The 57,671-nt window shown below is 64.3% G+C and carries 51 protein-coding genes (2 of these 51 cut by a window edge); 21 read left to right on the top strand and 30 right to left on the bottom strand.

The features are described 5' to 3' along the window. Positions 1-123 carry the 5' portion of an urea ABC transporter substrate-binding protein gene (urtA, locus tag IVA88_RS00850; RefSeq protein WP_247495407.1) on the bottom strand. It extends 1,137 nt beyond the left edge of the window, so 123 of the gene's 1,260 nt are visible here — the first part of the coding sequence; its start codon is at positions 121-123; its stop codon lies off the left edge, out of view. A gap of 167 nt (positions 124-290) precedes the next feature. Here urtA and IVA88_RS00845 point away from each other — a divergent pair, with 167 nt between their 5' ends. Next, complete coding sequence (locus IVA88_RS00845; RefSeq protein ID WP_247495406.1) at positions 291-3,662, top strand: ATP-binding protein; 3,372 nt, start codon at positions 291-293, stop codon at positions 3,660-3,662. After that, a complete protein-coding gene (locus tag IVA88_RS00840; protein WP_247495405.1) occupies positions 3,646-4,578 on the top strand; it encodes a response regulator transcription factor in 933 nt (310 codons plus the stop codon). Before IVA88_RS00845 ends, IVA88_RS00840 begins: the two co-directional genes overlap by 17 nt. A 71-nt stretch (positions 4,579-4,649) precedes the next feature. Here the strand turns inward: IVA88_RS00840 and IVA88_RS00835 are convergent, their stop codons facing one another. Together IVA88_RS00835 and IVA88_RS00830 are read right to left on the bottom strand one after the other, a co-directional pair. Next, the gene (locus tag IVA88_RS00835; RefSeq protein ID WP_247495404.1) at positions 4,650-6,152 is read right to left on the bottom strand and encodes an NAD(P)/FAD-dependent oxidoreductase; all 1,503 of its coding nucleotides are present in this window, start codon (positions 6,150-6,152) and stop codon (positions 4,650-4,652) included. A 120-nt stretch (positions 6,153-6,272) separates the two neighbouring features. Then, entirely contained in the window at positions 6,273-7,028 is a 756-nt protein-coding gene (locus IVA88_RS00830) for a trypsin-like serine protease (RefSeq protein WP_247495403.1), read from the bottom strand. Positions 7,029-7,139: 111 nt separating this feature from the next. Here IVA88_RS00830 and IVA88_RS00825 point away from each other — a divergent pair, with 111 nt between their 5' ends. After that, a complete protein-coding gene (locus IVA88_RS00825; protein WP_247495402.1) occupies positions 7,140-7,775 on the top strand; it encodes an HAD-IA family hydrolase in 636 nt (211 codons plus the stop codon). A 19-nt stretch (positions 7,776-7,794) separates the two neighbouring features. On the opposite strand, the gene mtnA is transcribed toward IVA88_RS00825, so the two are convergent. From mtnA to IVA88_RS00810, 3 genes are all read right to left on the bottom strand, one after another. After that, complete coding sequence (mtnA, locus tag IVA88_RS00820; protein ID WP_247495401.1) at positions 7,795-8,904, bottom strand: S-methyl-5-thioribose-1-phosphate isomerase; 1,110 nt, start codon at positions 8,902-8,904, stop codon at positions 7,795-7,797. 18 nt (positions 8,905-8,922) lie between these two features. Further along, a complete protein-coding gene (locus tag IVA88_RS00815) occupies positions 8,923-9,798 on the bottom strand; it encodes an S-methyl-5'-thioadenosine phosphorylase (RefSeq protein WP_247495400.1) in 876 nt (291 codons plus the stop codon). Positions 9,799-9,919: 121 nt separating this feature from the next. Continuing rightward, a complete protein-coding gene (locus tag IVA88_RS00810; RefSeq protein WP_247495399.1) occupies positions 9,920-10,189 on the bottom strand; it encodes a phosphopantetheine-binding protein in 270 nt (89 codons plus the stop codon). A 355-nt stretch (positions 10,190-10,544) separates the two neighbouring features. Between IVA88_RS00810 and IVA88_RS00805 the strand changes: the two genes are divergently transcribed. The 7 genes from IVA88_RS00805 (at position 10,545) to IVA88_RS00775 (ending at position 20,007) form a co-directional block, all read left to right on the top strand. Continuing rightward, on the top strand, positions 10,545-11,762 hold the full coding sequence (locus tag IVA88_RS00805) for an acyl-CoA dehydrogenase family protein (protein ID WP_247495398.1): 1,218 nt from the start codon (positions 10,545-10,547) through the stop codon (positions 11,760-11,762). Between the two features lie 75 nt (positions 11,763-11,837). Beyond that, positions 11,838-12,818 carry an amino acid--[acyl-carrier-protein] ligase gene (locus IVA88_RS00800; protein ID WP_247495397.1) on the top strand — a complete coding sequence of 327 codons (981 nt, stop codon included), beginning with the start codon at positions 11,838-11,840 and terminating at the stop codon, positions 12,816-12,818. A 37-nt stretch (positions 12,819-12,855) separates the two neighbouring features. Then, the gene (locus IVA88_RS00795; protein ID WP_247495396.1) at positions 12,856-13,731 is read left to right on the top strand and encodes an acyl-CoA acyltransferase; all 876 of its coding nucleotides are present in this window, start codon (positions 12,856-12,858) and stop codon (positions 13,729-13,731) included. Positions 13,732-13,925: 194 nt separating this feature from the next. Further along, positions 13,926-16,793 carry a PAS-domain containing protein gene (locus IVA88_RS00790; RefSeq protein WP_247495395.1) on the top strand — a complete coding sequence of 956 codons (2,868 nt, stop codon included), beginning with the start codon at positions 13,926-13,928 and terminating at the stop codon, positions 16,791-16,793. Between the two features lie 202 nt (positions 16,794-16,995). Further along, complete coding sequence (locus IVA88_RS00785) at positions 16,996-17,970, top strand: tripartite tricarboxylate transporter substrate binding protein (protein WP_247495394.1); 975 nt, start codon at positions 16,996-16,998, stop codon at positions 17,968-17,970. Between the two features lie 38 nt (positions 17,971-18,008). Beyond that, positions 18,009-18,494, top strand: a complete 486-nt coding sequence (locus tag IVA88_RS00780) for a tripartite tricarboxylate transporter TctB family protein (protein ID WP_247495393.1) — start codon at positions 18,009-18,011, stop codon at positions 18,492-18,494. A 4-nt stretch (positions 18,495-18,498) separates the two neighbouring features. After that, positions 18,499-20,007, top strand: a complete 1,509-nt coding sequence (locus IVA88_RS00775; RefSeq protein ID WP_247495392.1) for a tripartite tricarboxylate transporter permease — start codon at positions 18,499-18,501, stop codon at positions 20,005-20,007. Between the two features lie 17 nt (positions 20,008-20,024). On the opposite strand, the gene IVA88_RS00770 is transcribed toward IVA88_RS00775, so the two are convergent. Then, on the bottom strand, positions 20,025-21,719 hold the full coding sequence (locus tag IVA88_RS00770; RefSeq protein WP_247495391.1) for a bifunctional diguanylate cyclase/phosphodiesterase: 1,695 nt from the start codon (positions 21,717-21,719) through the stop codon (positions 20,025-20,027). 221 nt (positions 21,720-21,940) lie between these two features. On the opposite strand from IVA88_RS00770, the gene IVA88_RS00765 reads away from it, so the two are divergent. Continuing rightward, positions 21,941-22,201, top strand: a complete 261-nt coding sequence (locus IVA88_RS00765) for a hypothetical protein (RefSeq protein ID WP_247495390.1) — start codon at positions 21,941-21,943, stop codon at positions 22,199-22,201. Positions 22,202-22,207: 6 nt separating this feature from the next. Here IVA88_RS00765 and IVA88_RS00760 read toward each other — a convergent pair whose 3' ends face one another. The 3 genes from IVA88_RS00760 to mtgA form a co-directional block, all read right to left on the bottom strand. Further along, on the bottom strand, positions 22,208-22,840 hold the full coding sequence (locus tag IVA88_RS00760) for a hypothetical protein (RefSeq protein ID WP_247495389.1): 633 nt from the start codon (positions 22,838-22,840) through the stop codon (positions 22,208-22,210). 139 nt (positions 22,841-22,979) lie between these two features. Next, positions 22,980-23,162, bottom strand: a complete 183-nt coding sequence (gene rpmF / locus IVA88_RS00755) for a 50S ribosomal protein L32 (protein WP_007598106.1) — start codon at positions 23,160-23,162, stop codon at positions 22,980-22,982. A gap of 170 nt (positions 23,163-23,332) precedes the next feature. Beyond that, a complete protein-coding gene (gene mtgA / locus IVA88_RS00750; RefSeq protein ID WP_247495388.1) occupies positions 23,333-24,007 on the bottom strand; it encodes a monofunctional biosynthetic peptidoglycan transglycosylase in 675 nt (224 codons plus the stop codon). Between the two features lie 161 nt (positions 24,008-24,168). On the opposite strand from mtgA, the gene IVA88_RS00745 reads away from it, so the two are divergent. Then, entirely contained in the window at positions 24,169-25,092 is a 924-nt protein-coding gene (locus IVA88_RS00745) for a polyprenyl synthetase family protein (RefSeq protein ID WP_247495387.1), read from the top strand. A 9-nt stretch (positions 25,093-25,101) separates the two neighbouring features. Further along, positions 25,102-25,791, top strand: a complete 690-nt coding sequence (locus IVA88_RS00740; RefSeq protein ID WP_247495386.1) for a DUF1345 domain-containing protein — start codon at positions 25,102-25,104, stop codon at positions 25,789-25,791. A 16-nt stretch (positions 25,792-25,807) separates the two neighbouring features. Here the strand turns inward: IVA88_RS00740 and IVA88_RS00735 are convergent, their stop codons facing one another. Further along, on the bottom strand, positions 25,808-27,649 hold the full coding sequence (locus IVA88_RS00735; protein WP_247495385.1) for a caspase family protein: 1,842 nt from the start codon (positions 27,647-27,649) through the stop codon (positions 25,808-25,810). Between the two features lie 181 nt (positions 27,650-27,830). Then, positions 27,831-28,259: a GFA family protein gene (locus IVA88_RS00730; protein ID WP_247495486.1), complete on the bottom strand. Its 429-nt coding sequence runs from the start codon at positions 28,257-28,259 to the stop codon at positions 27,831-27,833. Between the two features lie 91 nt (positions 28,260-28,350). Between IVA88_RS00730 and IVA88_RS00725 the strand changes: the two genes are divergently transcribed. Genes IVA88_RS00725 through IVA88_RS00715 form a run of 3 tightly spaced genes read left to right on the top strand, consistent with a single transcriptional unit; the run spans position 28,351 to position 31,290 of the window. Then, a complete protein-coding gene (locus IVA88_RS00725; RefSeq protein ID WP_247495384.1) occupies positions 28,351-28,725 on the top strand; it encodes a nuclear transport factor 2 family protein in 375 nt (124 codons plus the stop codon). A 51-nt stretch (positions 28,726-28,776) separates the two neighbouring features. Continuing rightward, positions 28,777-29,634: a class A beta-lactamase gene (gene bla, locus IVA88_RS00720; RefSeq protein WP_247495383.1), complete on the top strand. Its 858-nt coding sequence runs from the start codon at positions 28,777-28,779 to the stop codon at positions 29,632-29,634. 48 nt (positions 29,635-29,682) lie between these two features. Next, positions 29,683-31,290, top strand: a complete 1,608-nt coding sequence (locus IVA88_RS00715) for a Na+/H+ antiporter (protein ID WP_247495382.1) — start codon at positions 29,683-29,685, stop codon at positions 31,288-31,290. Between the two features lie 26 nt (positions 31,291-31,316). Here IVA88_RS00715 and IVA88_RS00710 read toward each other — a convergent pair whose 3' ends face one another. The 6 genes from IVA88_RS00710 to IVA88_RS00685 all read right to left on the bottom strand — a co-directional run bounded on the left by IVA88_RS00710 (position 31,317) and on the right by IVA88_RS00685 (position 37,372). Then, positions 31,317-32,138, bottom strand: coding sequence for an N-acetylmuramoyl-L-alanine amidase (locus IVA88_RS00710; RefSeq protein ID WP_247495381.1), 822 nt, complete (start codon positions 32,136-32,138; stop codon positions 31,317-31,319). Between the two features lie 3 nt (positions 32,139-32,141). Further along, positions 32,142-33,479 (bottom strand): Rieske 2Fe-2S domain-containing protein, encoded by a 1,338-nt coding sequence (locus IVA88_RS00705; RefSeq protein WP_247495380.1) that lies wholly within the window; start codon positions 33,477-33,479, stop codon positions 32,142-32,144. 71 nt (positions 33,480-33,550) lie between these two features. After that, positions 33,551-34,447, bottom strand: coding sequence for a TauD/TfdA family dioxygenase (locus IVA88_RS00700; RefSeq protein ID WP_247495379.1), 897 nt, complete (start codon positions 34,445-34,447; stop codon positions 33,551-33,553). A 146-nt stretch (positions 34,448-34,593) separates the two neighbouring features. Next, positions 34,594-35,877, bottom strand: coding sequence for a flavodoxin-dependent (E)-4-hydroxy-3-methylbut-2-enyl-diphosphate synthase (gene ispG, locus IVA88_RS00695; protein ID WP_247495378.1), 1,284 nt, complete (start codon positions 35,875-35,877; stop codon positions 34,594-34,596). A gap of 12 nt (positions 35,878-35,889) precedes the next feature. Continuing rightward, positions 35,890-36,843 carry a DMT family transporter gene (locus tag IVA88_RS00690; RefSeq protein WP_247495377.1) on the bottom strand — a complete coding sequence of 318 codons (954 nt, stop codon included), beginning with the start codon at positions 36,841-36,843 and terminating at the stop codon, positions 35,890-35,892. 34 nt (positions 36,844-36,877) lie between these two features. Further along, complete coding sequence (locus tag IVA88_RS00685; protein ID WP_247495376.1) at positions 36,878-37,372, bottom strand: transcriptional repressor; 495 nt, start codon at positions 37,370-37,372, stop codon at positions 36,878-36,880. A gap of 157 nt (positions 37,373-37,529) precedes the next feature. Here IVA88_RS00685 and IVA88_RS00680 point away from each other — a divergent pair, with 157 nt between their 5' ends. From IVA88_RS00680 to IVA88_RS00670, 3 genes are read left to right on the top strand one after another with little or no spacing between them, the layout of a single operon-like run. After that, entirely contained in the window at positions 37,530-38,012 is a 483-nt protein-coding gene (locus tag IVA88_RS00680; RefSeq protein ID WP_247495375.1) for a MarR family transcriptional regulator, read from the top strand. Beyond that, on the top strand, positions 38,005-39,192 hold the full coding sequence (locus tag IVA88_RS00675) for an HlyD family secretion protein (protein WP_247495374.1): 1,188 nt from the start codon (positions 38,005-38,007) through the stop codon (positions 39,190-39,192). Before IVA88_RS00680 ends, IVA88_RS00675 begins: the two co-directional genes overlap by 8 nt. A gap of 4 nt (positions 39,193-39,196) precedes the next feature. Further along, positions 39,197-40,753, top strand: a complete 1,557-nt coding sequence (locus IVA88_RS00670; protein ID WP_247495373.1) for an MDR family MFS transporter — start codon at positions 39,197-39,199, stop codon at positions 40,751-40,753. Between the two features lie 50 nt (positions 40,754-40,803). Here the strand turns inward: IVA88_RS00670 and IVA88_RS00665 are convergent, their stop codons facing one another. From IVA88_RS00665 to pcaF, 6 genes are all read right to left on the bottom strand, one after another. Further along, positions 40,804-41,895 carry an ecdysteroid 22-kinase family protein gene (locus IVA88_RS00665; RefSeq protein WP_247495372.1) on the bottom strand — a complete coding sequence of 364 codons (1,092 nt, stop codon included), beginning with the start codon at positions 41,893-41,895 and terminating at the stop codon, positions 40,804-40,806. Between the two features lie 48 nt (positions 41,896-41,943). Beyond that, positions 41,944-43,635: a methyl-accepting chemotaxis protein gene (locus IVA88_RS00660; protein WP_247495371.1), complete on the bottom strand. Its 1,692-nt coding sequence runs from the start codon at positions 43,633-43,635 to the stop codon at positions 41,944-41,946. Positions 43,636-43,843: 208 nt separating this feature from the next. After that, the gene (gene pcaG / locus IVA88_RS00655; RefSeq protein ID WP_247495370.1) at positions 43,844-44,434 is read right to left on the bottom strand and encodes a protocatechuate 3,4-dioxygenase subunit alpha; all 591 of its coding nucleotides are present in this window, start codon (positions 44,432-44,434) and stop codon (positions 43,844-43,846) included. Then, positions 44,435-45,136 (bottom strand): protocatechuate 3,4-dioxygenase subunit beta, encoded by a 702-nt coding sequence (gene pcaH / locus IVA88_RS00650; protein WP_247495369.1) that lies wholly within the window; start codon positions 45,134-45,136, stop codon positions 44,435-44,437. 95 nt (positions 45,137-45,231) lie between these two features. After that, on the bottom strand, positions 45,232-46,125 hold the full coding sequence (locus IVA88_RS00645; RefSeq protein WP_247495368.1) for a dioxygenase: 894 nt from the start codon (positions 46,123-46,125) through the stop codon (positions 45,232-45,234). 118 nt (positions 46,126-46,243) lie between these two features. After that, on the bottom strand, positions 46,244-47,452 hold the full coding sequence (gene pcaF / locus IVA88_RS00640) for a 3-oxoadipyl-CoA thiolase (RefSeq protein ID WP_247495367.1): 1,209 nt from the start codon (positions 47,450-47,452) through the stop codon (positions 46,244-46,246). Between the two features lie 216 nt (positions 47,453-47,668). Between pcaF and mutS the strand changes: the two genes are divergently transcribed. After that, positions 47,669-50,404, top strand: coding sequence for a DNA mismatch repair protein MutS (gene mutS / locus IVA88_RS00635; RefSeq protein ID WP_247495366.1), 2,736 nt, complete (start codon positions 47,669-47,671; stop codon positions 50,402-50,404). Between the two features lie 87 nt (positions 50,405-50,491). Here mutS and IVA88_RS00630 read toward each other — a convergent pair whose 3' ends face one another. The 6 genes from IVA88_RS00630 to IVA88_RS00605 all read right to left on the bottom strand — a co-directional run bounded on the left by IVA88_RS00630 (position 50,492) and on the right by IVA88_RS00605 (position 56,747). Further along, positions 50,492-52,168 carry a PAS domain-containing methyl-accepting chemotaxis protein gene (locus IVA88_RS00630; RefSeq protein ID WP_247495365.1) on the bottom strand — a complete coding sequence of 559 codons (1,677 nt, stop codon included), beginning with the start codon at positions 52,166-52,168 and terminating at the stop codon, positions 50,492-50,494. Between the two features lie 362 nt (positions 52,169-52,530). Beyond that, a complete protein-coding gene (locus IVA88_RS00625; RefSeq protein ID WP_247495364.1) occupies positions 52,531-53,340 on the bottom strand; it encodes a hypothetical protein in 810 nt (269 codons plus the stop codon). Between the two features lie 66 nt (positions 53,341-53,406). Next, entirely contained in the window at positions 53,407-53,916 is a 510-nt protein-coding gene (locus IVA88_RS00620; RefSeq protein ID WP_247495363.1) for an OsmC family protein, read from the bottom strand. 69 nt (positions 53,917-53,985) lie between these two features. Then, the gene (locus IVA88_RS00615; RefSeq protein ID WP_247495362.1) at positions 53,986-54,771 is read right to left on the bottom strand and encodes an ABC transporter ATP-binding protein; all 786 of its coding nucleotides are present in this window, start codon (positions 54,769-54,771) and stop codon (positions 53,986-53,988) included. Between the two features lie 4 nt (positions 54,772-54,775). Continuing rightward, the gene (locus tag IVA88_RS00610; protein WP_247495361.1) at positions 54,776-55,621 is read right to left on the bottom strand and encodes an ABC transporter permease; all 846 of its coding nucleotides are present in this window, start codon (positions 55,619-55,621) and stop codon (positions 54,776-54,778) included. A 154-nt stretch (positions 55,622-55,775) separates the two neighbouring features. Next, positions 55,776-56,747 (bottom strand): aliphatic sulfonate ABC transporter substrate-binding protein, encoded by a 972-nt coding sequence (locus tag IVA88_RS00605; RefSeq protein WP_247495360.1) that lies wholly within the window; start codon positions 56,745-56,747, stop codon positions 55,776-55,778. A 188-nt stretch (positions 56,748-56,935) separates the two neighbouring features. On the opposite strand from IVA88_RS00605, the gene IVA88_RS00600 reads away from it, so the two are divergent. After that, a protein-coding gene (locus IVA88_RS00600; protein ID WP_247495359.1) for a [protein-PII] uridylyltransferase crosses the window boundary here: on the top strand, positions 56,936-57,671 show its beginning. Its footprint extends 2,054 nt past the window's final position; only the first 736 of its 2,790 coding nucleotides appear in the window; it begins with the start codon at positions 56,936-56,938; its stop codon lies off the right edge, out of view.

Below are 57,671 nucleotides of genomic sequence, written 5' to 3'. Positions count from 1 at the left end.
GGTCGCCGGGGCCTGCGCAAAAGATGCCCGCGGCAGCATCGTGATGGCCGGCACGGCCGCCATTCCCATCAATAGTTTGCGCCGTAGCGGCGACAATAGGCCCTTGTTCGCTTCGTCTGACATGAGCACCCCACTTTTGTTCGAGGACACGCGATCGGTGCCGTGAGGATGGCTCGAATTTGTGCACCGCAAGGATACGCAAGATCGCGTATACTGCACCGCAAAATGGCGACGTAGGCTTTTTGGTACGAGTTTTGCGAGGGGTCCTGGAGTTCGGGAGCGGGGGTCGAGTGGCAGGGCGGCAGCGAATAGATCGCGTCAGGCGCCAGTACAACCAATGGGTCGCCAACCAGACGCTGGAAGACTACGCGCTGCGTTTCACGGCCAAGAGCGCGCGCCGGTGGTCCGCCGCCCGCGTCGCCAACACTGCACTCGGCGCCATCTCCTTTCTCGCGCTGGAAGCGATCGGCGGCACCATCACCCTGAACTACGGGGTTACCAACGCCACCGCCGCCATCTTCGTCGTCTCCACCATCATCTTCTGCTGCGGCGTCCCGATTGCCTATTATGCCGCCAAATGCGGCATCGACATTGACCTGCTCACCCGCGGCGCCGGCTTCGGCTATATCGGTTCGACCGTCACCTCGCTGATCTACGCCTCCTTCACCTTCATCTTCTTCGCCATCGAGGCGGTGATCCTGGCGACGGCGCTCGAGATGTGCTTCGGCATTCCGCGCCCGATCGGCTACCTCATCAGCGCGGTCGCGATCATCCCGCTTGTCACCTACGGCATCACGCTGATCAGCCGCTTCCAGCTCTGGACTCAGCCGATCTGGATCATCCTGCACATCCTGCCCTTTGCCGCGATCGCCTGGGCCAATCCTTACTCGTTCGCGGAGTGGCGCAAATTCGCCGGCGAGCACGGCGGCCCCAGCGGACATTTCGACCTGCTGCTGTTCGGTGTCGCATCCTCCGTGGTGTTTTCGCTGGTGGCCCAGATCGGCGAGCAGGTCGACTTCCTCAGGTTTCTGCCGCGCGACCGCCGCACGTCCCGAACGTCGTGGTGGGCGGCCCTGCTGATCGCGGGCCCCGGCTGGATCATCTTCGGCGCGCTGAAACTGCTGCTGGGCTCGTTTCTCGCCTTCTTCGCACTGAGCCACGGCCTCTCCAGCGAGCTGGCGGCCGAGCCTGCGCACATGTATCTCGAAGCGTTCCGCTACGTGCTGTCGCAGCCGGACATGGCCTTGGCGCTCACCGGCGCGTTCGTGATCCTGTCGCAGCTCAAGATCAACGTCACCAACGCCTATGCAGGCTCGATCGCCTGGTCGAACTTCTTCTCGCGTCTGACGCATAGCCATCCGGGCCGGGTCGTCTGGCTGGTGTTCAACGTGATGGTGGCGCTGCTGCTGATGGAGATCGGCGTCTACAAGGCGCTGGAGCAGACGCTGGCGCTCTACTCCAATGTCGCGATCGCCTGGGTCGGCGCGCTGGTGGCCGATCTCGTGGTCAACAAGCCGCTCGGCCTGCGCCCGCCGCAGATGGAGTTCAAGCGCGCCCATCTCTACGACATCAACCCGGTCGGCGTCGGCGCGATGACGATCGCCACCATCGTCTCCATCGCGGCATTCTACGGCCTGTTCGGCTCAACCATGAAAGCGCTCGCGGCCTTTGTCGCGCTGACGGCCGCCTTCGTCACCGCGCCTGTCATCGCCTGGCTCACCGACGGAAAATACTACATCGCGCGCAAGCCGAAAAAGAGCTGGGCCAATATCGAATCGATCCAGTGCTGCATCTGCGAGCACCATTTCGAGCCGGAGGACATGACCTCCTGTCCTGCGTATGCCGGCCCGATCTGCTCGCTATGCTGCTCGCTCGATGCGCGCTGCCACGATTTGTGCAAACCGCATGCGCGCGCGCAGGTGCAGTTCGCCGACGCGCTCGCCAGGATCTTGCCGCAGCCGATCTATCAGCGGATCAACTCGCAGTTCGGCCACTACATTGGTGTATTCGTGGTCTCTGCGGGCCTCGTCGCGCTGGTGCTGGGGCTGATCTATCTGCAGACCTCGGTCAGCGTGCCTGGCGAGAACGTGCTCGTCTCCAAACTGCTCTGGAAGGTGTTCTTCTCGCTCAGCATCATCATCGGCGTGCTGGCTTGGCTGTTCGTGCTGGCGCAGCAGAGCCGACGGGCCGCCGAGGCCGAGACCCGGCGCCAGACCACGCTGCTGATCCAGGAGATCGACGCGCACAAGCGCACCGACGCCGAGCTCCAGCGCGCCAAGGAAATCGCCGAATCCGCCAACCTCGCCAAGAGCCGCTACGTGGTCGGCCTGAGCCACGAGCTGCGCTCGCCGCTGAATGCGATCAGCGGCTATGCCCAACTCCTGGAGCAGGACGCGACGCTCAACACCAAGCCGCGCGACCAGGTCCGCGTCGTCCGCCGCAGCGCCGATCACCTCTCCGGCCTGATCGACGGCATTCTGGACATCTCCAAGATCGAGGCCGGGCGGCTATACTTGTCGCGTGACGAGGTGCGCCTGAGCGAATTCCTCGACCAGCTCGTCGGCATGTTCCGCCTCCAAGCCGCCGCCAAGAGCATCGACTTCGTGTTCAGGCGGCCGGCGCATTTGCCGGTCGTGGTCTATGCCGACGAGAAGCGGCTGCGCCAGGTGCTGATCAATCTGCTGGCCAACGCGATCAAGTTCACCCAGGCCGGCAGCGTGCAGTTCGTGGTGCACTATCGCAGCCCGGTCGCGGAGTTCGAGGTGATCGACACCGGTCCCGGCATCCAGGGCGACGACCTCGAACGCATCTTCGCACCCTTCGAACGCGGCGCGCTCGGTGTCTCGCAGCCGCAGACCGGCACCGGGCTTGGCCTGACCATCAGCCGGCTGCTCGCGGGCGTCATGGGCGGCGACATCAAGGTCTCGAGCACGGTCGGCAGCGGCAGCACGTTCAAGGTCAAGATGCTGCTGTCGGAGGTCACCAATCCGCAGCGCATTGCACCGGTGGAGGCCCCGATCTCAGGCTATCACGGCACGCGCAAGACCATCCTCATCACCGACGACGACCCCGTGCATCGCGACCTCCTGCGCGAGGTGCTGACACCGCTCGGCTTCATCCTGCTCAGCGCCCCCGACGGACCCGGCTGCCTGGCACTGGCCCAGCACTGCCGGCCCGATCTGTTCCTGCTCGACATTTCCATGCCGGGCATGGACGGCTGGACGGTCGCGGAGACGCTACGGGCGAACGGCCACCATCAAGCGCGCATCCTGATGGTGTCGGCCAGCGCGCTTGAGGCCCACGGCACACCGCTGGCGCAGCCTTTCCACGACGGCTATCTGATGAAGCCGATCGACATTCCCCGGCTTTTGGAAAGCATCCGCCAGCTTCTCAAGATCGAATGGCAATACGGCTCGGAGGAGATCGCCGTGCCGCTGTGGCGGCCGGAGAGCGGCTCGAGGCCGCCGGTACAACACATCGAGGCGCTGATCGGGCTCGGTCAGATCGGCTACGTCAAGGCTATCCAGTTGAAGCTGGACGAGATCGGCAGTGAGCACCCTGAACATGCCGATTTCGTCGCGGAAATGCAGTCGCTGATCGACCGCTTCGATCTCGACCAGTACATGGCCACATTGAAGACGTTGCATGCGTATGAGCACTGAGTCGAAAAAGCGCGACATCGCGCTCGTTGTCGACGATTCCCCCGAGACGTTGCGGTTGCTCACCGACGCGCTCGACAGCGCCGGGATGACAGTGATGGTGGCGCTCGACGGCGCGGCCGCGATGCGCATTGTCGACCAGATCACGCCTGACATCGTACTGCTCGACGCGGTGATGCCAGGCATGGACGGGTTCGAGACCTGCCGCCGCCTCAAGCGCGATGCGGGCCTTGCCAATGTTCCGGTGATATTCATGACGGGGCTCGCCGAGACCGAGCACATCGTGCGCGGGCTTGAGGCTGGCGGCGTCGACTACGTTGCGAAGCCGATCGTGATCGAGGAGATGCTGGCGCGGATCCGAGTTCATCTCGGCAATGCGCGGCTGACGCAGAGCGCGCGCGCCGCGCTCGACGTCTCCGGCCGATACCTGTTCGCTGTCAACCGCCGCGGCAAATTGTTGTGGGCGACCCCGCAGGCGCAGAAGCTGCTCGCGGATCATCATGGCGCACACGCCGCCGACGAGGACTTCATGCTGCCAGTATCATCGCTGCAATGGCTGGAGCAGGCGAAGGGCAAGGGCGGCTCGAAGTCTCAGGCGGCTTCCTTGCCGGACAATCCTCAGCTCCGGTTGTACTACATGGGCGAGACCGCGCCGAACGAGTTCCTGCTGCGGCTCTCCAGGGAGTCCGGTACCGCGCCGCCCCCCGAGTTCACCAGCGAGCTTGGCCTCACCACCCGCGAAGGCGAGGTGCTTGCCTGGCTCAGCAAGGGCAAGACCAACCGCGACATCGCGCAGATTTTGGGCTTGAGCCCGCGCACGGTCGACAAGCATCTCGAGCAGATCTACGCCAAGCTCGGCGTGGAGAACCGGACGGCTGCCGCGGCGATTGCGACGAATGCGACGCGGCGGAATTCGTAGTCTTGCTGCGATTGAGGTGAGACCGACTTCGCTGGTACGGCATTGTCGTGCGCTGCCAGCAAAAGCTATCCTCACCCATACACAAATGCCGCGTCGTCCAGATCCGTATTCGGGATTTCGTCCTTTTCGGTCCAATAATCCTGGCTATGCTGCCATTCCGGCTTGTCGCCGCGCTTGGGCAACAGGTTCATGTCACGCATGATATAGCCGGGGTTGAAGTTTTCCGGATCGATCCAGGGCAGGATCGGCATGTTGTGGTCTTCGGGACGCAACTTGACCTCCACCTTCTTCTTGCCCTTGGCCGTCATGTGACCGAGCAGCCGGCAGACGAAATCGGCAACGAGGTCGACGCGTAGCGTCCAGCTGGCGCGAAAATAGCCGAACACCCAGACCATGTTCGGCACGCCCGTGAACATCATGCCGCGATAGGTGACGGTGTCGCCGAAGGCGAGCGGCTTGCCGTCGACTTCGAAGGCGATGTCGCCGAGCGCCGCGAGGTTGAAGCCGGTTGCGGTGACGATGATATCGGCTTCGAGCAGCTTGCCGGATTTGAGCTGGATGCCGTTCTCGACGAAACATTCGATCTCGTCGGTAACGACCGACGCCTTGCCGCTGGCGATGCCCTTGAACAAGTCGGCATCCGGCACGAAGGCGATGCGCTGCCGCCACGGCCGGTAGCTCGGTGTGAAATGGGTGTCGACATCGTACTCCGGACCGAGCACCGCGCTGATCTGGCCGATCAGCTCTTTCTTCACCTGCTCGGGTTTTGACACGCAAAGCTTGGTGAACGCATCCTGTTCGAACAGGATCTTTCGCCGGACAATCTCGTGGATCCATTCCTCGTCGACCTGAAGCCTGCGCAGCTCCTCCGCGATCTCGATGGCATTGCGGCCGAGACGGAAATAGGTCGGCGAACGCTGCAGCATCGTGACATGCGCGCATGTGTCCGCGATGTTCGGCACCAGCGTCGCCGCCGTCGCGCCGGAGCCGATCACGACGACCTTCTTGTTCGCGAGATCGATATCATCGGGCCAGGTCTGCGGATGAACGATGCGGCCCTTGAAGCGGTCCGTGCCCTTCCATTCCGGCGTATAGCCTTCCGAATGGCGGTAATAGCCTTGGCACATCCAAAGAAAATTCGTAGTGAAGGTTTTCGCTTCGCCGGTGTCGGTCGTCACCGCCTCGATGGTCCAGAGGTTGTGCTCGCTCGACCAGCTCGCCGAATTGATCTTGTGCTTGTAGCGGATATGCCGCGCGATATCGTTTTCGTCGATCACCTCGTTCATGTAGGCGAGGATTTCCTCGGCGGTCGCGATCGGCGGCCCGACCCAGGGCTTGAAGCTGTAACCGAAAGTGTGGAGATCGCTGTCCGAACGAATTCCGGGATAGCGATGCGTGGTCCAGGTGCCGCCGAACGTTGCCTGCGTTTCCAGGATGACGAAGCTCGCGCCTGGAAGCTGCTTGGTCATGTGATAGGCGCTGCCGATGCCCGAGATGCCGGCACCGACGATCAGCACGTCGAAATGTTCAGAAGCCTGTCTGGCCGGGGCGTGACTGCGAACAGCGACATTCATTGTTGCTTCTTGCCTTGCTTGTTTCTGTGGCCGCCCTTGATTGGACGACGCGTTTCCTCCGCGACGGACGTCGCCCTTCGCGCTTCGCTTCAAGATGACATAGATCAGGTCGGGATCAAATCACAGTGCCGCACCCCAGCTCCGCGCGGTCTGCAAGATCCAGTCGCGATAGAGCGTGAGCGGCGTGACCCCGGTCAGCCCGCCACAGCCGGCGGCTCCGTTCGGCCCCGTGGACCAGCTGATGACGCCGACGAGCACGGCTCCGTTCGGCTTGTCTTCGAATACCGGACCGCCGGAATCACCGGTGCAGGCGCCAATTCCGTCGCGAACACCGTTGGTTACGGGGTCGACCAGCCGGATCTGAAGTGTGCCCGGCTGACCCGTCGCAACGAGTCCGGCAACACGCGCAGCGCCGCCACTCTTGCCGTCGCCACGCACGGTGACGCCGATACCGGCGATGACGAAGCGGCTGCCGACCTGGATCGGAATATTCGGCGCGCCGACCGGCACCGTCGATTTTCCCTTGAGTGGAATTTCCAACTGCAGAAGCGCTACGTCGGCGGTAGCACGATGCGCTTGCATTGCCTGCATGTTGAAATTGGGATGGATCGCGACGGTGCGGACATTCAGCAGTTGCGGCTGACCGTCGGTGCCGCGATCGACGATCTTGTAGTCCGCGCCGGGCTGCACGCAGTGGGCAACGGTAAGCACCAGCTTTGGCGCGACCAGGGTGCCGGTACAGAAATTACCGCGCGAGCCGACGATCGTGACGACGGCGCGCGCGACGCCATCGACCTGCGGCGTGCCACCACCGACGATGGCATGAGCGGGCGTGGCGAGCAGCACGGTCGTAATGAGGGTTACAAGCTTTTTCATGGGAACACGCTTTAGGGTCGACATCGGTGGCAGCGGTGGGATGGCTTCGGACTGGCTCTTGCCGATAGCGCATGCTAGCGCTCTTGGAAAGGAATTGACGAGGGCGGGATCTTGACGATCGATGCTGTGATCTTTGATTTTGGTGGCGTGCTGACGAGCTCGCCGTTCGAGGCGTTCACGCGGTTCGAGACCGAGCGCGGCCTGCCCATCGACATCATCCGGCGCACCAATGCCGCCAACCATCTGGAAAATGCCTGGGCCAAGTTCGAGCGCGCCGAGGTCGATATCGATGCCTTCGATCAGCTTTTCGCCGCGGAGTCGCTCGCGCTCGGCGCGGAAGTGCGGGGGCGTGATGTCCTGCCGCTGCTTCAGGGCGATCTGCGCCCCGAGATGGTCGAAGCGCTAAAGCGCATCAAGGCGCAATGCAAGACCGGCTGCATTACCAACAATCTGCCGGCCAATGCGATCGGCAGCATGACCGGGCGCTCACTCTATGTCGCCGAGGTGATGGTGCTGTTCGATCATGTCATCGAGTCCGCCAAGATCGGCCTGCGCAAACCCGACCCGCGCATCTACAAGATGATGGTCGAGACGCTGAACGTCGACCCGAAGAATTGCGTCTATCTCGACGATCTCGGCGTCAATCTGAAGCCGGCGCGCGGGATGGGCATGACGACCATCAAGGTGACCAGCGGCGCTCAGGCGATCGCCGAGCTCGAGGCAGCGACGGGATTGAAGCTGAGGTAGCGCCGCTTACAAACTCATCCTACTCCGCCGCAGCGGCGATCCGCTCAGGAAACGCCGCGGCGAGCGACGCACGATCGGGCTTCAGCACGCCGCGCTCGGTGATGAGGCCGGTGACGAGCCGCGCCGGGGTAACGTCGAAGGCATAATTCGCGACCGGCGAGCCCTCCGGCACGATACGCACCGTCTCAAGCCTTCCGTCTGCGGTGCGGCCGGTCATGTCGGTGACCTCCGTGCCGCTGCGCTGCTCGATCGGGATGTCGCGGATGCCGTCATCAACTGCGAAATCGATCGTCGGCGACGGCAGCGCGACATAGAACGGCACGTTGTTGTCGTAAGCGGCGAGCGCCTTCAAATAGGTACCGATCTTGTTGCAGACGTCGCCATTGGCGGCAACGCGATCGGTGCCGACGATGGCGAGATCGACCATCCCATGCTGCATCAGGTGACCGCCGGTGTTGTCCGGAATCACGGTATGCGGCACGCCGTGATGGCCGAGCTCCCAGGCCGTGAGCGAGGCGCCCTGGTTGCGCGGACGCGTCTCGTCGACCCAGACATGGATCTTGATGCCGCGCTCATGCGCGAGATAGATCGGCGCTGTGGCCGTGCCCCAGTCGACGGTCGCAAGCCAGCCGGCATTGCAATGGGTCAGCACGTTGACGCTCTCGCCCGGCTTCTTCTTTGCGACGATCGCCTCGATGAGTTTCAGGCCATTGCCGGCGATGCCACGGTTGATCTCGACGTCCTGCTCGACGATCTCGTCGGCGCGCGCATAGGCCGCTTCGGCCCGTTCCAGCGGATCGATCGGCACCAGTGTCGTGCGCATCTCGTCCAGCGCCCATTTCAGATTGATCGCGGTCGGTCGCGCCACCACAAGCGTGTCGTAAGCGCGCTTCAGGCCGGCGTCGGAAGCATCCTCGCGCATCGCCAGCGCCATGCCATAAGCTGCGGTCGCGCCGATCAGCGGCGCACCGCGCACCAGCATATCGCGGATGGCGACGGCCGCGTCCTCGCATGAGGTCAGCTTCGCAACGACGAACTCATGCGGCAGTCGGCGCTGGTCGATCGCTCCGACTGACCAGCCGTCGCGTTCACGCCAGATGCTGCGGAAATGCTTGCCGTCGACCTTCATGGCATTCTGCCTTTCGTATCACCCCCGCAGGATGCGCCCCGCCACCGCATCGAGCTTCTTTAACAGCTCGGGATCGCGCGCCTCGGGCGCGGTGATCAGCGCGGTGTCGAGCGCGCGGTCCGAGCCGATCGGGCACGGCTCATGCTCGCGCGGGAACTCGTTCGCCAGCCGTGCCACCAGCGCCTTCGCCTTGTCGGCGTTCGAGCTCAGCACGCGGATGATGTCCTGCACGGTGACGGCGTCGTGATCGGGATGCCAGCAATCGAAATCAGTCACCATCGCGACGGTGGCGTAGCATAGCTCGGCCTCACGCGCGAGCTTCGCTTCAGGCATGTTGGTCATGCCGATCACGGAATAGCCCAGCGTCTTGTAGGTCATGCTTTCCGCATAGGTGGAGAATTGCGGCCCTTCCATGCAGACATAGGTGCCGCCGCGCGCAAACGCGATGCCCTCGGCTTCAGCAGCCGCGGCAAGATGAATGCGTAAGCGCGGCGAGACCGGGTGCGCCATCGATACATGCGCAACACAGCCCCGACCGAAGAACGAGCTCTCGCGCTTGTAGGTACGATCGACGAACTGGTCGACGAGAACGAAGGTGCCGGGCGGCAGTTCCTCCCTGAACGAGCCGCAGGCCGACAGCGAGATCAGGTCGGTGACGCCGGCGCGCTTCAGGACGTCAATATTGGCGCGATAGTTGATGTCGGAGGGCGACAGCCGGTGGCCCTTGTCGTGGCGGGGCAGGAACACGATCGGCAGGCCGGCAATGGAGCCGCACCGCAGCGGCGCCGACGGCTCACCCCAGGGGCTCTTGATCACCTGTTCGCGAGCGTCCTCCAGTCCCGGCAGATCGTAGATGCCGGAGCCGCCGATGATGCCCAATACCGCCTGCGTCATTCCTGCTCCACCTCGTGCGCGCCAGCGCAATCCCATGGAGAAGCTATGCCAGCTTTACGTCGGTTTTGGAACGGGGGATGAGGCGGGAAGTGCCGTCAGGAGGACGCACCAGCGCGCCTGGCTAAGCCGCAGCCAGCTGCAGCTGGGCCGCGACCATGCGCTCCAGCGTCTCGACGGACTGGAAGTTCTCCGGTGTGATCTCGGACTGGGGAATGATGAAGTCGAACTCGGCTTCGACGCCGAGCATCAGATTGACCATGTCCATCGATGTCAGGCCGACGTCGACGAGCTTGGCCTGCGGTGTGACGTCAGCGGAGAGCGAGTTCTGGTCAAGAATGCCCTTCACCAGCTTGATGATGCGATTGCGCAATTCGGTATCGAAGCCCTGCATCGGTAAATTCCCATCTGTCGACAAAGGTCGGACCGGTTGCCGGCTACGATGGGCACGGCGGGCCGATCCCGCAATGGGCGCCACCATTACATCGCGCTTCTTAGTAAACGATGACTCAGATTGTCCGGAATCCCGGCTTCTTACAGATCCCTAACGCGATCGCGGAAATTCGGGCGATGCAAACAACCGGACCTTAACTGCCTGTTTGGAATTGGACTTTGTTTACCCTCTATTTCATCGACGAATTTGAATTAAATCCGTAGCCTCGTCTCATAAGCAAAGATGGTCGGAGGATCGCTTGCGGCATCGCGAATGATGCCGGCGATCTCGAACGGCAACCCGGAGGCGGACGAGTATGAACGTGCGTGAAGCAGTCCTCACTGTCGACGAGACGCAGACAAGCTTTCTCGAGCAGGGCCCCTCTCTGATCGAACGCACCGCCCGAACCGCCGCCGCGGCGGCTGCCGACGCAGACGGGGTCGATCGCGACGCCCGCTTCCCCCACAAGGCTTTCGAGGTCGCGCGTGAGGAGAAGCTGCTCGGCGCCATGATCCCGGCCGAGTTCGGCGGCTTCGGTGCCTCGATCCATGACGTCACCGACATCTGCTACACGCTCGGACGCGCCTGCGCCTCGACCGCGATGGTCTACGCGATGCACACGACAAAGGTCGCCTGTGTCGTCAGGCACGGCCACGGCATTCCCTGGATGGAAACCATGATGCGCCGGGTCGCGAGCGACCAGTGGCTGCTCGCCTCCTCCACCACCGAAGGCCAGAACGGCGGCAATATCCGCGCCAGCGCAGCCGCCGTCGACGTCACAGGCGACACCGTCTCGCTGCTGCGCGACGCCACCGTGATCTCCTACGGCGCCGAGGCCGACGGCCTCGTCACCATTGCCCGCCGCGCCACCGATGCTTCTGCGTCCGATCAGGTACTGCTGGCGCTCGCCAGGGACGATTATTCGCTGAAGCAGACGCTGGGCTGGGAAACGCTCGGCATGCGCGGCACCTGTTCGACCGGGTTCGAGCTGAAGGTCGACTGCCCCGCCGACCGCGTCTTCCCGGAATCCTACGACAAGATCCACGCCCAGACCATGACGCCGTTCGCGCATCTGTGCTGGTCCTCGGCCTGGGCTGGTATAGCCGCGGCCGCCGTGACCCGTGCGCAGGCCTTCGTCCGCAAGGCGGCCCGCACCTCGCGCGGCCAGATGCCGCCGGCGGCCGCGCATTTCACCGCCGCAAAGATGTCGCTGGCCAAGCTGCGCGCGCTGATATCGGCCAATATCGACGCCTTTGCCCGCGCGGAGCACGACGAACGCGCGCTCGGCTCGCTCGACTTCCAGTCTTCGATCACGCTTCTGAAGGTGCAGGCTTCCGAGCTCGCGGTCGAGACCGTGATGCATGCGATGCGCACCGCAGGCCTTTCCGGCTACCGCAACGATGGTGAGTTCACCATGGGGCGCCACCTGCGCGACGTGCTCTCGTCGCCGATCATGATCAACAACGACCGTATTCTCGCCAATGCCGCGACGTCGACCCTGATGAGCGGCGTGCCGACCAGCCTTCATGACTGACGTGCCTTTTCGTGACTGACCTACCTTGGCGACGAGACCAACAAGAACAATTTTGAAATAGCAGGACATCGAACCATGAATATTGCCGTCCTCCCCAATTCGCCCGAGACCGCCCCGCAAATCGCGGATCCGCTCGATCATCTCGCCGACAAGCTGTTCCACCCCATGGGCTCGGACGGCGTCTACGCCCGCACCGCGCTTTATGAGGGCGTCGTCGAGCGGCTCGCCGCACTGATCACGAGCCATCGCGAAGCCGGCACCGAGGTGATGCGCTTCCCGCCGGTGATGAGCCGCGCCCAGCTCGAGAAGTCCGGCTACCTCAAGAGCTTTCCGAACCTGCTCGGCTGCGTCTGCGGCCTGCACGGCACCGAGCGCGAGATCAACGCCGCGGTCAGCCGCTTCGATGCCGGCGGCGACTGGACCAGCTCGCTCTCGCCGGCAGACCTCGTGCTGTCACCGGCGGCCTGCTATCCCGTCTATCCGATCGCGGCGAGCCGTGGCCAATTGCCGAAGGGTGGACTGCGTTTCGACGTCGCCGCGGACTGCTTCCGCCGTGAGCCGTCAAAACATCTCGACCGGCTGCAATCGTTCCGGATGCGGGAATATGTCTGCATCGGCAGCCCCGATGACGTCGCCGATTTCCGCGAGCGCTGGATGGTGCGCGCGCAGGCGATCGCGACCGATCTCGGTCTCACCTTCCGCGTCGACTATGCCAGCGATCCGTTCTTCGGCCGGGTCGGTCAGATGAAGGCGGTGAGCCAGAAGCAGCAGCAGCTCAAGTTCGAACTGCTGATCCCGCTGCGCTCGGAAGAGCAGCCGACCGCCTGCATGAGCTTCAACTATCACCGCGAGCATTTCGGCACGACCTGGGACATCCAGGACGCCAAGGGCGAGCCGGCCCATACCGGCTGCGTCGCCTTCGGCATGGACCGGCTGGCGGTCGCCATGTTCCACACCCACGGCACTGACATCGCCGCCTGGCCCGCCAAGGTGCGGGAGATCATGGGCCTGCAGCCACAAATCGCGGCCGATGCCCATGGCGAAGGCTGGCGCTAACGGAACGAGGCCTCCCATTTCCACGGGTAAGACGAGCGTGATCCACACCAAGGTCCGATGCCGCGAGATCACCGAATCCGACGTCGATGCGGTCGCGGACCTGTTGGCGCGCGGCTTCGTGGGCCGCTCGCGCAACTACTGGATCCAGGGCCTGCGCCGACAGGCCTTCCGGCCCGTGCCGGAAGGCTACCCGCGCTTCGGCTACATGCTCGACAATGACGGCACGCCGGTCGGCGTGCTGCTGCTGATCTACACGGCGCGGAAGGACGGTGAGGAGACGGCCATCCAGTGCAATTTGTCGAGCTGGTATGTCGATCCGGCCTACCGCAACTACGCCCCGCTGCTGACCAAGATCGCGCAGCGGCACAAGGACGTTACCTATCTCAACATCAGCCCGGCACCGTGGACCTGGCCGATCATCGAGACGCAGGGCTTTCGCGCCTACTGCCGCGGCATGTTCTTCTCGGTGCCTGCGCTTGCGCGCGTCCCGCGTTGGAGCTCGATCGAGGTTATCTCGCAGCACGCCAAAACGATCGACGGACTTTCCGAGGCCGAGACCGAGCTGTTGACGCGACATGCGCGCTACAACTGCCTCAGCCTCGTCTGCCGCACGCCGAAGGGAACGTTCCCTTTCATCCTGCAACCGGTGCGCATCCGCCGCGGCTTCATTGCGCCGCCCGCGATGAAGCTGATCTACTGCCGCAGCGCCGCCGAATACGCCGAATGCGCAGGCCGTATCGGCCGGCTGCTGCTGCGGCTCGGCAAGATCTCCGTCGCCATCGATTCCAATGGCCCGGTTCCCGGGCTCGTCGGCATCTACACCGAGCGGCGCGGCCGCAAGTATTTCAAGGGCCCACACCGGCCGCAGCTGGCCGACCTCACGGATACCGAACTCGTGCTGTACGGGCCATAGGTCGCCCGGACCAAACATTCACTGCCGTTCCGGCGGATTGTCGCGCATTCCCGCGTCCGAGGCACACGACTCTGCATCGCCGGTCACCCTCCGTAAACTACGGCGCTTAAGGGACTTTTCCCGCCTCTTCGCTACCCTCGGCGACTGAATTGCGTTGCGTTAAGTCTATTGCAAGCCGAGGCCCCCGCCGCCCGATGATTTCGATCCGCGACAACGAGCTTGATGCACGCCGCGAACAGGGCCCGGAGGCCCTGGTCGGGCTGAGCCAGCTTGCGCTTGACCAGATGGAGCAAGGCGTCTGCGTCTACGACGCCGCCAACCGGATCGTCCTGGTCAATCAGCGCTACCTCACGCTGTTCGACATGTCGGCCGACATCGTGCGGGTCGGCACGAGCTATCGCGAGGTACTTGCGCACAGCGCGATGCGTGGCAACTTTCCGAAGGACGAGATCGAGGCGCTATATTCGGCGCGGATCGCGCAGATCGCGGCGGGCAAGCCGTTCCGGACCGAACAGTGGCTTGCAAGCGGCCACGTCATGGCGCTCGAGCTGAAGCCGCTCTCCACCGGGGGCTGGATGACGATCTGCGACGACGTCAGCCGTCTCGCCCGGCTGGAGGCGGAGCTGCGCGTGCAGACCGAGCGCAGCCAGCACGCACTCGCAAACATGTCGCACGGACTTATCATGTACGACGCCGACAGCCGGGTCGTCGTCTGCAACGATCGGTTCCTGAACCTCTATGACCTCGATCCGGAAATTGTGAAGCCGGGTGTCTCGCATTGTACGGTGATCGAGCATTGGATGTCGCGCGGCAACCTGCCGGGCACGGCGGCCGAGGAATTCCACGACACCAGGCTGGAGGACGTGCGCACCAGGAAGGCGAAAAACCTGCTGGTGATGCGCTATGACGGACGAATGGTCCAGGCGGTCTCCCGTTTCCTGCCCGACGGCGGCTGGGTGACGGTGCACGAAGACGTCACCGAGCGGCTGCAGTACGAGGAGATGCTGAGACAGCAGAACTTCATCCTCGATGCGGCGCTGGAGAACATGGCGCACGGGCTCGCCTTCTACGACAGCGACATGCGCCTGCGCGTCTGCAACACCACCTATCGCAAGATCTACCGGCTGTCGCTGGAGGAGACCAAACCCGGTACACACCTCGCCGAGTTGATTGAGCGCTCGATGGCAAACGGCGCGTTCTCTTCCGAGTACAGCCCGCAACAGCTCCTGGAGGCCGCCAGCGTGAGGATCGCCGACCGCGACTCCTCGCCGATGCGCCGGCGCATGTCGGACGACACCATGATCTCGGTACGCTACTGCGCGCTGGCCGATGGCGGCTTCGTCGCGACATACGAGGACATCACCGAGCGCGAGCACGCAGTCGAGGAGTTGAGCGAGCAGTATCGGCGCTTCGATGCGGCCCTGAACAACATGAGCCAGGGCCTGTGCATGCTCGATTCGAGCCTGCACGTGATCGTCTGCAACCGCCGCTATATCGAGATGTACGGACTGTCGCCCGAATTGGTGAAGCCGGGCATATCGATGCGCGAGATCATGGAGCACAGCTGCGAACTCGGCATCCATCCGAACACCACCGCCGCGCGGCTCTATGCCGACTATGTCGAGAGGCTGCGCGAGGGCGAGCATACGCTGCACCGGCATTTGAGCGACGGGCGCATCATCAAGCTCAATCACAAGCGAATGGAGCACGGCGGCTGGGTCGTCACCTATGAGGACGTCACCGAGCGCCACAAGGCCCAGGCCCGCGTGGCGCACATGGCCCGCCACGATTCGCTCACCGACCTGCCCAATCGCACGCTGTTCCGCGAGAAGATGGGCGAAGGCCTGAATCAGGTCGCGATCGCCGGCGGCGCGATGGCCGTGCTGTGCTTCGACCTCGACAATTTCAAGACCGTCAACGACCGCCTCGGCCACGCGGCCGGCGACCGCCTGTTGCGCTGGGTCGCGGCGCGGCTGAAGGAGAATGTCGGCGAGCACGACACCGTCGCGCGGCTCGGCGGCGACGAATTCGCCGTTCTCCAGCGCGGGCCGCAGCCGCAATCGGCGGAAAAGCTCGCACGCCGTCTGGTCGAGATCATCGGTCATCCACCGCCGTTCGAGAACCAGTCGATTCATATCGGCGTCTCCGTGGGCATCGCAATCGCACCCGATCACGGGCTCGATGCCGACGAGCTGATGAAATGCGCCGACCTCGCGCTTTACCAGGCCAAGGCCAAGGGACGTGGCGCCTATCAGCTGTTCGAGCCCGAAATGGAGGAAGAGGCTCGCAGCCGGCACGCGCTCGAGCACGATCTGCGCGGCGCGCTGGAGGCCCGTGAATTCCACCTGGCATTCCAGCCGCAGGTGCGGCTCGACAGCACCGAACTTACCGGCTTTGAGGCGCTGCTGCGCTGGAAACATCCCTCGCGTGGCCTCGTCTCGCCAGCCGAATTCATTCCAATCGCGGAAGAGAACGGGCTGATCGTTCCGATCGGCGAATGGGTGCTGCGCACGGCCTGCGCGACCGCCGCGACCTGGCCCGATCTCACCATCGCGGTGAACCTGTCGCCGGTGCAGTTCCGCTCGCGCGGGCTGGTGACGATGGTCACGAGCGCACTTGCGGAGGCCGGCCTGCCGCCGCATCGGCTCGAGCTCGAGGTCACCGAGACGGCGCTGCTCGACGACAGCGAGGCGACGATCGGGATCCTGCACCAGCTGCGCGCGTTAGGGGTGCGCGTCAGCCTCGACGATTTCGGCGTCGGTTATTCTTCGCTGAGCTATCTGCGCAAATTTCCGTTCGACCGCATCAAGATCGACCGCTCCTTTGTCGGCACACTCGGCGAAAGCCCGGAGAGTGTGGCGATCGTCCGCACCATCGCCAGCCTCGGCTCGGTGCTCGGCGTCGAGACCACGGCAGAAGGCGTGGAGACGATTGAACAACTCGACTTCGTCCGCGAATGCGGCTGCACCGCCGTGCAGGGATATTATTTCGGCAAGCCCTGCCCGGCCGCGGAGGTCGGACGCACAATCGAGCGGCTGAACGCAGTCCGCCGCGTGGCTTAAGGACTCCGCCGAAGTCAAATTCCGTATCTCGGGACGCCTCCAAACGACCAATTGTCGCACGTGTCGTTTCCGGCAGGATCGCCGTCCCGTCCCAGCTGGCGTTCCGCGCATTGCGCTTTTCTTCTCCCGTGATTTCGGGGACAATCCCGTCATAACAACGAGGAACGCCGGTCGAACGAGGCCGCGCGAGGGAGAAGTTTGGATGTCGCGATACGGGCTGAAGACATTCGCCGTTGCCGCCATGCATGTCGTGGGCGCGTTGCTCTCGACCGCCGCCGGTGCGCAGGACTATCCCACCAAACCGGTCACGCTGATCGTGCCATGGCCGGCCGGCGGATCGACCGACATCTCGATGCGCGCGATCGCCGACAGCGCCTCGAAGGTTCTGGGGCAGCCGATCGTGATCGACAACAAGGCCGGCGGCGGCGGAACGGTCGGACCTGCGACCATGGCAGCGGCCGCGAAGCCGGACGGCTACACCATCTCACAGCTTCCGATCACCGTCTTCCGCCTGCCCCTGATGCAGGAGGTGTCGTGGGACCCGGCAAAGGATTTCACCTACGTCATTCATCTCACCGGCTACACCTTCGGCGTAACCACCAGCGCGGAGTCGCAATTCAAGTCCTGGAAAGATGTCGTCGAGTTCGCGAAGGCAAATCCGGGCAAGGTGACCTACGCGACGCCGGGGACCGGGACCTCGCTCCATATCGGCATGGAGCAGATCGCCGCGATGTCCGGCATCAAGCTCACGCAGGTGCCGTTCAAGGGCGGGGCAGAGACCAACGCCGCGGTACTCGGCCAGCACACCATGCTGCAGGCCGACTCCACGGGATGGCGGCCCTTGGTGGACGCCGGCAAGCTGAAGCTGCTCATGGTGTGGACCGGCGCGCGATCACCGAACTATCCCGACGTGCCGACGCTGAAGGAGCTCGGCTATCCCATGGTCTATGATTCCCCGTTCGGCATCGCAGGACCCAAGGGCATGGATCCCAAGATCGTCGCCAAGCTGCACGACGCTTTCAAGAAGGCGGTCGAGGATCCCGCGGTCATCGCCACGCTCGCCAAATTCGACATGGTGCCGAGCTACAAGAATACCGAGGACTACAAGAAATTCGTCGTCGAGGTCACTGAATCCGAGCGCAAGGTGATCGATACGCTGGGACTTGCGAAGAAGTAGGATTGAGCCACTTTCGTGTCCCGGCCGAGAGGGCGTCGATGAACGACCAAACCAACGTCAAACTGCGTCTCAACAACTCCGAACTCTGGGGCGGGTTGATCGGGCTAGCGCTCGGCGGCTTCGTGATCTGGCAGGGATTGAAGCTCAGGCTCGGCACCATCAACGACCCCGGCTCCGGCTACGTGCTGTTCTACACGGGCATCCTGATGTGCGTGTTCGCAGCCAGCATTATCATCTCGGCCGTCACCGAGGGCGGGCCGACGCTGGCTTCGCGCTGGGAGAATGTGAGCTGGAGCAAGCCGCTTCTCGTCATCGTCTGCCTTACCGCGTTCTCCTTTGCCCTCGAGCCGCTGGGATTCCTGCTGTCGTCGATCCCGCTCATGCTGCTCTTGTTGCGCTTGATCGATCCCGTGCGCTGGACGTTGGCGATCCCGGTCGCCGTACTGGTGCCGCTCGGGATGTGGTGGGTGCTCAAGCGGCTGTTGCTGATCCAGTTACCCTCGGGCCTGTTCGGGATCGGTTGATCGCATGGATACGCTTGTCAACGTCGCGCATGGTTTTGGCGTCGCGCTCCTGCCGATCAACCTGCTCTACTGCTTCATCGGCGTCTTCATCGGCACGCTGGTCGGCGTGCTGCCAGGCATCGGACCGATCTCGGCGATGTCGCTGTTGCTTCCGGTGACACTGTCGGGAACGCCGGAATCCGGCATCATCATGATGGCGGGGATCTATTACGGCTCAATGTATGGCGGCTCGACCACCTCGATCCTGGTCAACATCCCTGGCGAGGCGGCTTCCGTCGTGACCTGTATCGACGGCCACCAGATGGCGAAGCAGGGCCGTGCCGGCCCCGCGCTGGGCATCTCCGCCTTCGGCTCCTTCATTGCCGGAACATTTTCGCTCGTCGCACTGATGCTGGTGGCGCCTCGGCTTGCCAGCATTGCGATCGCCTTTGGCCCGGCCGAGTATTTCAGCCTGATGGTGCTCGGCCTGATCGTGCTCACCTTCCTCACCCAGGGATCGATGCCGAAGGCGCTTCTGATGGCATGTATCGGCGTCGTGCTCGGACTGATCGGGCTCGACAGCATCACAGCGCAGCCGCGGCTGACGTTCGGCCGCATGGAGCTGATCGACGGCATCGGGCTCGTGCCCGTCGTGATGGGCCTGTTTGGAGTCGCCGAGGTGTTGCTCAATACCGAGCAGGCGATCAAGCGCGACATCATCAACGCCAAGATCACGCAGCTGTTGCCCAACAGGGCCGATTGGCAGGCGAGCGCCGGCCCGGTGGCGCGCGGCACATTACTCGGCTTTCTGCTCGGCATCCTGCCGGGCGGCGGCGCTGTGGTGGCCTCGTTCGCGTCCTATGCACTGGAGAAGCGGCTGTCGAAAACGCCGGAGCGCTTCGGCCACGGCGCGATCGAGGGCGTAGCCGGTCCCGAGTCCGCCAACAACGCGGCGGCAGGCGGTGCGTTCATTCCGCTGATGACACTGGGTATCCCGCCGAACGTGGTGATGGCGCTGCTGCTCGGCGCCTTCGTCATCCACGGCCTGCAGCCGGGGCCGCTGCTGATCACGCAAAACCCCGGCCTGTTCTGGGGCATCGTCGCCAGCATGTATATCGGCAACGTCATGCTGCTGATTCTCAATTTGCCGCTGATCGGCATGTGGGTGCAGCTGCTCAAGCTGCCCTACAACATCCTGTTTCCGCTAATCATCCTGTTCACGATCCTGGGCGTCTACTGCTCGAGCAACAATGTGTTCGATGTTTATGTGATGATCGCGTTCGGGATCATCGGCTATTTCATGCGCAAGCTCGGCTTCGAGCCCGCGCCGCTGGTGCTGGCATTCGTGCTGGGACCGATGATGGAGAACAATCTGCGCAAGTCGCTGATCCTGTCGCAGGGCGACCTCTGGACCTTTGTGCAGCGGCCGATCTCGGCGGCGTGTCTTGCGCTCGCGCTGGCGCTGCTGATCGCGCCGCTGTTGCCGGCGCTGCGCAAGAAGCGCGAACTTGTGGCCCTGGATGAGGGGGCGTGAGGGTTTCCTAGAGTGTCTCAGCCAGCCGCGGGCAACGCGCTGTCCGGCGGCGCGCCCCATGGGCGGTCGGCTGAGGCGAGCCCGATCAGGCGACCCTGGATGAAGTGGCAGCCCCAGTCGCGCAGCATGTTCGCAGCTTCTTCGTCCTGCACCCATTCGGCGACCGTCTTGATGTCGAGGCGGCGGGCGAGGTCGATCAGGGTCTGCACGAAGGCGCGGTCGTCGGCGGAACGAGTGATGTTCTGGACGAAAGCGCCGTCGATCTTGACGATGTCGACACCGAGCTTGCGCAGATTGCGAAACGAGGTGTAGCCGGCGCCGAAATCGTCGATGGCGATGCGACTGCCGAAATTCTTCAGCCGGGTGACGAAGCCGCGCACGTCGTCGATGTCCTGGATCGCGACCGTTTCGGTGATCTCGACGATCAGCCGCTCGGCGACGCCGGGATGCGCGCGCATGAGCGATTCGATGCTGGCCCACCAGTCCGGATCCATCGTCGTATCTGGCGAGATGTTGAGGCTGAGGCAGATGTCAGGCGCGGCGGCGAGCTCGGCGACCACGAGCTCGAGCACGCGGTGGTCGACCAGGCGGATGAGGCCGAGCCGTTCCGCGACCGGCACGATGTCGGGCGCCAGCAGCACCTGGCCGTCGCCCTGGTCCATCCGCACCAGGCATTCGTGGAATGCGCGTTCGCGCGAGGTGGCCGACACGACAGGCTCATAGGCGAGCTTGATGCGACGCTCGTTCAGCGCGGTGACGATCTCGTCGGTGACGCGGATGTTGACGCGGCGCTGGGCGTCGCGCGCGGCATCCGGACGCCAGGCCGCGAACGAGCCAACGCGGCGCTGTTTCGCGGCGTCCAGCGTCTCATGGGCGCGATTGACGGCCTCATCGGCATTGCGGGCATAGCGCGGCACGCTGACCGCCCCGATCGAGGCGGTGACCGACACCGGGCCGGATTTGGTCGGCACCACCTCGTCGCGGATGCCGGCGAGGAAGCGCTCGGCGGCGACGTTCATGTCGTCGACCGTGCAGTTCTTCAGGATCAGGCCGAATTTGTTGCCGGAGAAGCGGCCGAGCACGTCGCCGCCGCGCAGGCGCGCGCGAATGCGCTTGGCGACGTCGAGAATCACGGCATCCGCAACGTCGAAACCGAAGGCGTCGTTGACACGCGCGAGATGATCGATACCGACCAGCATGAAGGCCGCGGTCGAGCGGAAACGGGTCGTCTCCTCGATCGCCTCGGCCAGCGCGGCGATCAGATGTGAGCGATTGAGCTCGCCGGTCAGCGGATCGAGCCGGGCCAGCTTCGTCAGTTCCTCGTCGCGGGCGTGGCGTTCATTGTTGATGCGGACAGAGCCGATCGCACGCACCGGGCGACCGTCGGGACCGGCGAACCAACGGCCGGTCTCCTCGATCCAGACGATGGGATCGGCGGCGCTCAAGCGCACGCCGTACTCGACCCGGTAGGGCGTGCCGTCGGCGCCATGCACGGCTGAGGTCTGCGCCAGCGCGGCGGTCCGCAGCGATTGCACTGGCTCGATCAGCTTGGCGAATTCGGCGCCGGTAGCCAGCCGCTCGGCGGGAATCCCGGGGAAGATGGCGCTGACCTGCTCACCCCAGACGATGGCATCGTTGGCGATGTCCCAAGCGAACACGGCTTGCCCAAGGGCGGCCAGGATGTCGGAGGCTTGCGGCAATGCGGGAGTCAAAATCGCCTCGTTTCGGGACAGCGGGAAGTCCTAAGTCGGCACAGGATAGAGCCAGATTCGCCCCCGAACCTAGGCAAAGTTGATAAACAATTTGGAAACCACGTTTCCTCGCGCCCAGGAACCAAACCGGCCCGCCCGGCATAGGCCTTGCGAGTACATGACACGCACCGGCGCCAGCGTCTCGAAACGAGACAATCTTCGCCGGACCAACGGTGATTGCGATGTTGAGTACTGATCGATCGGACGAAGCGGCGAACGGCACAGGCTCGGCTCTGGTGCCGCTGATGCCGATTTTGCAGTGGGTCCACAAGGCACCGCTGCCGCGCCCCGATCCCAGCTTCGTCACCCAGCTCATCGCCAATGCCGAGCACATGCCCCAGACGAGCCGGCTCCGCCGCGCGTCTTCCGAGGATGCGCAGGTCGCCTATGGCAGCAAGCGCCCGCTTCCGAGCGTCACCGCGCGCACGCGGCAGGTGGCTTGAAGCCGATCAGCGCGGCGCGTCGGGAGACGGCTGCGTACCGTTGCCCGGCTGCAAATGCGGCGAGGGGATTTCCGGCGAGGGCGTGCTCTGGACGGGCTTCGGCGCAGGATGATCCATCAGTACGGATTCGGCGACCGAATGCGCGGAAGGTGCGGATGCCGGCGGCACCGCGACCGGCTCGAACTTGGGCTCGACCACCGCTTCATCGGCTGTCACTTCCGCTTGGCGCTTGGCCTTGCGCGGCGCGGGTGCCGTCTCGGCGACATAACCGACGCGGCGGCGCGTGCGCTGGGCGATGCCGCCGAGGAAATCGGCCATCGCGAGCAGCACCAGAAGGAAATAAGTGGAGTTGCCAAATTTGGGCCACATCACGAATTCGGCCGCAGCCGCGCCGAACACGATCAGCGACAGCAAATGATCCATCAGGAATTTAGAGCCGGGCCGCGCGCCCTTGACCACTTCAAGCAGCAGCAGCACGACACCCAACGCGAGCATCACGTCGGCGAGCGTGACCGGCCAGACCTCGCCCGTGATCATCGGCACCTTGAACAGCACGTCCGTAAAGGACACGCTCGGCATCAGGAAGGCGATGATGTTGTAGACCGCGAGCGGGATCAGGAGCAGCGGGAAACCGACCATCGGCGAAATGCCTTCTCGATCAAGATATCCAGACAGGACAATGCGGCGGCGATGCATTCGCTCCGCCGCCGTCACCGTCATATTTCATGGGCCGAAATCAGGCAGGCCCGATCGTCCTGCCCAAAGGAAGGTTCCGAACTCAGGACTCTTTCTTCTTCAGGACCTGACGACCCTTGTACATGCCGGTCTTGAGGTCGAGATGATGCGGACGACGGAGTTCACCGGAATCCTTGTCTTCGACATAGGTCGGCTTCTTGATGGCGTCAGCCGAGCGGCGCATGCCACGGCGCGACGGCGAGGTTTTTCTTCTCGGAACGGCCATTTCAGTATCCTCTAGGGATTGGTGTCATCAGGGCATCGTCCACGAGGGAACGGCTCAGCACCCGCAAACCGAGGCGAGCTGAATGCCAGTCAAGGCCGGGCTTATAGAGGAAGGCCGGCCTTAAATCTAGGGCTCACGGCCCGGAAAATACGTCCGAAAAGGACCCGAAATCAGCGAATTTCCCGCCAGCAGGTCGAAAGCGAGCTGGCCTGCGCCCTCGCCACATAGGTCCCGACCAGCCGCCGGACGCCCGGCCCCGGCGTCCTGGCGCTGCGTTTGACCGGATTCGGCAGAATCGAGGCCAGAAGTGCCGCTTCCCGCGGCGAGAGGTCCTCGGCCGATTTGCCGAAGGCATAGGCGCTGGCCGCCTCCACGCCGAACTGGCCCTGCGGGCCGAGTTCGGCGATGTTGAGGTAAATTTCCAGGATCCGCGCCTTGGGCAGGACGAAGTCGATCCAGAGCGCCAGCGGGAATTCCAGCGCCTTGCGGATGAAATCCCGCCCCTGCCAGAGGAACAGGTTCTTGGCCACCTGCTGGGTGATGGTGGAGGCGCCCCGGAACGGCGTACCGTCCTCCTTGGCATCGTCGATCGCCTCGCGCAACGCGCCCCAGTCGATGCCGTGATGCTTGCAGAAATGGGCGTCCTCGGCCGCCACCACCGATCGCGGTACCGAGGGTGACATCGCCGCCAGGCCGATCCATTCCCGCTGCATCGGCGCGCCCCGCAAGCTTCGCCAGGCCATCAACGTCGAAGCCGGATGGCCGGTGCGGTAAAACGGGGCGATCACATACGGCGCGAGAATGACGACCGCGAGCGCTACCAGCAGGATTTTAACGATGCGCAAATCGACCTTTCCGGCGCAAAATGAAATGCGGCTACGGGCCCAATCATTAAGTCTGTGATAATTCGGGCCTTTTCCAGCAGTTTTTAGGCCTTCCAAACGATTGACTGAGGCGGGCTCATAAAGGATTGTCCCGCCGAATTTTAGTTCTGGAGCCCTTCTTGATGACCGGCACGTCCCCGTCCGATTTCGCCAAACGTCTGGACAAGACCGCTGACGACACCGAAGCCTTGCTCGGGCGCCTGCTGTCGGACGACATCCTGCACGATGAGATCGCCCGCCCCAAGCGGCTGATGGACGCAATGCGCTATTCGAGCCTGAACGGCGGCAAGCGCCTGCGGCCGTTCCTGGTGGTCGAGAGTGCGGCGGTGTTCGGCGTTCCCCGCGAAGCCGCGCTGCTCGTGGGCGCCGCGCTCGAATGCATCCACTGCTACTCGCTGATCCATGACGACCTGCCGGCGATGGACAATTCGGACCTGCGCCGGGGCCGCCCCACCCTGCACAAGAAGACCGATGACGCGACCGCGATCCTCGCCGGCGACGGCTTGCTGACGCTCGCCTTCGACATCGTCACCCGCGACGAGATTCATCGCGACGCCAATGTGCGGCTGCTGCTGACGCGCGCGCTGGCGCGCTGCGCCGGCATCGGTGGCATGGTCGGCGGCCAGATCCTGGATCTCGCCGGCGAAGGCCGCTTTGGCGGCAACGAGCCGATCGACGTCGCCCGCATTCAGCAGATGAAGACCGGCGCGCTGCTGCGCTACGGCTGCATTGCCGGCGCGATCCTCGGCCAAGCCTCGCAAAAGGAATATCAGGCGCTCGACGATTATGGCCGCGCGCTCGGCGAAGCCTTCCAGATCGCCGACGACCTGCTCGACGTCGAAGGCGATGCAACGGCGCTCGGTAAGCCGTCGGGCCAGGACGCCGCAATGGGCAAGACCACCTTCGTCACACAGCTTGGCCTCGAAGGCGCCAAGCAGCGCGTCCGCGACCTGCTCGCGCGAGCTGACAGCGCTGTGTCGATCTTCGGTGAACGGGCCGCCGTGCTGCAAGCAGCTGCGCGCTTCGTGGCCGAACGCAAGAACTGACGCACATCGATGGCGACCGGCGGCAAAGAAGATCCCGTCCTCGCCCGCTTCCGCAAGATGTCGCGGCCGATGCGGCTGATTTATGCCCGGCCGCGGACGTTCATATCGCTTGCTATCGGTATCCTCGTCTGCCTGCTCTTACCGGGCTCACTCCGGCTGACGACGCGGCTTGTGCTTGGCTGGGATGCGCTGATTGCGGTCTATCTCGTGCTGGTCTACGCGATGATGCTGTGCAACGACCACCAGCACATCCGCCGCGCCGCCGCGATTCAGGACGACGGCCGCTTCGTGATCCTGCTGGTGACGGCGACCGGTGCATTCGCCAGCATCGCCGCGATCGTCGCCGAACTCGGCACCCACCGCGGCGCCGCGGAGCTGACCATCGCGATCACCACCATCGCGCTGTCCTGGGCCGCCGTGCACACGACTTTCGCGTTGCATTATGCACATGATTATTATCGTCACCCAACGCCGGGTGGCCTCGAGTTTCCCAGTGGCGACAAGGAAGACCACGCCGATTATTGGGACTTCGTCTACTTCTCGTTCGTGATCGGCATGACCGCGCAGGTCTCCGATGTCGGCATATCCGACAAGACCATCCGCCGCACCGCCACCGCGCACGGCATCATCTCGTTCATCTACAACACGGCCTTGCTGGCGCTGACGGTGAACATTGCGGCGAGCGCGATCTCGACCTGAACTCACTCCCGCAATCCTAGTTGCAGACCTCGGCATTGGCATCGTTGCCGGGGCCGCCGCCGCCGCGATATTCGAGATGGCAGCCGCGGTTGACCGGACGGCAGCCGGCGCTGTTGCAGAATAGCTGTCCGCCACTCGAGCGGCGGCTGGCGCCAGCGGCAGCAGCGATGCCCGCAGCACCACCAAAGCCGCCCGCCGCTCCGGCAGTCTCACCTCCGGCTTGACGACGCTGCCGTGCGGGACGCTCGTCGCCGTCGTCACGCTTTGCGGTCGCAGGATTGACAGTCGCAGGCTTGGCGGGCTTGGCGGCACGCTGCTTCTCGCACTCGTTGTCGTCGTTGAGCGCATAGCCGTCGCGGCAGATGATCTTGGCGCACTTGTCGCCGTCGGCCTTGAAGCCGTGGTCGCAAACCAGCGGACAGACGCGCGACTGTTTCGACTTGACGGTGTCGAGTGCATCGGTGCTCGCCACCTTCACGTCGAGCTTGGTGCCGGCGTAACGATTGAACTGCGACAACGATCGCTGCGCGGAGGTCGTCCAGTTGCCGTCGGCGGCGCCGGAGAAGCAGCCGACGCGGCCGAGCTCGGTCTGCACCGAGCGGCTGAGATCGGCCGGCGCGGTGGCCGGCGTCAGCGACGCGACGTTGGTGCCGGCGGGGCTCGCCGTGCTGGCGGGCGCTGCACTCGGCGCCGCGGCGGCGAGATTGACGCGCTGCTGCTCGGCGGCGGCCGCCTGCTGCTGCGCCTGCTCCTTGGCCTTTTGCGCCGCAAGCTGTACCTGCTCGGCGGCCTTCGCATCGGCGGCTGCCTTGGCCTGCATATCCTTCTGCGCGCCAAGTGCGGCAAGACGATCACGCTCGGCCTCGGCCTGTTTCGCCTTATCGGTGGCCGCCGCATGAGCCTGCTCGGCGCCGATTTTTTCGAGCTGAAGCTTGGCAAGGCTCGCATAGAAGCCGTCGGAATGCTGGGCGAGGAAGGCATCCCACGCCGGCCTGTTGCCGACCTGGAGCGCGAGCTCGTAATCACGGCGGATGTCGGCTTGCGGGTTCGCCGCGGACGCCGCCGGGGCCGCGGCGGTCGCCTTGACCGGCACCAGCGGCACGTCCTCGCCGCCGAGCGAGCCATAGACGAACGGCTCTTGCTTGTTTCCGGTCGACTTGAGCACGTCGTCACGCACGAAACCGAAGGCGCGGCGAACGTCGAGGCCCGGCGTCGTCAGGTGCTTCGACAGCGCCACGGTAAAGGGGCTGTTGGCGCCGTCGCCGTCCTGCGCCGTGAAGCCGGCCTTGGCCGAATAGGCGATCAGCGTGTTGGAGCTGGTCGGCTCGACCTGGGCAAGGCCGCGGCCGATGCCGCGTGAGGCGACTGTGCGCTTCATGGTCTTGCCGAAAGGATTGTCACGGCAGGCATCCAGGATCACCAGGCGAAGCTGCTTGGCCGGTTCGACCGCGACCAGGACGCGGTCGAGGGAGAGCGCCTCGTCAAAGACGTCGGTGTCACGCTCCAGCTTGGCGTCGACTGGGATCAGATAATTCGAGCCTTCGACCTCGATGCCGTGGCCGGCATAGTAGACCACGGCGATATCGGCATCGCGGGTCCCGTCGGCGAATTCACGCAGCACGCGCCGCGTCTCCAGCGCCGTCAGATCGTGCCGGGAATCGACGATGTCGAACCCGGCCTCCTTCAGCGTCCTGGCCATTACCGAACCGTCATTGACGGGGTTCGTAAGCGAGGGCGCATGCTGATAGGCGGAGTTGGCGATCACCAGCGCGACACGCTTCCCGGCGAACGCGGGCCCGGCGCCGAACAGCAGCGCGACGGCGAGGAGAAGTGGGCAAAGTCTGAGCAATTTGCGCATGACACGACTTCCGAGTTCAGGGCCGTTCGAGCCCCTTTGGGATGGCTTTAGCAGGGTCCGCCGCGGACGCTTGTGATGGAGGTCACGAAGGTGGCGCCGGCGGCAGGCCGAAAGGCCCCTTTTGTTTGTCGCGCCAGTCCGGGTCGCGGTTCGCCCAGAAATAGGTGCGCAGCAGGTTCCCTCAGACATCCCCGACGTGACCCCGATATTGAGGCAGATTGTCCGTAATCTCGTGCCAGGGCGCCTTCGAGCCGACGAAAATGTGGACGCTCGGCCGGATCGAGGGGGCATCGACCAGGGTTCCCATGGCGACATGGACCCATTTTCCCTCTCGCACCCGGGAATAAAGCAGCGAGCCGCAGCGGGCGCAGTGGGCGTCATGGGTGGTGTCGTCACCATAGATGGTGCGCTGGTTCTCGCCGCTGACGATGCGGAGCTTGCTCTGCTCGATGCCGGCGAACGGCTTGAAGGCGGCGCCAGTGGTGCGGCGGCAATTCGAGCAGTGGCAGTTCATCGCATACGAGAACGCGTCCGCCACCTCGTAGCGCACGGCGCGGCAGTAGCATTCGCCGACCAGGATACGAGCGTTCGAATTCCCTGATCCCATCACGGTGTCCTCGCGCAAATCGTACGCCCTCCCATAGCGCATTTTGACGTCTACGACTAAGTTCGCCCCGAGCCATCATTCAAGAGGATGACCCATGAGCCAGAACCGTTCGAGCGTCGAAGCCGTCGTGCAATCCTATTTCGACGGACTTTACGAGGGCGATGCCGAAAAGCTCGGCGCCATCTTCCATCCCTCCGCCGATTTGCGCTGGGTCGAAAAAGGCGAGCTCCAGGTGCTGACCGTGCCGGATTGGCTCGACCGCGTGCGCAAGCGCCCTTCCGGCAAGGCCGAAGGCAAGCCACGCGAGGATTTCATCGTCACCATCGACCGTTCGGACGACAGAACCGCCTTCATCAAGGTCCGGTGCCAGTTGCCGCCGCGTTTTTTCACCGACTATCTGGTGGCGATGAAGCTCGCCGACGGCTGGCAGATCGTGTCGAAATCGTATCGGTATGACCTGCGTGAGTGAGGGGGCTTCCTTCTTGCTCGCCCCCGCCTCCGTCTCGCCCAAGAGTCCCTCATGCTTCTCGACCGCCGTTCGCTGCTCGCCTCGCTATGCTGGATTGCCGCCTCCCCCGCGCTCGCCGCTGACGCGCAGCCTGAACTCGAAACCTATGAGCGCGAGAGTGGCGGCCGGATCGGGGTCTATGCCGAGAACCTCGCGACCGGCGCAAAGCTCGCATGGCGCGCCGACGAGCGGTTCGTCATGTGCTCGACATTCAAGGCTTCGCTCGCGGCTTGCGTACTGGCGCGGGTCGATCGTGGCGAGGATCAGCTTGCGGCCATGATCCCGTACGGCAAGGCCGACCTGCTCGAGTACGCACCGGTCGCCAAGCAAAACATTGCCGCCGGCGCAATGTCGGTCACCGAGATGTGCAAGGCGATCGTCGAGCTCAGCGACAACACCTGCGCCAATTTGCTGCTGGCGCGGATCGGCGGTCCCGCCGCGCTCACCGCATTCTGGCGATCGCTCGGCGACACCACCTCGCGGCTCGACCACAACGAGCCCGAGCTCAACCGCTCACCGCCCGGCGATCCCCGGGACACCACGACGCCGGCGGCGATGGCAGGCAATCTGCGCCGTCTGGTGGCGGGCGAGGCGCTGTCGCCGGCCTCGCGTGCTCACCTGACGGAATGGATGGTGGGTTGCAAGACCGGCGCGAACCGGCTGCGCGGCGGGCTCCCCGCAGGCTGGAAGATCGGCGACAAAACCGGCAACAACGGCAAGGACGCCTCGGGTGATATCGCAGTGGTCTGGTCGAAGCCCGAAACGCCGATCCTGATCGCGGCCTACACCCAGGGCGGCACGCCGAATGCGGCACAGATCGAAGCCGTGTTCGCACGCACCGGCCGCATGGTGGCCGAGCGGCTGGCGTAAGCCGCACGCATTGACCTTGCGGCCGCTTCCGGGTGAAGACAGATCATCATGGAAGCGAAATTTCAGACCTTTCTCATCCTGCTCGCCGTGCTGGCGGGCACCGCGCTTGTCGCGCGCCGCTTCAACATCGCGCCTGCCATTCTGCTGATGCTCTCCGGTGTCGGCCTCGCCTTCGTGCCGGGCATGCCGCCGGTCGAGCTGCCGCCGGAACTGGTGCTGCTGATGGTGCTGCCGCCGCTGATCTACTCCGCGAGCGTCGCGATGAGCTGGCGCGAATTCAAAAAGAATCTTCGCCCGATCGTGCTGCTCGCGGTCGGCGCGGTGATCTTCACCACAGCGCTGGTCGCAACCGCCACGCATTATTTCATCGGCCTGCCCTGGACGATCGGCTTCCTGCTTGGTGCCATCGTAGCGCCGCCCGACGTGGTGGCGCCGCTCGCGATCGCGCGCCGGCTGCATTTGCCGCGCAGGCTCATGGTCATCCTCGAAGGAGAAGGGCTCGCGAATGACGCCACCGCGCTGATCCTCTACCGTTTCGCGCTCGCCGCAATCATGGTCGGGCATTTCTCGCTGCCCCTGGCAGGCGGCGAGTTCTTGCTCATCGTCGCCGGCGAGATCGCCTTCGGCATCGGTGTCGGCTGGCTCTCCCTGCGGTTCCGCAAATGGTCGGGGGACCCGCAGGTCGAACTGACACTTTCGCTGATCACGCCCTACGTGTCCTACTGGCTGCCCGAGCATGTCGGCGGCTCCGGCGTGATCGCCACCGTCGCCTGTGGCCTCTATGTGAGCTGGAACGGCCCGCTGCTGATCTCGGCATCGACGCGCCTGCAAGGCATCTTCTTCTGGGACCTCGTGATCTATCTCATCGAGGGCTTGCTGTTCCTGCTTACGGGGTTCCAGATGCGCGCGCTCTACGAGAAGTCGAAGGCGTTCCCGCTCGACGATATCATGATCGCGACCGCCGTGGTGCTGGCAGTCGTCGTGGTCGCGCGCTTCGCCTGGCTCTATCCCGCGACCTATCTGCCACGAATGCTCAGCAAGTCGCTGCGTGCGCGCGATCCGTCACCACCATGGCAATGGCCGTTCGTGCTTGCGTTCACCGGCGTGCGCGGCGCGGTGTCGCTGGCAGCAGCGCTGGCGCTGCCATTCACGCTGCCGGGCGGGGAGGCCTTTCCGTTTCGCGACCTGATCCTGTTCGTTGCCTTCGGCGTCATCTTCATCACGCTGATTGGCGTCGGCCTCACGCTGCCCCCGGTGGTGCGTTGGCTCGGTGTCGCGGAAGCCGGTCGCAACGAGCATGCCGCCGAGCATGACGCCGAGATCGCGGCACGCCGCCAGGCCCTGGATGCGGCACTGAAGTCGCTCGACGCGCTGACGGGGGAGCAGGAAGTCTCGGACGAGGTGATGCGTCTCCTGCGCGCGCGCCACGATATCCGGGTCAACCAGCTCCCCGATTCGCTCGATCCCACCCACCACGACGTCTCCGCGGCCGGCACCGCGCTGACCCGCGACCTGATCGCCGCCGAGCGCAAATTCATTCACGACCTGCTGCGCGACGGTCAGATCACCGACGAGACGCGGCGGCGGATCGAGCGGGATCTGGATCTGGAGGAGGCGAGCTTGGCGAACCGGGAGTATCGCGGAGGACCGCTATAGGTTCCCGTCATTGCGAGCGAAGCAAACTACCGCCTCGCGCAAAACTCCTTCATCGCCACCGCCACGGCGCCCGCAATGATCTCCTGCCGCTCCAGAGAGTTCATCGCCATTTCCTCGTCGCGGTTGATGATCGAACCGGCTTCGAGCAGCACAGCGGCGCTGCGGGTTTGCGAGAGCACGACGAGCCCGTCATAGCGATAGACGCCGACATCCTTGTCGAGCAATTGGCGCCGGTAGCGGCCCATCACCGGAAGAGTGTATTGACTGGCATAGTGCAGGTCCTGCTCCTTCAGCTGCCTGCCGATCATCCGGGCCAGCATCAGGCTGGCAGCGAAGTGCGGATTCCGCTGCGACACGAACAGCGAATGGCCCGAAAAACGGTCGCTGAAGTAGCTGTTTGCGCCGTCGAACTCCCAAGTCCCGAGCAGCTTGTCCGGCACCGAGTCGTGATGGATCGACAGGAAGAGATCGGCCCGGCCGTCATTCGCGGCACCGACGCGCTTGAGCAGGCTCGGCCGCGCCTTGCCGTCGGTGACGAGCAGGCGGGCTGCGGCAAAGCCCTCCGCCTTGAGCTTCGCCGTGATGAGCCTCGCAAGCCGGAAGTTGAAGCCGAATTCCGGATCATTGCGCGCGCTCAACGCGCCGTAGGAGTCCGGCGTGTGCCCGACATCCACGACGATCCTGAATTTCGGCATCTCACATTTGACCGGCGACTGCGCCGGCTTGGGTCTTGCAACCTTTCGCGCGATGGCGGCATGACCGGTGTCAGCAGGCGCCAGCGACGATAGCAAGATCGCCGCGACGAGCGGCAAGGCGAGACTTGCAATGATGCTGCGCGGCTGCCCCAAGCGCTACTCCGCTGCCGCGATTCGCGGTCGGCCGACAAAGCCTGTGACGTCACCGAATCGCTCGAGCATCACCGCAGAAAGGTCCTTGGCCTTGCTGGTGACGCAAGCGCCGGAACGCACCGCATAGCGGTCCTGATGCGCGGCCTGCGGCGGCGGCTGGCCCTGCTGAAGCGCCCGCGCCAGCTCCATCACGACTTTCCGGAAATGCATGATACCGAGATCGGTCGGGCCGAGATGCTCGCGGGTACGGTCGGCGATCGGACCCTGACTGTCCTGCACGGCGGCGTCCTGTTCGGAGACGCCCTTGATGCCGGTGTAGCTCCTGGTCTTCTGGAGCTTGCGGTCGATCAGATAGTCGTTGCCCTTGTGGCGCAGCGGCACGTAATTGCCGTCGACCTCCGCGATCACGCCGTTGCCACGGTCAAAGCCGTCACGCTCGGCTTGCGTCAGCGGCCGCTCCGGATTCCAGGCATAGGTGTAGATCCAGCAATTTGTGTCGGTAACAGGCACGAAGGTCTGGCCAAAAATGTTCTCGCCCGGCATCGCGCTCGGCGCATAGGAATGGAACGGCATCAGGAACTGGGCGATGCGCCAGTAAATGTCGTCGCGGCCGGTGAGCCGCCCGCCGGCGATGGTGAGGCCCGCTTCGTGCGCCTGAATCTTGATCACAGGGCGCGGATCCTCCGCGATCCAGCGCATGTGATCGCTCGACATCCGCGCGATCGGATTCACAAAATGCTTCTTGATGTCCAGAATCTCGTTCTCCTCCTTGTCGAAGGAGAGATGGGCGAAGGTGAAATGCGCGGTGTCGATCGAGCCTTCCAGCGCCTGCACCCAGTTGCAGTCCTGCCATTTCTTGCTGACGTAGCGGTGTGAGGCCGGCAGCAGCGCCATTTCGAGATCGGGCAGCTCGGGCATTGCGTCAGCCGGCCCCATATAGGCCCAGATCATCTCGCCCCATTCGCACACCGGATAGGATTTGATGCGGATCAGGTCTTTTGCGTTGAGGTCGGGATAGGAGGTCGGCATGTCGACGCATCGGCCGTCGGTGTCAAACTTCCAGCCGTGATAGACGCAGCGGATACCACATTCCTCATTTCGCCCGAGCCAAAGATTGGCGCCGCGATGCGGGCAGTATTGGTCGATGATTCCGACAACGCCGCGCGTGTCGCGGAAGGCGAGCAGCTCTTCGCCGAGCACGACGACCTTCTTCGGCTCGCCGTCGGGCTCGGGGAGTTCTTCGGACAGAAGCACGGGAATCCAGAACCGACGCAACAATTCGCCCATGCCCGTTCCGGGCCCCGACTCGGTCAGGAATTTGTTGTCCTCGGCGCGGAGCATGGAAGTCCTCCCGATCTATTTTTGGGAAGCTTGGCGCGGACGGACGAAGACGTCAACGCGGCACCGGTGCGTTAAACCGGCCGCTCCCCTTTCACCGTCACGCGCGTGCCTGACCGCGTGTGCGGCCAATAATCCCACATCGCGCGGTGCTGGGTGCAGCGGTTGTCCCAGAAGGCGATGGCGTTCTCGGTCCAGCGGAAGCGGCACTGGAACAGCGGGTTCTCGGCGTGCTGGTAGAGATAGGCGAGCATCGCGTCGCTCTCGTCGCGCGGAATGCCGTTGATATGGCGGGTGAAACCGCGATTGACGTAGAGCGCCTTCCTGCTCGTGACCGGATGCGTGCGCACCATGGGATGCTCCGCATTCGGGTAGGCGGGGCGGTCCGCGACGCCGTAATTGGCGTAGAGGCCGCGATAGATCGGCTCGCCATCATGCAGCGCGGTCAGCCCGTCGAGATAGGCCTTCATGCGATCCGACAGCGCCTCATAGGCGGCGTACATGTTGGCGAACAGCGTGTCGCCGCCGCGCGGCGGGCACTGCTTGATGTAGAGGATCGAGCCCATCGGCGGCTCGAGATCGCAGGAGACGTCGGAATGCCAGCCCTCACCGTTGGCGCGCGGCGAGTTCGCATCCGCGTAGATCTTCATCAGCGCCGGGTCTTCATCCTCATGCGGCGCGGCGGGATGAAAATGCAGCTCGCCGAACTTGCGGCCGAAGGCGAGATGCTGTTGCGGCGTGATGTGCTGGTCGCGGAAGAAGATGACGAGGTTTTCGGCCAGCGCGCGGTGGATCTCGTCCATCTGCCGGTTGGAGCGGGCATCGTCGGAGACAAGCTTGCCGATGTCGACGCCGGAGATTTCCGCACCGATGATCGGGGTCAGCTTTTCGACCGCGATGGTTTCGTACGGTGCGCCGTCATCCGCCGTATGGCGATAGCGCGGCCCCTGCTTGCCGGCGAGTGAGCTCATGGCGTGCCTCCCGATCGATCTTGATTGGGGACATCGTAGCAATGTAGGGCGGGTTAGCGAAGCGTAACCCGCCAACTCGCAACCACAAAATAAGGCGGGCTACGCTTTCGCTAACCCGCCCTACGATTCCAACGTTGGAAGGACGCCTACTCCGCGGCGGTCACCGGCACCTTGGCGCCCTGGCCGTAGCGCTGCTCGATGTAGTCGATCACGAGCGCCTTGAAGTCGGCGGAGATGGTCGGGCCGCGCAGGGTCCGGAACTTCTTGCCGTCGACGAACACCGGCGCGGCCGGCGCTTCGCCCGTGCCCGGCAGCGAGATGCCGATATTGGCGTGCTTGGATTCGCCGGGGCCGTTGACGATGCAGCCCATCACCGCGACGTTGAGCTCTTCCACGCCGGGATATTTCGTTTTCCAGGTCGGCATCTCGTCGCGGATGAAGCCCTGGATCGAGCTGGCCAGTTCCTGAAACGTGGTGGAGGTGGTGCGGCCGCAACCCGGGCACGCCGCAACCAGCGGCACGAAGGTGCGGAAGCCCATGGTCTGCAACAGTTCCTGGCCGACCTGCACCTCACGGGTGCGATCGCCGCCGGGCTCCGGCGTCAGCGAGATGCGGATGGTGTCGCCGATGCCCTGCTGAAGCAGGATGCCGAGCGCGGCCGAGGACGCCACGATGCCCTTGGTGCCCATGCCGGCTTCGGTGAGGCCAAGATGGATCGCGTAGTCGGAGCGGCGGGCGAGATCCTGATACACCGCGATCAGATCCTGCACGGCCGAGACTTTGGCCGAGAGGATGATGCGATTCTTCGGCATGCCGAGCTCTTCGGCACGCGCGGCCGAGAGCAGCGCCGATTGCACCATGGCCTCGCGCGTCACCGCGCGCACATCGCGCGGATTGGCGGACGCCGCGTTCTCGTCCATCAGCTTGGTCAGGAGCTCCTGGTCGAGCGAGCCCCAATTGGCGCCGATGCGCACCGGTTTGTTGTTCTTGTTGGCGATCTCGATGATGTCGCCGAACTGGGTGTCGCGCTTGTCCTTGAAGCCGACATTGCCGGGATTGATGCGATATTTGGCGAGCGCCTCGGCGCAGGCCGGATAGGCCGCGAGCAGCTTGTGGCCGATATAGTGGAAGTCACCGATCAAGGGCGTGGTGATGCCGCGCTTGAGCAGGCCGTCGCGGATATGCGGGACGGCGGCGGCGGCCTCCTCGCGGTCCACGGTAATGCGGACCATTTCGGAGCCGGCGCGCGCGAGCGCTGCGACCTGGGCGATGGTGCCGTCGATATCGGCGGTGTCGGTGTTGGTCATCGACTGCACGACGATCGGCGCACCGCCGCCGACGGCAACGTCGCCGACCTTGACCTGGGTGGTGCGATGGCGTGGCGCAGGCCCCGCGATGTCGGAATCGATGGTGTTTTCGAGCTTGTTCATGGCGTCCAAATATCAGGTTTTGGTGACGTTCAGCAATGCATCGCGCGGCGCCGCAGCAGATTGGCTGGGACGGTTAACCATAAAAAGCCCAGCAATTACAAGGACGGCAGCAGCCCCGAATGTCATATTCAGCGTGTCGTGCATGATGAAATAGCTACCCACCACGCCAAACAAAGGGGTGATGAAGGTAAAAGCCGACAATTTGCTGGCCGAATAGGTCTTCACCAGCGCGAACCAAAGCGTGAACGTGGTTCCCACGACCCAGATCGCCTGGAAGGCCATCAGGCCCAGCGACAGCGGCGACGGGGTATGGGGGACGGTCTCCCCGAACAGCCAGGCGGCCGCGCCCAGGATCGGGATCGAGGTCGCGACCTGGTAGCCCAGCGCCTTCTCCGGCGCCGCGAAGCGCAGCCGGGTGGCCTTGGCGACCAGCGTGGTCGCCGCCCACAGCGCGGCGCCACCGACGATCATGAGGTCGCCGAGCAGAACATGCGAATCGACGTTGGGCTGCGGCACGCCAATCGCGAGTGCGACACCGGCAAAGCTTACGGCGAGCCCCAGCCATTGCGTCCCGCCCAATCGCTCGCCGAGCACCTGGTAGGAGCCGAGCGCGACGAAGAACGGCGCGGTGTAGAGGAACACGACGGCCCGCGATGCCGGGGTGAAGCGCAGGCCCTGGAAGATCAGCACGAACTCGATGCCGAACATCAGCCCGGCGATGATTCCGGGCTTCCAGGTACCGTCGCGTTCGAAGAATTTAACGCCGCGCAAGCTGCCGATGATGAACAGCACCGGCAGCGCGCCCATCGAGCGGAACGTGGCCTGAAGCATCGGCGGAATGTCCGGCAGCACCAGCTTCACCGCGATCTGGTTGAACCCCCAGGTCAGGCACAGCATGAGCATCAGGGCGATGGCGCCGACACTGAGGGGACGACCGGCGGACGATATCGCTTGTGGTGGGGACATGTCTTCCTGAAACCGGCTTTGCGCCGTGGTTGCTCTATGCAGCTTTCTGACAATGCGCACAGACGCCCGTGATCTCCACCACGGACAATTTGGGAGCGAAGCCTGAGCTGCGCGCGGCGGCGTTGAGATCCCTGGCGAAGGATGCCGACGGAATCTCACCGACCAGGCCACAGCGCTCGCAGATCAGGAACGTCACCGCCGAGGTCGCGTCGTGGTCGTGAGCGGCGCAGGCCAGATAGGCGTTGCGGCTTTCGATGCGGTGCACAAGGCCGTTGGTCATCAGGAAATCCAGAGCACGATAGACCGTGATCGGCGCCGGCCGCGGCATCGATTTCGCCAGCTCGTCGATCACCTCGTAGGCGCCGAGCGGCCGGTGACTCGAGAGCAGCGCCCCCAGCACATGGCGGCGTATAGGCGTGAATTTCTGCGTGCGTTGCTCGCAGACGGCCTCGGCATGCGCCAGCGCATCCGCGGTGCAGCGGCCGTGATCGTGGTCGGGCGCGGGAAATGCCGGCTTTGCGAGGGTCATGGGACCGGCGTTCTAGCATTTCGAAAGGGGAACCCAAAGCAGGACCGGCGATGCGGCGATCAGCCATGCTCATCCTGCGGGACAGCATCCCGATAACCCGCCATGAAATAATCATAAGCTTGCTTATTATATTCCAAGCTTATTGGAGATCAAGCTCATGAGCCGCGGGGCCGTGGACCAGAACTTCCTGTTTACGCTCGCTGAGCTCTATCGCCTGTTGCGCGTCTACGCGGACAAGGAAGCCTCGCGCTTCGGCATCACCCGTGCGCAATGGGCGGTGCTGGCCAAGGTCGAGCGCAGCGAAGGCATGAAGCAGTCGGAACTCGCCGAGCTTCTCGAGGTGCAGCCGATCACGTTGACGCGCCTGATCGACAAGCTCTGTGACAGTGACTGGATCGAGCGCCGCAACGATCCTTCGGATCGCCGCGTCAAGCGGCTGTACCTGAAGAAGGCCGGGCGGCAGTTGCTCGGACGGATGAGCGGGCTGAAGTCCGAGCTCACGGCTAACGCGCTCGACGGCATTACCCCGGCGGACGCCCATCGCCTCCTCACCCAACTCGAAACAATCAAGGAAAACGTGCGTACCGCGATCCAGGCCAGCGGAGCGGAACAAGCGCGTAAGGAGCAGCGCTATGGCTGATCAGGTGCTCAAGTTCCAGCCCGAGCAGAAAATCGGCAACGGCAAGCCCACCAAGAAAGCGGGCACCAATCCGCGTCGCCGCCTGTTGGCCGGCCTGCGTCGTTATCGCCGCGTCCTGCTCCTGGTCGTGCTGCCGGTCGTCGTCGCCATTGCGGGTTTCACCTTCTATCTCAATGGCGGCCGCTATGTCGGCACCGACGATGCCTATGTCGGCGCGCAGAAGGTGCTGGTGACGCCTGATATCTCCGGCAAGATCCAGAAGGTCATCGTGAAAGAAGGCCAGATCGTCAAGCACGGCGACGAGCTGTTCGGGATCGACCCCGCTCCGTTCCGTCATGCGCTGGAAGAAGCCAAAGCGCAACTCGCCCAAGCCCGCATCACCTATGACAATCTCGTTGCCAACATCAAGATCTACGGCGACATGCTCAATCTCGCCCAGCAGGGCGTCGAGCTGAAGCAACGTGACGTCGAGCGCAAGCAGGCGCTGGTGAAGAACAATTACGGCTCGCAGCTCGATCTCGACAACGCATCGAATGCGCTGGTTACCGCCGGCGCGCAGGCGCAATACATCAAGCAGCAACTCTCCAATGCCAAGACCCAATTGCTGGGCAATCCGGAGTTGCCGCTGGAGCAATTCCCCGCCTATGCGCAGGCCAAAGCCAAGCTGGACGATGCCGAGCGCAACCTCGACCACACCGTGCTGCGCGCGCCGATGGACGGCGTGGCAACACAGGTCGAGCAGATCCAGCTCGGCCGCTACGTCACCGCCGGCACGCCGGTGTTCTCCATCATCGACGTTGCCCATCCCTGGGTCGACGCCAATCCGAAGGAGAGCGACCTCACCTACGTCACCGAAGGACAGCCGGTCACGCTCGAGGTCGATACGTTCCCGAACCATCTCTTCAAGGGCAAGATCGGCTCGCTCTCACCGGGCACCGGCGCGCAATTCGCGATCCTGCCGCCGCAGAACGCCACCGGCAATTTCGTCAAGGTGGTGCAGCGCGTGCCGATCCGCATCTATTTCGACGAGACCGACAAATACATGCGCAAGCTGAAGGCCGGCATGAGCGTCTACGCCACCATCGATACCGGCCATCGGCGCTCGCTCGCCGGCCTGCTCGGCCTGTCGGCGACGGCGAGCCAGGACAAAGATCAAGACAAAGATCAGGACAAGGACTGATCCGATGGCGGAATCCAATCCCGCCCTGATGGTCCCCGGCCTGCGCCGCAACATGGTGACGATCTGCGCCATGACGGCAACCATCATGCAGGCGCTTGACACCACCATCGCCAATGTCGCGCTGCCTTACATGCAGGGCACGCTGTCGGCCTCGCAGGACCAGATCAACTGGGTGCTGACCTCCTACATCGTCGCCGCCGCGATCATGACGGCGCCGGTGGGCTGGATCGCCAACCGCTTCGGCCGCAAGCGCATCTTCATCATCTGCTCGGCCGGCTTCACCTTCGCCTCCGTGCTGTGCGGGCTCGCGCAGGACATCAACCAGATGGTGCTGTTCCGCCTGCTGCAAGGTGTGTTCGGCGCCGCTCTGGTGCCGCTCTCGCAATCGGTGATGCTCGATTATTACACGCTGCAGGAACGCGCCAAGGCGATGTCGATCTGGGGCATGGGCGTGATGATGGGGCCGATCATGGGACCGTCGCTCGGCGCCTGGCTGACCGAGACTTATTCCTGGCACTGGGTATTCTTCGTCAATCTGCCGTTCGGCGCGATCACCGTGATCGGGCTGATCATCTTCATGGACGAGACCAGGAAGGATCTCAGCCTCAAATTCGACTGGTTCGGCTTCGCGGCGCTGGCAGTCGCGATCGGCTCGCTTCAGCTCGCGCTCGACCGCGGCGAGCAATTGGGCTGGCTCGAATCGGGCGAGATCATCGCGGAGTTCATCGTCTCGGCCGTCGCCTTCTACTTCTTTATCGCGCACTCCTTCACGACCTCGACCCCGTTCATCCGCTTCGCGCTGTTTAGGGATCGCAACTTCGTCACCGGCTGCATGTTCATGGTCGTGATGGGCCTCGTGCTGTTCTCGACCATGGCGCTGGCCTCGCCCTACATGCAGAACGTGATCGGCTATCCCATCATCACGGCCGGCCTGCTGCTGGCGAGCCGCGGCTTCGGCACCTTCTTCGCCATGATGCTGGTCGGCCGCATGATGCGCTATTTCGAGGCGCGCACCCTGATCATTGCCGGCCTGACGCTGACCGCGGGCTCGCTGTTCCAGATGACCGGATGGACCGATTTGACCCAGGTGCCGGAGATCGTGACGGTCAGCATCATCCAGGGTTTCGGCTTCGGTCTCGTCTTCGTGCCGCTCTCGACGGTGGCGTTTCTGACCTTGTCCAATGAGCTGCGCACCGACGGCACCGCGATGCTGACCCTGATGCGCAACGTCGCGAGCTCGGTCGGCATTTCCGTCGTCATCGCCCAGCTGACGCAGGGTACGCGCAAGACCTACGCGATCCTGTCCGAGCACATCAACCCGTTCAATCATGCGCTCCAGATGCCCAGCGTCAGCGGCATGATCAATCTCTCCACCGATGCCGGCCGTGCCATGGCCGACCGGATGGTCAGCGTGCAGGCGCAGATCATCGCGTTTGCGCACGACTACCAGCTGGTGATGTTCTTCATCCTCTGCACCATCCCGCTCGCTCTGTTGATCGGCTCGACCAAGGCCACGCTACGTAAGCAGGCGGCTGGGCCGGAACCTGCGGTGATGGAGTAATACCGTCGTGCCGGCTTCGCCGGGACGACGCCGAATATGTAGCGCGCCAGCTAGCCCAAAAACTCCTCGCAGCCCAGATCCTCGACCGCAAGCATCACGCGCTCCAGATTATTCCACCAGATCACCGGCGGAATGTTGACGCTCCATTGCCAGACCGGCTTGGTGATGTGCCAGAGCACCGACCAGCGATAATCCTGATCGAGCGCGCCGCGTGTGTAGCCGCTGACCCCGTGCTCCATGAGCGTCTCATAGTAGCGGTTGAGCAGGGGACGTTCGAGTACCTGCCGGCGCTCCGGATACCATTGCGTCGCCATCATATAGGCGAGGTCGTCGGTCGGCACGTCGATGCGCCACACGTCGAAGTCGAACATCCGCACGGTATCGGCAACGCCAACGCGCGGCAGCAGGAAATTCCAGATATGGGCATCGCCATGGGTGATGCTGACATGACGTCGCAAATGATAGCGCTGCGATAGCCGAGCTGACTGATCGATGAGGCGGCGATAGAGGATGCGGCGCTCTTCGCTGAGGCGGTCGCCGAGCAGGTCCGCGAACCGATCGTAATGGCCGGCGAAGGTCTCCATGTGACTTGCGCTGTCCTCGGCACTCGCCCAAGTGCCGACGGTCTCGCCGAGACCGGGATGGTCCCACCAGGCCGCGTGCCATCGCGCGAGCGTCGTGACAATCGCCATCGCCTGGTCGCGCGACGGTGGCAGCGGCCATTGCGTCGCAATCTCATGGCTATCGGTGAGGTCTTCGAGCAGGAGATGCCAGGTGAGGCCCTCCTCGTCAAAATGCCCGTCGAAGCAGCGCGGCACGAGCCCTGCCGGCACTGTTGGCGCGAGCTGCGTGTAGAAGGCCACTTCGTGCCGGCCGCCATTTGCAAGCGTCTTGGCGAAGTCGGAATGCGCGGTCTTCAGAATCAGCGATTGCGGGGCACCGGCGGATTCTCCGACATAGCGCAGGCCAAGACGGATGATATGCGGCACGACGGTGTCGCGCTGATGCAGCACTTTCACCTCGCGGACCGCGCCGGCGTCCAGCACGCCACTCCTGCGTAGCGCAGCCGTCAGTCGGGCGGGCTCAACGACCGCTGGCAATTGTGGAGGTGTCATGACCACGATGCCCCTGTCCCGCGTCATACTGCACGATCACACGTCTGGCCACCAGCAGACGATTTCGCTGCCGTCTCAAGCCGCAGCGGTCGAGTCGCGCACGGTCCTGACAACAACCGACCGGAGCTGTTCGAGATTGGCCGCCATTCCGGCGATCGCCTGTCTGACGTCCGCGGCGCGCTCGTTCACGGAGGCGGCGTCGCGGCTGACATCACCGATCTTGGCCGAGACCTCCTTCGCCGCAGAAGCCGATTCGGAGATCGACCGCGTGATCTCGCGCGTGGCGGCGTCCTGCTCTTCCATCGCGGCGGCAACCGAGGTCGCTACGCCGTCGATCTCGACGATGTGCCCTCCCATCGTCTCGACGGCGTCGACCGCGGCCTGCGTCGAGGCCTGGATCTCGGCGATAAGGCGCGCGATCTCCTCGGTGGATTTGGCCGTCTGGTCGGACAACGATTTCACTTCGGCTGCGACCACCGCAAAACCGCGACCAGCCTCGCCGGCGCGCGCCGCCTCGATCGTGGCATTGAGCGCCAAAAGATTGGTCTGGCCAGCGATGCCGCCGATGAGGTCGGTGACCTCGGCGATCTTCTTGACCGATCCGGCCAGCGCCTGGATGGTCGCGCGCGCCTGTTCACGGCCTGCGACGGCCGATTTTGTGACCGTGCTGGTCCGCGCGACCTGGGTTGCGATCTCGCGGATCGAAGCACTGAGTTCTTCCGCCGCGGCCGAAACGGTCTGCGAGCTGCCGAGGGCCTGGGTGGAGGCCGCGGCGACCGCCTGCGACTGCGCGGAGAGCGACCTTGCGATCTCCGACAGACTGGAGGCGGCGCGCTCCACGCCTTGTGTCGCCGCGCTCGCCGTGTCGACCGAGAGCCCGGTCTCGCGCTCGACGGTTTCGGCCATCTGGTGCAGGGCCCCGCGCTTGGCGAGCGCCGCCTCATGCTCCTTCTGCGACTGCTCCTCGCGCAGGCGGGAATTCTCGACCGCGGACTGCTTGAACACCAGGAGCGCGCCCGCCATCGAGCCGACCTCGTCCTGCCGGTGCGCGAAAGGAATGTCGGCGGCGAGATCGCCGGTCGCGAGCTTTTGCATCGCGCCGGTCATGCGCACGATCGGCCGGACCACGCCGAGGGCGACGCCAAGCAGGCCCGCTGCAATGAAGCCGAGGACGGCGGCGGAGACGCCGAGGAGGATATAGAGCATGGAGCTGTCGCGGTCGGCGGCCAGCTTCTCCATGTCGGCATTCTGCTTGTTGGCACTCTCGACGATGCTGTCGATGACGGCGCGATGCGCGGTGTAGGCGTCCTTCAGTTGCGCGTAGGCGCGCTCGGAGGCGGCCGTGTCCTTGGCCTTGAGGGCCGGGAGGAGCTGGTCGGACAACAGCTTCCAGAACTTCTGCACCTCGATATCGGATTTCGACACCAGGGCTGTCTTCAGGTCGGCGGAGAGGCTGGAGGTGACCCAGAATGCCTTGCGCTCGTCGTAATCCTTGCGGAGCTGGACCAGGCGTTCGCCATGGGCCGCCAGCTGATCCGGCTCGCGCATGGCGAGGGTGGCCTCGAGGTAGGCCTCGATCACATATTCCGGCGGCGGCAGGATGTCCGCGATGAGATCGTTGCCGAGCTTGATATCGGAATACAGCGGACCGCCGACCTTGAGCTCTTTCAGGGCATAGAGGCTGGTCGAAACCACGGCGGTAAAGCCGATGGCCAGAACGATGCCGAAAGCAATGATTGCGGAAGAAAGCGAAAGGCGAATTTTCATGGAACAATCCAATGGGGCCGCGCCGAATCCAACGAACCCTAAAGGATTACGGTAAACACGGGATTGCTTCGCGCGGAAATTGCGTCGCGCGGACTCCGGAGAACTACGGGAAAACGGCGCCAGGGAGCGGTTTCGGGCGGCGAAAGTTGGGCCGGCCCTCCGCCATCGTCCCGGATAGGCGCAGCGCAGATTCGGGACGCCACCTCAGTCACACGTCGAAAAACACCGTTTCGTTGTCACCCTGGAGCCGCAGGTCGAGCCGGTAAACCGGCTTGCCAGCCTCGCGCATGGCGGTCAGCGTGGCGCGGCGGTCGGCGGGCACCAACGCCAGCACGGGATCGGCGGCATTGCCGGCCTCGTCGCCGAAATAGATGCGGGTGTAGAGATGCCGCAGCATGCCGCGACCGAACACCGCAAGCAGGATATGCGGTGCCTGCGGCTTGCCGTCGGGATCGGGCACAGCGCCCGGCTTGATGGTTTCAAAGCAATATTTGCCGTCCTTGTCGGTGCCGCAGCGGGCAAAGCCGCGGAAGCTCGCATTCGGCAACGCGCGTTTGTCCTGCGGATCGGCGAAGCGTCCCTGCGCATCGGCCTGCCAGATCTCCAGCATGACATCGGGCACGGCCACGCCATCACCGTCGAACACGCGGCCCTCGATGCGGACGCGATCTCCGGTGACGTCGGGCGTCAGGGTGGAGTTGGTGAACGCATCGTTCCAGGCATACTCGCCGGTCGGCGTCAGGCCGTATTTGAAGAACGGGCCGACGGTCTGCGATGGCGTGATCCCATTGTCCTGCACTTAATGGTTCTCCATAGGCGTGGCGTTCTTGCCGCGCAGCACGATGTCAAAGCGGTAACACAGCGCCCATTCGGGCTGGGTGTGCTCGAGATCGAACGACGACACCATTCGCGCCCGCGCCTTCTCGTCCGGCACCGAATTGAAGATTGGATCGAACGGGAACAGCGGATCGGCCGGGAAGTACATCTGCGTCACGAGACGCGTGACGAAGGAATGGCCGAACACCGAGAGATGGATGTGCGCGGGACGCCAGGCGTTGTGATGGTTGCCCCAGGGATACGCGCCAGGCTTGATCGTGACAAAGCGATAGTATCCGGAGGCATCGCTCATGGTGCGGCCGGCGCCCGTAAAGTTCGGATCGAGCGGAGCCGGATGCTGGTCGCGGACGTGAACGTAACGGCCGCAGGAATTGGCCTGCCAGATCTCGATCAGCGAGTTCGGCACGCCGCGGCCGTCCTCGTCGCGCACATGGCCGTGCACGATGATGCGTTCGCCGAGCGGCTCGCCGGTGTGCTGCGTGGTGAGATCGTTGTCGCCCTTGCGCACGGTCTCGTGGCCGTAGACCGGGCCAGTCAGCTCCGACAGCGTATGGCGCATCGGGATCAAGGGCTTGTTCGGCGCGCGCTTGACCGAGCTCTTGTACTCGGGCGACAGCGGCAGCGGATGCGCCTTGTTGCTGTCGACGGGATAGATGAATGTCATTGGCGAACTCCTCCCCGGCCACCCAAGGTCCGACCGGTCAACACTTCCACCAATCATTATAGGATATAACTAATTTGGGGAAGCGGCTTTGAGCCCTATTTGATCGGGGGACGTGGCAGCACGGCCTCGCCGGCTTCGAGCCGGTAGACATGGTCGAGCGAATACCAGGGCGTCGTGATATCGCGCTCGGTGGGGTGTGGCGTGTCATGTCGCAGGAACTTACCGAGCAACGCCTTCGTCACGCCGAACTGGACGTCGCTATCGATATGCGGATCGGCGGGATCGTAGACCTGCGAGATCAGCACTTTGAATCCGGGCTTAAAGACCAGGGCGTGCAGATGCGCGGGACGATAGGGATGCCGGCTCTGCGCCTCCAGGAGGCGGCCGACCACGCCGTCGGTCGGAATGGGATAACCGACCATCATCACTGAGCGGAAAGAGAAGCCTCCGTCATGGTCGGTCGTAAACTTGCCGCGCAGGTTCATGTCGGCCTGCTCGGGGTCCTGGTTTTCATAGAGACCAACGGGCGACGCGTGCCAGACGTCGACCTCGGCGCCGGCGACGGGACGACCGTCCGTGTCCACGACGCGGCCGTTGACGAACAGCGGCGCGCCAGGGGTCTCGGAGCGAACGATCGATCCGCCATTCTCCACCCGCGGCGAGTTCAACCGCCAGAACGGTCCGAGCAGCGACTGGTCGGTTTCCGTGTTGCCCTGATCGCCATTGTTCAGTAGGCACACCAGCGGCGAAACGCCGAGCGAGCCTGCCATCAGCACGACCTCGTTGTGCGTGTCGGTCGAGAGCTTGCCGAGTTCGGCGATAACAGCCGTGGCGTCGCGGAATTCCTTCTCGGTCAGGCGAACGTCGCGAACAAAACCGTGTAGATGCCTGACCAGGGAAACCATGATCTGGCGCAGCCGTGGATCGGATGTCCGCTCCATCACTGCCAATGCCGCGGCCGTGACGTCCTGCTCACGCGCGATGATCATGGGTCGATCCCTCTACCCTGTCATTCCGGGATGGCCCGAAGGACCGGACCCGGAATCTCGAGATCCCGGATTCCGCCCGTGCGGGCGGCTTCGGGATGACGGGACGCCACGCGTCCCGTCAATTCAGCTTCTCGATCGCGACAGCCACGCCCTGACCGACGCCGACGCACATGGTGGCGAGCGCGAGCTTGCCGCCGCGCTTTTCCATGCCGTGCACAGCAGTGAGCGCAAGGCGCGCGCCGCTCATGCCAAGGGGATGGCCGAGTGCGATGGCGCCGCCATGCGGATTGACGAAATCGGCATCGTCAGCGACGCCGAGCTGGCGCATGCAGGCGATACCCTGCGAGGCGAAGGCTTCGTTGAGCTCGATCAGGTCGAAATCGCTGATCTTCTTGCCGAGGCGCTCCATCAGCTTGCGGGTGGCCGGCACCGGGCCGATGCCCATGATACGCGGCGGCACGCCAGCGGAGGCGAGGCCCAGAATGCGCGCGCGCGGCGTCAGGCCGTGCTTCTTCACGGCAGCCTCGGATGCCAGGATCATCGCAGCGGCGCCGTCATTGACGCCGGAGGCGTTGCCGGCGGTCACCGTGCCTGGATTGCGCACGATCGGCTTAAGCTTCGTCAGGGCTTCGAGCGTGGTCTCGGGGCGCGGATGCTCGTCCTTGTCGACGGTAACAGGTCCCCCCTTGCCGCCGGGAATGGTGATCGGCGTGATTTCTTCAGCGAAATAGCCGGCCGCGATCGCGGCGCCCGCGCGCTGCTGCGAGCGGATCGCGAAGGCGTCCTGATCGGCGCGCGAGACCTGGAATTCCTCGGCGACGTTCTCGCCGGTCTCCGGCATGGCATCGACGCCATACTGCGCCTTCAGAAGCGGATTAATGAAGCGCCAGCCGATCGTGGTGTCGAAGATCTCGGCCGAGCGCGAGAACGCTTCCGGCGCCTTGCCCATCACGAAGGGTGCGCGCGTCATGGATTCGACGCCGCCGGCAATCGCAAGCTCGATCTCGCCGGAGCGGATGGCGCGGCCTGCGGCACCGACCGCATCCAGGCCGGAGGCACAGAGCCGGTTCAGGGTCTGGCCGGGAACCGAATCCGGCAGGCCTGCCAGCAGGAGCGCCATGCGTGCGACGTTGCGGTTGTCCTCGCCGGCCTGGTTGGCACAGCCGAAGAAGACTTCGTCAACCTGGGCCCAATCGAGATTGGGGTGCTTGGCCATCAGCGCCTTGATCGGGGCCGCCGCAAGGTCGTCGGCACGCACCTTGGCGAGGGAGCCGCCGAAACGACCGATCGGGGTCCGCACGGCATCGCAGATAAAAACGTCACGCATCGTTGTTCTCCCTGAATGCCGCGATCCGGCCTAAATTCTTCAATGTCGACGGAGTTTTAGGAGGGCGCCCGCGGCAGGTCAATTGACCGATACGCGCGTGTTCCGGGGGTTGCGCACGCGAGTTGCGCATGCCGCGGTGCGGACAACGTGGAAAACCTCCCCTCCCCGGCCAAAGCAATAGGAGCGCGGGGCGAAATTTTGTAGGTTGCGCCGCCCATGACCATGCAACAACCGATCCCCGTTCCGCCCCCCGAGGACACGTCCGCACTGCCTGCGGAAGCTGCCGCGCGCGTTACGCCGATGATGGAACAGTACCTTGAAATCAAGGCGGCGCATCAGGGGCTCCTGCTGTTCTACCGGATGGGCGACTTTTACGAGCTGTTCTTCGAGGACGCCGAGATCGCCTCCAGGACACTCGGCATCGTCCTGACCAAGCGCGGCAAGCATCAAGGCGCCGACATCCCGATGTGCGGCGTGCCGGTCGAGCGCTCCGAGGATTATTTGCACCGGCTGATCATCGCCGGGCACCGCGTCGCGGTGTGCGAGCAGATAGAGGATCCCGCCGCCGCCAAGGCGCGCGGCAACAAGAGCGTCGTGCGGCGCGGGGTGGTGCGCCTGGTCACGCCGGGCACGCTGACCGAGGACACGCTGCTCGACGCGCGCGCCAACAATTACCTGCTGGCGCTCGCGCGCGCCCGCTCGTCGGCGGGCGGTGACCGCTTTGGCCTCGCCTGGATTGACATCTCGACCGCTGAATTCATGGTGACCGAATGTTCGGGCGGCGAACTTGCCGCGACACTGGCGCGCATCAATCCGAACGAGGTGATCGTCACCGACGCACTCTATAACGACAGCGAGCTTGGACAGACCCTGCGCGAGCTGCCGGCGGTGACGCCGCTGACCCGCGACGTCTTCGACGGCGCCACCGCCGAGAAGCGGCTGTGCGACTATTTTGCCGTCGCGACCATGGACGGACTGGCGCAGCTCACGCGGCTGGAAGCCACTGCTGCCGCCGCCGCCGTCACTTATGTTGACCGCACCCAGGTCGGCAAACATCCACCGCTGTCGCCGCCGGCGCGCGAGGCCTCGGGTGCGACCATGGCGATCGATCCGGCGACGCGCGCCAATCTCGAACTGACGCGGACGCTGGCTGGAGAACGCCGCGGCTCGCTGCTCGATGCGATCGACTGCACGGTAACCTCGGCCGGCTCGCGCTTGCTGGCGCAGCGGCTTGCCGCGCCGCTGACCGATGCGGCGGCGATTGCGCGGCGGCTCGACGCCGTCGGGAGCTTTGTCACCGACTCGGCCGCGCGCGAGGACATCCGCAGCATCCTGCGTGGCGCCCCGGATATGTCGCGGGCGCTGGCCCGTCTCTCGGTCGGCCGCGGCGGGCCGCGCGACCTCGCCGGCCTGCGCGACGGCATCATCGCCGCCGACCAGGTGCTGACGCGGCTTGGCGAACTCGACCAGCCGCCGCAGGAGATCGCCGCGGTGATGGCGGCGCTGCAAAGGCCATCGCGCGAGCTCGCAGCGGAATTCGCCAGCGCACTCGACGATCAACTGCCGCTGATCAAGCGCGACGGCGGCTTCGTTCGTCAGGGCTACGAGCCTGCGCTGGACGAAATCCGAAACCTGCGCGACGCCTCACGCCTGGTGGTGGCCTCGATGCAGGCGCGCTACGCCGACAACACGGGTGTGAAGGGTCTCAAGATCCGACACAACAACGTGCTCGGCTATTTCGTCGAGGTCACCGCGCAACATGGCGACAAGCTGATGTCGGCGCCGCTGAACGCGACCTTCATCCACCGCCAGACGCTGGCCGGCCAGGTCCGCTTCACCACCTCGGAACTCGGGGAGATCGAAGCCAAGATCGCCAATGCCGGCGATCGCGCACTCGGGCTCGAGCTCGAAATCTTCGAGCGGCTCTGCACCAAGGCGCTGGCCATCAGCGAGGATCTGCGCGCCGCCGCCCATGCCTTTGCGCTGCTCGACGTCGCGACGTCGCTCGCCAAACTCGCGATCGACGACAATTATGTGCGGCCCGAAGTGGATCAATCGCTCGGCTTTGCGATAGAGGCCGGCCGCCATCCCGTGGTGGAGCAGGCGCTCAAGCGCAACGGCGAGCCATTTATTGCCAATGCCTGCGACCTCTCGCCGGGACCCGGGCAAAAGTCCGGCCAGCTCTGGTTGCTGACCGGTCCGAACATGGCGGGCAAGTCGACCTTCCTGCGCCAGAACGCGCTGATTGCTCTTCTTGCTCAAATCGGAAGTTTCGTGCCGGCGACACGCGCGCGGATCGGCATCATCGACCGCCTGTTCTCACGCGTCGGCGCCGCCGACGATCTCGCCCGCGGCCGTTCCACCTTCATGGTGGAGATGGTCGAGACGGCTGCGATCCTGAATCAGGCCGGCGAGCGAGCGCTCGTGATCCTCGACGAGATCGGGCGCGGCACCGCAACCTTCGACGGCCTCTCGATTGCCTGGGCGGCGATCGAGCATCTGCATGAGAGCAACCGCTGCCGCACGCTGTTCGCCACCCATTATCACGAGCTGACCGCGCTCTCCGCCAAGCTGCCGCGGATGTTCAACGCCACCGTGCGCGTGAAGGAGTGGCAGGGCAATGTCGTGTTCCTGCACGAGGTGCTGCCGGGCTCGGCCGACCGCTCCTACGGCATCCAGGTGGCGAAGCTCGCCGGGTTGCCGCCGGGCGTGATCACGCGCGCGAAATCCGTGCTGGCAAAGCTGGAAGCCCAGGACCGCGGCCAGACCGCGCGCGCGCTCGCCGACGATTTGCCGCTGTTCGCAGTGCCCTCGCGCGCCGCCGCGGAAGCTGCGCCCCCGAGCGACGCCGAGCTGCTGATGGAGGCGGTGAAGGCGCTGCATCCGGACGAGATGTCGCCGCGCGAGGCGCTCGATGCGCTGTATGCGTTGAAGGCCAAGCTGCCGAAGTAATGACGTTGTCGTAGCCCGGGCGAAGCGACATCCGGGACGCATTCCCGGATATCGCTGCGCTGATGCGGGCTACAGATGCTCGCCTGCCTACGCCCTCGCCGATATCGCCGCAGCTTCTGCGGCGGCGCGCTGCATGCTGGTCGACATCTCGTTGGTCACCGTGCTCTGCTCCTCGATCGCCGCAGCCGTTGATGTCACGTATTCGCTGACATTGCTGATCGCCTGCTTGATCGAGCCGAGCGCGCTGACGACATCGCCGGAGATGCCGTTGAGGTTGCCGATCTCCTGGCCGATCTTGTCGGTCGCGTGCTTGGCCTGGTTGGCGAGGCTCTTCACCTCCGAGGCAACCACCGCGAATCCTCGGCCCGCTTCGCCGGCCCGCGCGGACTCGATCGTGGCATTCAGCGCGAGCAGATTGATCTGCCCCGTAATGCTGTTGATCAACTCGACGATGCCGCTCATCGCCTGAGCCGCTTCGGTGAGGCGCTGGGCCTGCGCATCAGCGGTGGATACCTGCTCCACGGCGCTCATTGCCGTTTCACGCGACTTCGTCATGGCTTCCGAGATCTCCCGCACCGAAGCGTTCAGCTCTTCCGAACCTGCGGCGACAGACTCCATCATGCCGCGGACCCGCTCATTGCCCATGCGGACCAGCACCTGCTTCGTGACGTCGGTCGCATATTTGACGACCTTGAACGGCTTGCCGTTGAGATCGAGGATCGGATTGTACGAGGCCTGGATATAGACTTCCTTGCCGCCCTTGCCGATCCGCTTGTACTCGGCCGCCTGGTATTCGCCGCGGTTGAGCGCGGCCCAGAACTCGCGATAGGCCGTGCCGTCACGTTCCGCCGGCTCGACGAACATGCTGTGATGCTTGCCCTTGATCTCGGCGAGCGAATAGCCGAGGGCGCCGAGGAAATTGGCGTTGGCGGCGATGATCGTGCCGTCCATGTTGAACTCGATCACCGCCTGCGCCTTGTCGATCGCCGAGATCTGGCCCGCAAGGTCGGCATTCTTCAGCTTCTCCGCCGTGACGTCGGTCGCGAACTTGGCGACGCCAAACGGTTTGCCGTTCTCGTCGAGTAGCGGATTGTAGGAGGCGAGAATCCAGACCTCCCGACCGCCCTTGCCGATGCGCTTGAACTCGCCGGCCTGGTATTCGCCGCGGTTGAGCGCGGCCCAGAACTCGCGATAGGCCGCGCCGTCGCGCTCGACCTGGGCGACGAACAGGCTGTGATGCTTGCCCTGGATCTCGGTGAGGGAATAGCCGAGGGCCTTACAGAAATTCTCGTTGGCCGTGATGATGGTGCCGTCGAGCTTGAACTCGATCACGGCCTGAGCGCGATTGATGGCGGCCACCTGGGAGGCCTCCGTCATCGCATTGATCTTCTTGGCGGTGATGTCGGTTGCGATCTTCACCACCTTGACGGGCTTGCCGGCAGCGTCGAGGACCGGATTATACGATGCCTCGATCCAGACTTCGCGCCCACCCTTGGCGATCCGCTTGAATTCAGCGGCCTGAAATTCGCCGCGGTTCAGGTGCGCCCAGAACGCCTTGTACTCGGCGCTGTCACGCTGATCGGCCGGCATGAACATGGCGTGCTTCTTTCCCTTGATCTCGTCGAGGGAGTAGCCGAGGGCGTTCAGGAAGTTCTGGTTGGCAGTCAGGATCGTGCCGTCCATGGCAAACTCGATCATGGCCTGCGAACGGCCGATGGCTGCGAGTTGTACATCCGCGTCGTTGCGGGAGTTACGACCAAACATCAGTGAATCTCCAAAAAATCATGAAATTGCGTGACGGGATCTGGGGACGTGGCGGCGCGGCACACGCGCCGAATTCCGATCGAAACTTCCGCCGGTAAAACTCGCGTTGCGAAGACCGAGGCGGGTACGCAACATAATTCAGTACCCGTAAGACTCGAATAAAGTGCTAACGAATTCTGGGAAAGGCGATGGCCGACAAAGCAGCCTAAAGCTGCACGATGGCACGCCTTACACGCTGCTCGGTCGGCGCTGTGACTCGAAATGGCCTTGGTCCTTCAGGAGTTTGAAGGAAAGCGTCTCGTGATCTGTCGTAGCGAGTTAGCTGCGGAAGTATCCGGCGGTGGCAGGGCATGTCCGTAGTGTCACGGTGCTTGTCGCGCCTTGTGCAGCGTACGCCGCCCGATCCCCCACAGCGTCAGATTCCAGACGATGCACGTGGCGAGTGCGAGCCCAAGACCGATGGCGGAGCCGAACCACACCACCGCGACATGCAGCACTGCGATCGCCACGCCGAATCCGAGCAGGCCCCAGGCGGAGTTGGCGAGCACCGCGGCGGTCGGTGGTCCGCCGATGCGCGGATGCAGGATCACCATGATGCTGGTGAACACGACCGGGTATAGCGCGATGATGCCGCTGATCCTGGGGCCGACCCAGCTCGACGTCGAGACGACGATGGCGACAAGGGTCGCGACCAGCGAAGCGCGCATCGGGACGTCATACCAGCGGCGCGTCACCAGCGGCATCTTCACATCGCGGTAGCCTGCCAGAAGCGGAATACAGATGCCGAATGCGATCAGATTGGCAGCGAGCCCGGCGGTGAGCGGCCAGTCGAACTGACGGATGAGCGAGGCGAGCACGATCCAGACCGCGACCGCGCTTCCGCAACTCACCAAAAGGCTGCGCCGCTGTGCCAGCACCACATAGATAACGCACATGAAGATCGTCGCTGCATTGACGGGCAGGCTTGACTCCGCCCCCTGCGCAATGAAGGCGGCATCGTGGTCGAGCGCGAGGAAGACGTAGGACGGACCGGCTGAGACCGGCAAAGTCGCGACCAGCGCGCCGATCACCGGCCCCGAGCGCTCGGTGATGATCGACGCCGTCACGACGAATCCCGCTGCGATGATCATGCGCAGCAGGAGGATGAGGATGAAATGGAGCTCGGGGGACATTTTTTTCTTTGTCGTCCCGGACAAGGGCGGGACGACACTCATTATTGGGCTAGCGGCCTTCGCTCGTTACATCCGGTGCATCGACACCGCGACCTTCGGACCGTTCTTGATGGTTTGATAGACCACGCAATAGCGCTCGGTGAGCTTGAGCAGCAGGTCGAGCTTGTCCTGCGGTGCCTCGGTGTCGACCTCGAAGCGCAGGCGTATCTCGGCGAAGCCGACCGGCGTCTCCTTGTCGACGCCGAGCGTGCCGCGGAAATCGAGATCGCCCTCGGCGTAGACGTTGCCGGCTTTCAAGGGCACCTCGATCGCGGTCGCGACCGACTTCAGCGTGACGCCGGCGCAGGCGACCAGCGCCTCGAGCAGCATGTCACCGGAGCAGAGCTCGAGGCCGGAGCCGCCGGTCGCGGGATGAAGGCCGGCCATTGCGATGGCGCGGCCGGTCTCGACCTTGCAGGCGATGCCTTCGCTGACCGTCGAGCCCTTGGCCTTTAGCGTGATCATCGCGGTCTTGGGATCGGTCTTGTAGCGTTCCTTGATCGGGGCCTGCATTTGGCGCAGTGCTGCGGCGTCCATTTTGTCTCTCCCGGAAAAATCGTCTCTACGAAGTACTGGATTGCGATGTACCGGCCCAGAGAGAAATTGTCACCACCACATGGCCTGACCGGGACCCTGGGTTGCGTCACGGTCGGGCACGCTGCGATCGAGCGAGCGGTCGAGTGACGTCAGCACACTTCGCTTGAAATTCTCGAACAGCGGCGAATTGCGGTCGCGTGGCCGGCTCAGGTTGATCTCGATCTGATCGAACAGCCGGCCCGGCCGCGGCCGCATCACCAGCACGCGGTCAGCCAGCACCACGGCCTCGTCGACGTCATGCGTGACGAGGATGAGCGTCGGCCGCGTGTCGGCCCAGAGGTCGAGCAGATGATCCTGGAGATCCCGGCGGGTGAAGGCGTCGAGCGCCGAGAACGGCTCGTCGAGCAAGAGCACCTCGGGCTGCGGCACCAGCGCACGTGCGATCGCCACGCGCTGCGCCTGCCCGCCCGAGAGCTCGCGCGGCCAGGCCTGCGCCTTTTCGGCGAGCCCGACACGCTCGAGCGCGCGCGCCACCTTCTCACGCCGCTCGGCCGCGGGCGCATCGGCGAGACCAAAGCCGATATTGTCGGCGACGCTGAGCCAGGGCAGCAGCCGCGGCTCCTGGAAGATGATGCCGATCTTGGCATGCGGCGAGGCGATCGCCTCGTTGTCGAGGATCACAGTGCCCGAGCTTGCGCGGTCGAGGCCGGCGATGGCGCGCAGCAGCGTGGACTTGCCGCAGCCCGAGCCGCCGATGATGGCGACGATCTCGCCTTGCCTGATCTCGGCGGAAAAGCGCGCCAGCGCCTGCACGCCGTTGGGATAGGTCTTGCTGACCCGGTCGAGCGCCAGCATCGCCTTACGCTCCCCTTGTACGCCCGAAGGCGTCCTGCCAGCGCAGGAAGGGCGCAGCCGCGATCTCGATCAGCCAATCCGTGAGCTTGCCGAGGATCGCGAAGATCACGATCGCGGCGAGGATCTGCGCGGGCTTGCCGAGCTGCTGGCCGTCGAGCAGGAGATAGCCGAGGCCTTCGGACGCGCCGATCAATTCGGCGGCCACCACGAACATCCAGCCCAGACCGAGACCGACGCGCAAGGACACGACATAGGCCGGCAGCACCGCGGGCAGCAGAATACGGCGGATCATGGCGGGGCCGGAGAGGCGGAAGGTGCGACCGACTTCGACGATCTTGCGATCGACGATGAGGATCGCGCCCATCACACCTAGATAGACCGGGAAGAACACGCCGACCGCGATCAGCACGACCTTGGAGGTCTCGAAGATACCGAGCCAGAGGATAAACAACGGCACCCAGGCCAGCGAAGGGATCGCGCGCAGCGCCTGCACGGTCGGATCGAGCAGCCGCCGCGCCAGCGACCAATAGCCGGAAATGGCGCCGAGCAAGGTGCCCGCGACCACGCCGAACGCAAAGCCGAGACCGACGCGCCACAGTGTCGCGGCGATGTGACGAACCAATTCGCCGGAGCGGGCAAGATCAACGATAGTGGCGAACACGCGCGAGGGCGGCGGCACCAGCCGGCCGTTGGACCAGCCGCGCCAGACCAGGAACTCCCAACCGAGCGCGAGGGTGAGCGGCAGCAACACGCCCAGCATCGGCCGTGCATAGCGGGCGAGCCGAGACGGCGCCGCGGCGCTCTCGGCCGGTTCCGAGGTTTGTTGCAGGACTGGCGCGTCGGAGCTCATGGCCGTAGGAAGCGCGTCTTGTGAGGGAATGCAACACTACTCTTGCCGCGCCTGCGGCCTGCGTAGCCCGGATGAAACGTAGCGCAATCCGGGGATTGCGCCGCTAGAAAGCGTCCCGGATTTCGCTGCGCTCCATCCGGGCTACAGGCGAACCTCAATTCGTCGGCAGCGGGACCTGGTCGTCGATCAGCGCGTCGAGCGTCGCCTTCACGTCGACCTTGGCGTCCACGACACCGGCCTGTTGCAGGGCGAGGCCGGCGGCGAGGATCGACTCGCGCTGCGGCGCGCCGATACGGCTGTGGGTAAGCTCGGTGCGCTCCTTGAGCTGCTTGTCGACGACAGGCTCCGGCAGCTTGGTCACGGCGATGAAGGTCTTCTTCAGCTCGTCGTAATTCGCCAGCGAATATTTGCGCGCCTCTTCGTACACCGCGAGCACGCGGCGGACAGCGTCCGGATAGTCTTTCAAAAACTGCTCGCGCGCATTGAGGATGCCCCAAGTGTTGGCGTCAGCCTTGCGGTAGAACAGTTTTGCGCCGTCCTCGGCTTCGGCTTGCGCCATCATCGGATCGAGCCCGGCCCACGCATCGACGTCGCCGCGGATCAGCGCGGTCTTGCCGTCGGCGTGCTGGAGCAGCACCGGCGTGATGTCCTTTTCGGTGAGACCTGCGCCGAGCAGCGCGCGCACCAGGAAGATGTGCGGGTCGGTGCCGCGCGTCACCGCGACGCGCTTGCCCTTGAGGTCAGCCACATCAGCGATCTTGGAATCCTTGGCCGTCACCAACGCGGTCCATTCGGGGCGCGAATAGACGTAGATCGACTTGATCGGATTGCCGTTGATACGCGCGACCAGCGCCGCCGAGCCCGCGGTCGAGCCGAAATCGATCGAGCCGGCATTGAGAAATTCGAGCGCCTTGTTGGAGCCGGCTGATTGCACCCAGGTGACGGTGATGCCATCCTTGGCGAATTCCTTCTCCAGGAGCCCCTTCTGCTTCAGGACCATCGACACGGGATTATAGGTCGCCCAGTCGATACGGATTTCCTTGAGCGGATCCGCCGCCCGCGCCGCGGGCGACACGGCAAGAGCCATCGCTCCCGCCAGCAGTATGCGTCGTGTAATCCTGGCCATGCCCGGCCTCCTCTAGAACTTCATTGTTTTTCAATGAGTTACATCTCGAGGTCAACGAGAAAATCCGCCCCTCGAAGGCGCGCCGGCTGAGAACAGCTTTGCCCAAAGCCGCACCTTTCCAGCATGGAACGACTATTGCGAGAGAATGGCGGGTGACAGCGCCTGCCGCCTCTTATATCGGGTGAGACATGGACAGCGTCGCGACTGAGCACAAGGCCGAGGTGGACGATCGCTTCGACACCGCGCGGATCACCGCCGCAGTCGATGCGCTTGCCGAGAAGCACCAGGGACGCGAGGACGCGTTCCGCACGGCCATGGCGCAATTGCTCAAGGCCGAGCTGATCGCAGCACGTGACGCGGCACAGACGATCCTGCTGAAGGACCGTCACGGCCGGCGCTGCGCCGAGCGGCTGTGCCACGTGCAGGACGAGATCATCCGCATCCTGTATTCGGCCGCGACCCGCCATCTCTATCGCTCGCCGATCCCGAGCGGCGCCGAGCGCATGGCCGTGGTGGCGACCGGCGGCTATGGCCGCGGCCTGATGGCTCCCGAATCCGACATCGATCTGCTCTTCATCCTGCCCTACAAGCAGACCGCCTGGGGCGAGCAGGTCGCCGAGGCCATTCTCTATTGCCTGTGGGACATGGGACTGAAGGTCGGTCACGCCACGCGCTCCGTCGACGAGTCGATCCGGCAGGCGCGCGGCGACATGACGATCCGCACGGCGATCCTGGAGACGCGCTTCCTGACCGGCGACCGGCCGCTCTATGACGAACTGGTCGCCCGCTTCGACAAGGAAGTCGTTCAGGGCACTGCGTCCGAGTTCGTCACCGCGAAACTCGCCGAGCGCGAGGAGCGGCATCGCCGCGGCGGCCAGTCGCGCTATCTGGTCGAACCCAACGTCAAGGACGGCAAAGGTGCCC

The organism is Bradyrhizobium sp. 149 (assembly GCF_023073915.1).
In the GTDB taxonomy this organism is placed as follows: Bacteria; Pseudomonadota; Alphaproteobacteria; order Rhizobiales; family Xanthobacteraceae; genus Bradyrhizobium.
The sequence above is the reverse complement of the archived record's forward strand: the minus strand, read 5'-3'. Positions and strand labels throughout refer to the sequence as shown.

Excerpts from the sequence above, each read along its gene's own strand:
- IVA88_RS00840 (WP_247495405.1), top strand. The coding sequence starts at position 3,646 with ATGCGTATGAGCACTGAGTCGAAAAAGCGCGACATCGCGCTCGTTGTC.
- IVA88_RS00835 (WP_247495404.1), bottom strand. The coding sequence starts at position 6,152 with ATGAATGTCGCTGTTCGCAGTCACGCCCCGGCCAGACAGGCTTCTGAA.
- IVA88_RS00830 (WP_247495403.1), bottom strand. The coding sequence starts at position 7,028 with ATGAAAAAGCTTGTAACCCTCATTACGACCGTGCTGCTCGCCACGCCC.
- mtnA (WP_247495401.1), bottom strand. The coding sequence starts at position 8,904 with ATGAAGGTCGACGGCAAGCATTTCCGCAGCATCTGGCGTGAACGCGAC.
- IVA88_RS00815 (WP_247495400.1), bottom strand. The coding sequence starts at position 9,798 with ATGACGCAGGCGGTATTGGGCATCATCGGCGGCTCCGGCATCTACGAT.
- IVA88_RS00810 (WP_247495399.1), bottom strand. The coding sequence starts at position 10,189 with ATGCAGGGCTTCGATACCGAATTGCGCAATCGCATCATCAAGCTGGTG.
- IVA88_RS00805 (WP_247495398.1), top strand. The coding sequence starts at position 10,545 with ATGAACGTGCGTGAAGCAGTCCTCACTGTCGACGAGACGCAGACAAGC.
- IVA88_RS00800 (WP_247495397.1), top strand. The coding sequence starts at position 11,838 with ATGAATATTGCCGTCCTCCCCAATTCGCCCGAGACCGCCCCGCAAATC.
- IVA88_RS00790 (WP_247495395.1), top strand. The coding sequence starts at position 13,926 with ATGATTTCGATCCGCGACAACGAGCTTGATGCACGCCGCGAACAGGGC.
- IVA88_RS00785 (WP_247495394.1), top strand. The coding sequence starts at position 16,996 with ATGTCGCGATACGGGCTGAAGACATTCGCCGTTGCCGCCATGCATGTC.
- IVA88_RS00780 (WP_247495393.1), top strand. The coding sequence starts at position 18,009 with ATGAACGACCAAACCAACGTCAAACTGCGTCTCAACAACTCCGAACTC.
- IVA88_RS00775 (WP_247495392.1), top strand. The coding sequence starts at position 18,499 with ATGGATACGCTTGTCAACGTCGCGCATGGTTTTGGCGTCGCGCTCCTG.
- IVA88_RS00765 (WP_247495390.1), top strand. The coding sequence starts at position 21,941 with ATGTTGAGTACTGATCGATCGGACGAAGCGGCGAACGGCACAGGCTCG.
- IVA88_RS00760 (WP_247495389.1), bottom strand. The coding sequence starts at position 22,840 with ATGGTCGGTTTCCCGCTGCTCCTGATCCCGCTCGCGGTCTACAACATC.
- rpmF (WP_007598106.1), bottom strand. The coding sequence starts at position 23,162 with ATGGCCGTTCCGAGAAGAAAAACCTCGCCGTCGCGCCGTGGCATGCGC.
- IVA88_RS00745 (WP_247495387.1), top strand. The coding sequence starts at position 24,169 with ATGACCGGCACGTCCCCGTCCGATTTCGCCAAACGTCTGGACAAGACC.
- IVA88_RS00740 (WP_247495386.1), top strand. The coding sequence starts at position 25,102 with ATGGCGACCGGCGGCAAAGAAGATCCCGTCCTCGCCCGCTTCCGCAAG.
- IVA88_RS00735 (WP_247495385.1), bottom strand. The coding sequence starts at position 27,649 with ATGCGCAAATTGCTCAGACTTTGCCCACTTCTCCTCGCCGTCGCGCTG.
- IVA88_RS00725 (WP_247495384.1), top strand. The coding sequence starts at position 28,351 with ATGAGCCAGAACCGTTCGAGCGTCGAAGCCGTCGTGCAATCCTATTTC.
- bla (WP_247495383.1), top strand. The coding sequence starts at position 28,777 with ATGCTTCTCGACCGCCGTTCGCTGCTCGCCTCGCTATGCTGGATTGCC.
- IVA88_RS00715 (WP_247495382.1), top strand. The coding sequence starts at position 29,683 with ATGGAAGCGAAATTTCAGACCTTTCTCATCCTGCTCGCCGTGCTGGCG.
- IVA88_RS00705 (WP_247495380.1), bottom strand. The coding sequence starts at position 33,479 with ATGCTCCGCGCCGAGGACAACAAATTCCTGACCGAGTCGGGGCCCGGA.
- IVA88_RS00700 (WP_247495379.1), bottom strand. The coding sequence starts at position 34,447 with ATGAGCTCACTCGCCGGCAAGCAGGGGCCGCGCTATCGCCATACGGCG.
- ispG (WP_247495378.1), bottom strand. The coding sequence starts at position 35,877 with ATGAACAAGCTCGAAAACACCATCGATTCCGACATCGCGGGGCCTGCG.
- IVA88_RS00690 (WP_247495377.1), bottom strand. The coding sequence starts at position 36,843 with ATGTCCCCACCACAAGCGATATCGTCCGCCGGTCGTCCCCTCAGTGTC.
- IVA88_RS00685 (WP_247495376.1), bottom strand. The coding sequence starts at position 37,372 with ATGACCCTCGCAAAGCCGGCATTTCCCGCGCCCGACCACGATCACGGC.
- IVA88_RS00680 (WP_247495375.1), top strand. The coding sequence starts at position 37,530 with ATGAGCCGCGGGGCCGTGGACCAGAACTTCCTGTTTACGCTCGCTGAG.
- IVA88_RS00675 (WP_247495374.1), top strand. The coding sequence starts at position 38,005 with ATGGCTGATCAGGTGCTCAAGTTCCAGCCCGAGCAGAAAATCGGCAAC.
- IVA88_RS00670 (WP_247495373.1), top strand. The coding sequence starts at position 39,197 with ATGGCGGAATCCAATCCCGCCCTGATGGTCCCCGGCCTGCGCCGCAAC.
- IVA88_RS00665 (WP_247495372.1), bottom strand. The coding sequence starts at position 41,895 with ATGACGCGGGACAGGGGCATCGTGGTCATGACACCTCCACAATTGCCA.
- IVA88_RS00660 (WP_247495371.1), bottom strand. The coding sequence starts at position 43,635 with ATGAAAATTCGCCTTTCGCTTTCTTCCGCAATCATTGCTTTCGGCATC.
- pcaH (WP_247495369.1), bottom strand. The coding sequence starts at position 45,136 with ATGACATTCATCTATCCCGTCGACAGCAACAAGGCGCATCCGCTGCCG.
- IVA88_RS00645 (WP_247495368.1), bottom strand. The coding sequence starts at position 46,125 with ATGATCATCGCGCGTGAGCAGGACGTCACGGCCGCGGCATTGGCAGTG.
- pcaF (WP_247495367.1), bottom strand. The coding sequence starts at position 47,452 with ATGCGTGACGTTTTTATCTGCGATGCCGTGCGGACCCCGATCGGTCGT.
- mutS (WP_247495366.1), top strand. The coding sequence starts at position 47,669 with ATGACCATGCAACAACCGATCCCCGTTCCGCCCCCCGAGGACACGTCC.
- IVA88_RS00630 (WP_247495365.1), bottom strand. The coding sequence starts at position 52,168 with ATGTTTGGTCGTAACTCCCGCAACGACGCGGATGTACAACTCGCAGCC.
- IVA88_RS00625 (WP_247495364.1), bottom strand. The coding sequence starts at position 53,340 with ATGTCCCCCGAGCTCCATTTCATCCTCATCCTCCTGCTGCGCATGATC.
- IVA88_RS00620 (WP_247495363.1), bottom strand. The coding sequence starts at position 53,916 with ATGGACGCCGCAGCACTGCGCCAAATGCAGGCCCCGATCAAGGAACGC.
- IVA88_RS00615 (WP_247495362.1), bottom strand. The coding sequence starts at position 54,771 with ATGCTGGCGCTCGACCGGGTCAGCAAGACCTATCCCAACGGCGTGCAG.
- IVA88_RS00610 (WP_247495361.1), bottom strand. The coding sequence starts at position 55,621 with ATGAGCTCCGACGCGCCAGTCCTGCAACAAACCTCGGAACCGGCCGAG.
- IVA88_RS00605 (WP_247495360.1), bottom strand. The coding sequence starts at position 56,747 with ATGGCCAGGATTACACGACGCATACTGCTGGCGGGAGCGATGGCTCTT.